Here is a 57,671-nt window from a genome sequence, read left to right on the forward strand (position 1 = left end):
AGGGGACCCACGCGTTCCCATCTCGAACACGACCGTTAAGCCCTCCAGCGTCGATGGTACTTGAACCGCAGGGTTCTGGGAGAGTAGAACGTTGCCAAGCACTTATAAAGAGTCTTTTTGGAAGAAATTCCAGAAAGACTCTTTTTTTACATCAGTACAATACGACATATTAAACCATACTAGCCCTATGAGGAGGGATTGGTATGGGTGCATCGATCTACAGGAGAAGTTTGCGTGTTTTGATTATTGGTTTCTTTGTAATACAGATGGCAAGTGGTTGCTCAGCGAAGATGGACTCGATCAAGGATGCTACTGATCCGCTAGGCGCTTTAAACAATTTAGGGAAGACATTGCCTATCTCAATTAAAGAAGCGAATCATTTGTCATCAGATGAGGTCAAAAACACGCCTCAAAAGCCCGCTAAGCAGATTGTAAAAGGGATTTATGTATCTGCCTGGTCAGCGGTAGGTAATAAATTTGAGCAGCTGATTGACCTTGTGGATCAAACCGATCTGAATGCGATGGTTATCGATGTTAAGAGCGATTCGGGACAAGTTACATATCCGTCGGCGGTTCCTTTGGTGAATGAGATAGGGGCTAATAGCCATGTTATTATTCGTGATCTGAAAGCCATGCTTTTAAGGTTAAAGGAGAAGCACATATATACGATTGCGCGAGTCGTTGTTTTTAAAGATCCTTATTTAAGCATGAAAAAAAGTAATTATGCGATGGTGACTCAAGCTGGTAACGTGTGGAAGGATAATAAAGGAACAGCTTGGGTAGACCCCTATAAGGAAAAAGTGTGGGATTATAACATTCAAATTGCTAAAGAGGCAGCATTATTAGGTTTTGATGAAATCCAATTTGATTATGTGAGATTTCCTGAGAATGGTAAGAAAGTGGATCAGGAGGTCAAATTTGATAACCCCAATAAATGGACAAAAGCGCAGGTAATCGAGAATTTCCTCAAGAAAGCCAAAGAACAAATTGGTGGACAAGCTTATTTATCTGCGGATGTCTTTGGATTAACAACTTCGTCTGATAATGATATGGGCATTGGACAGGATTGGGCGATGATTAGTAAGCAGGTTCATTATATTTCACCTATGTTGTATCCCTCTCATTACACTAGCGGTGTATATGGGATTAAGAATCCTGATTTACAACCCTATGCGGTTATTCGTAAAGCGATTAGCGATGCTAATGGGAAGAATCAGCTATTAGTGAAATCAGATAGCCATATTGCGGAAATTAGACCGTGGTATCAGGATTTTACAGCCACTTGGGTGAAGCCCCATAAGAAATATGGGACTATAGATGTTAAGGAGCAAATTAAAGCGGCTAAGGAGCAAGGTGTGGAACAATTTTTGTTGTGGAACTCGAGCAGCACGTATTCGTATCGTTAACGGAATTGACTTATTCGGACAGAAGGTTATCCGGTAGACTTGTCCTTTTCCTTGACACGAAAAATAGGCTTTTGTTAAGATTGCAATCATAAACAAAACGAATGAGAAGATTCATTCGAACAAAGCTTTCTTACATAGAGAGCTCTAAGGAGGAATACGTGTTGTGAGGGAAGACAAGTTTGGTAAGGAAGGCTTAACGTTTGATGATGTATTGTTGGTGCCGAGAAAGTCAGAAGTGTTCGGTAAGGAGATCGACGTTTCAACTGTACTTGCGCCTCATGTGAAATTAAATATCCCGTTCATTAGTTCAGCTATGGATACTGTTACGGAATCTGCGCTTGCAATTGCCATGGCACGAGAAGGTGGTATCGGGATTATCCATAAGAATATGACCATCGAGCTTCAAGCTGAGCATGTTGACCGTGTTAAGAGATCAGAGAGTGGCGTTATCACGAATCCTTTCTCACTAACACCGGAACATCATGTTTATGACGCGGAAGAGTTGATGGCGAAATACCGCATATCTGGTGTACCGATTGTGAATGAAGCGAACAAGCTGGTGGGGATTTTAACGAATCGCGACTTGCGCTTTGTACATGATTATTCCATCAAAATCAAAGAAGTAATGACTCAAGAAGATCTGGTTACAGCTCCTGTGGGAACTACGCTTCAGCAAGCGGAAGGCATTCTTCAAAAGCATAAAATTGAGAAACTGCCTTTGGTTGATGAGAATTTTGAGCTTAAAGGTTTAATTACGATTAAGGATATTGAGAAGGCCATTCAGTTCCCTAACTCCGCTAAGGATGCACAGGGTCGCTTACTCGTAGGCGCAGCTGTAGGTGTTGCTAAGGACGTTCTGGAGAGAGCTGCAGCTCTCGTTAAAGCAGGCATCGACGTGATTGTCGTAGATTCTGCGCATGGTCATCACATTAATATTGCAGAAACTGTGAAAAAGCTTAGAGCACAGTATCCAGAGCTGCCTATCATCGCAGGAAATGTAGCCACAGGTGACGGTACACGTGACCTCATAAAGGCTGGAGCATCCATGGTGAAGGTAGGAATTGGTCCTGGATCCATTTGTACAACAAGGGTAATTGCAGGGATTGGTGTTCCTCAAATTACAGCTATCTATGATTGTGCGCAAGCTGCAGCAGAGTTTGGAGTCCCTATTATCGCAGATGGCGGTATCAAATACTCTGGTGATGTTGTTAAAGCGATCGCGGCCGGCGCCAGTGCGGTTATGATCGGTAGTCTTTTTGCTGGAACGGATGAGAGTCCTGGTGAGTCTGAAATTTTCCAAGGGCGTAAATTCAAGGTGTACCGGGGTATGGGCTCTTTAGGAGCGATGAAGGAAGGCAGCAAGGACCGTTATTTCCAAGAGAACGAGAGCAAGCTTGTTCCTGAGGGTATCGAGGGTCGTGTAGCCTACAAAGGGCCAATGGCGGATACGGTGTACCAACTCGTGGGTGGTCTTCGCTCAGGTATGGGCTACTGTGGTGCCCGTAATATTCAAGAACTTATTAATGATACCCAGTTTATTCGAATTACGGGTGCAGGTTTAAAAGAAAGTCATCCGCATGATATTCAAATTACCAAAGAAGCACCTAATTACTCGTTATAATTGTCACAATATGGATGAAATTGGAGGCGCGGGAAATGAACCTACGTCTTCTTTTTTTTGTCTAATGGGGTGTGGTACAATATAACGTATTATTACATCATTAGGAGAGTGAAATTGTGAGATTTTTAAGTTTTACAAAGAAAAAGGTTGCTTTGGTGTTAGGTGTTAGTTTAATTGCTCAATCCTTACTTTTACATATACAACCAACATATGCCGCGGATACCAAAGCACCAGCAGCCACAACTGCACCAGCAGCCTCAACAGCCCCAACGGCGCCAGCGCCAGCACTCAATGAACCTAAACCAGCAGCTAAATCTGCGATTATTATGGAAGCAAGCACAGGTGCTGTGCTCTATGAACTAAATGCGGATGAAGCTTTCCCGCCAGCCAGTATGGCCAAAATGATGACCGAGTACCTGGCAATGGAGAGTATTAAAGAAGGTAAATTCAAATGGGATTCGCCAGTGACTGCAACTAAAAATGCTGCGGACGTAATTGGGTCTGGACAACTGATCGCTGAAAATGAAACACTGACTTTCAAAGATATGTTTAATGCGATGTCGATCTATTCCGCGAATGATGCTTCCGTGGCTTTTGCTGAATTACTCGGAGGTACGGAAGAGAATTTTGCGAAAATGATGAATGAAAAAGCCAAACAACTTGGTATGTCGGACAAAGCTCATTTCATTAGCGCAACTGGACTATCACGTGCCGATCTCAAAAATCCGCCGGCATCTATTGAAGGTGAGACCAAAATGACTGCGCGAGATGCCGGCATACTGGCCTATAATATCCTTAAAGATCATAAAGAAATTCTTGAATTCACGAAAATCCCTTCTTTAAAATTAAGAGCTACGGATAAAACACCAATGATCAATTGGAACTGGATGTTAGAAGGAAATCAGAGCAACACCAATTTGAAAAAGTATGCTTATCCAGGACTGGACGGTTTGAAAACAGGCTCTACCGATGATGCAGGGTACTGTTTTACAGGTACTGCTGAACGAAACGGAATGCGTATTATCACCGTTGTCATGGGTACCAAAACAGAACCGGAGCGTTTCAATGAAACGAGAAAGCTGCTCGACTATGGATTTAATAATTTCGAAATTAAACCTTACCTTAATGCAAAGCAAGAAATAGAATCTTTGAAAATCGTAAACATTAAGAAAGGTGTTCAAACGCAAGTGCCTCTCGTAACAAAAACGGGTCTGACGTTCGTGACTCGAAAAGGTGCGAAAGATACAGACTTTAAAATCACGGCAGAGCCGCTTGAAGAGAGCAAGCTTGTAGCGCCAATTACGAAGGGCGATACGCTCGGCAAAGTGAAGGTAAGCTACAATGGGCAAGAAAAAACGGTTGATCTAATTGCCAATGATGATGTACAAAAAGGCAGCTGGATTCGTCTCTTGTTCCGCTCCTTCAAAAACTTCTTCAGCGATATGTTTAAAGGGATTAAAGGCGGTTCCTAGACCAGAAAATGGGTTGTATATTAACCCTCCTTCATGTAAAATAATTGTTTAGAAGATTTACTATCGAATCGTGTAGGAAACTGCATGAAATTGGCATACAAGCTATAGGAGGAAATAAAGAATGGAAACAGGAACTTCCCGCGTTAAAACTGGTATGGCCGAAATGCAAAAAGGCGGCGTCATCATGGACGTTATGAACGCCGAGCAAGCTAAAATCGCAGAAGCAGCTGGCGCGTCCGCAATTATGGCGCTTGAGCGCGTACCCGCTGACATTCGTGCAGCTGGCGGCGTATCCCGTATGGCTGATCCTTCAATTGTTGAAGATGTGATGAGAGTAGTATCCATTCCAGTTATGGCGAAAGCAAGAATCGGACACTTCGTTGAAGCGAAAATTCTTGAATCCCTAGGCGTTGACTATATCGATGAGAGTGAAGTACTTACACCTGCAGATGAAGTATTCCACATCAACAAACGTGATTTCACGGTTCCATTCGTATGTGGTTGCCGCGATCTTGGTGAAGCTTTGCGTCGTATCGGTGAAGGTGCTTCCATGCTTCGTACCAAAGGTGAGCCAGGAACTGGTAATATCGTAGAAGCTGTTCGTCATATGCGTACAATTCAAGGGCAAATTCGTAAAATCCAAGGGATGTCCAAGGATGAATTGATGTTTGAAGCGAAAACACTTGGCGCTCCTTATGAGTTGCTTCTACAAGTTCACGAAACAGGTAAATTGCCGGTTGTTAACTTCGCAGCTGGTGGTGTTTCCACACCTGCAGACGCAGCGCTTATGATGCACCTTGGTTCTGACGGTGTATTTGTTGGATCTGGTATTTTCAAATCCGACAACCCAGAAAAATTCGCGAAAGCGATTGTTGAAGCCGTAACTCACTACACTGACTATAAATTGATTGCAGAAATCTCCAAAAACCTGGGTGCCCCTATGAAGGGAATCGAAATTTCCAAGCTGCAAGCTTCCGAGCGTATGCAGGAGCGCGGCTGGTAATGACGAAGATCGGAGTTCTCGCGCTGCAAGGCGCGGTAGCAGAACATATTCGTGGGATCGAGAAGGCTGGCGCCGAAGGCGTCGTTGTCAAACGAACTGAGCAGCTAGCTGATCTTGATGGGATTATTCTACCCGGTGGAGAGAGTACGACAATCGGCAAGTTAATGCGCACCTATGGTTTCATTGATGCGCTGAAGGATTTTTCCGCCGCGGGCAAGCCGATATTCGGCACCTGCGCGGGGTTGATTGTCATCGCGAAAGAGATTACCGGACAGCCGGAAGCTCACCTTGAGCTGATGGATATCACGGTGGCTCGCAACGCGTTCGGTCGTCAGCGCGAAAGCTTTGAGACGGACTTGCCGATCAAAGGCATCGACGAGAACGTTCGCGCGGTATTTATTCGGGCCCCACTCATCGAGAAGGTGGGACCAGGGGTAGAGGTACTGGCTACGTATGACGGCCAGATCGTTGCAGCGCAGCAAGGGCATCTCCTTGCAGCGTCATTCCACCCAGAGCTGACAGACGACTTTCGTCTGCACAGCTATTTCTTAGACATGGTAAAGCAAACACAAGCATAATTGATGGTACAAGCACCTTGATATCACCGGATTATAGCCGGTAAAGGTGCTTGCTTCCATATTCTAACCATTTTGCGCTAACGGAGGAATCTCCTTGTTTGATGTAAAGTTACTTCGAAGTGATTTGGCAGCTGTACAAGCTGCAATGCAAAACCGCGGTAAACAAATTGAAGAGTTGAACGGCTTCACGGAATTAGATTTGAAGCGCAGAGAGCTCTTACAAGAAACCGAGCAGCTCAAAAACCGTCGAAATACGGTATCCCAAGAGGTAGCTGGACGTAAAAGATCCGGCGAGAATGCGGATGAACTGATCCAAGAAATGAAAGTCGTCGGAGACCGCATTAAAGAGCTCGATGACGAGATTCGCTTACTGGATGAGTCCTTACAGCACATCTTGCTTTCCATCCCGAATATGCCCCATTCAAGCGTGCCTGTGGGCCGTACAGAAGAAGAGAATGTGGAACTGCGTCGGGTAGGCGAGATCCCACAGTTCGATTATGACGTGAAGCCGCACTGGGAAGTAGCGCAAGAGCTGGGCATATTGGATTTCGAAGCTGCGGCGAAGGTGACGGGCTCGCGTTTCGTTTTCTATAAAGGGCTTGGCGCAAGGCTGGAGCGTGCATTGATTAACTTCATGATGGACCTGCACAGCGATGAGCATGGTTATGAAGAAATGCTTCCTCCTTATATCGTTAACCGTGAGAGTTTGACGGGAACGGGGCAGCTTCCAAAGTTTGAGGAAGATGTTTTTAAACTGGAGAATTCGGATTATTTCCTTATTCCGACAGCAGAAGTACCGGTAACGAATTATCATCGGGAAGATATTCTCACGAATGAGCAGCTTCCTGTTAATTTCGTTGCATTCAGTGCATGCTTCCGTTCAGAAGCTGGATCTGCAGGTAGAGATACACGCGGCTTAATCAGACAGCACCAATTCAACAAAATTGAGCTTGTTAAGCTAGTTAAGCCCGAAGACTCCTACGATGAGCTGGAGAAGCTTACAGGGCATGCTGAGCGCGTTCTACAGCTGCTGAAGCTGCCTTACCGTGTGTTGTCACTCTGCACAGGGGATATCGGCTTTACTTCGGCTAAGACGTACGATCTGGAAGTATGGCTACCTAACAGCGGCGCTTACCGTGAAATCTCTAGCTGCAGTAACTTCGAAGACTTCCAAGCTCGCAGAGCGAACATTCGCTTCCGCAGAGATGCGAAGGCGAAGCCGGAATTTGTACATACGTTGAATGGATCAGGTCTTGCGCTTGGTCGTACAGTGGCTGCGATTCTCGAAAATTACCAGCAAGCTGACGGTTCGATTCAGGTTCCTGAGGTTCTCATTCCTTACATGAACAATGTTAAAGTGATTACAAAAAAATAGCACTTGATTCTCCTATAAGATCTGTGCTACAATGCTTTTTGTCACTGCACAAGGTTGTCTCCTTAACTGGAGACACCTATCGTGGAGAGGTGGTCGAGTGGTTTAAGGCAGCGGTCTTGAAAACCGCCGAGGTCGCAAGGTCTCCGTGGGTTCGAATCCCACCCTCTCCGTAACCATGGTAATACCCCAACCAAGAAGTCATGCGATTCTTTACGAATCGTGTGGCTTTTTTTGTTGTTTTTTTACATGGATAAAAGACGGGTAGCCTCCGCATTTTATACATGTGGAGGTGTTACCTATGAGCAAAGCTGACAAGCTAACGATTGATCAAGCTGAATTGGTAAATGAGTGGATGACGGTACTCCCGACAACGCTGCATCAAACCGATCAGGCGCGTGTATGGGCCGATGAGGCCGATCCTCAGGCATTGTGGGTTCATATTATGGCGGCTGGGCATACGGGCTATACAATCGATTTTAAAGTCACCTACGTGGACGACAGAGAGGTTAAGGTTGAACTGACTGATGTGCAGCAGGGCACTACACACATTGATGAGACCAGCGAAATTGTGCAGAATCTGGTGGATGATTACATTCGCCATATCCATGAATGCGCACAAGCCTTGCAGAAAGTAACACACGCCTAAGGGCGGAGGGGGATATCATAATGACTAAGCAAAGAGCAGTTGATAAAAATTTGCAGAATGTAGCTAAAGATTTTGAAGCTAGTCCTGTTAATAGCCATCAGGCTCAGCAAGTGCAGCAGCAAGTCAATGATCATAGACATCAAGATGCATTAAACCATGACAAGAATAGGGGAGACCACTAAATGTCTAAACCGAAATCTTATTCTGCAGGGGATAATCTGGTAGCAAACGGTTCAGTAAAGAATAGTGATCGCAATAATAGTCCAGATCCATTATCAGGCTCCAAGAAAGTGAAGAATCAGAATCACTCTAGAGCTTCCCATGGAGAAGGCCGCGGTCATGAAAACTAAATAACGCGAAAAATAATCTTTACAAAATGTTTAAAAACCGAGGAGCCGGACATACTATATCTTGTCGGTGAGCAGAGAGGTGTGGTTCCGTTGGAGCGTTTAGCGAAAGGGAAACAACCGTTGCATAGAGGACTTTTCTACCTGTTATAATCAGGCTGGAGGGGATGTGCCAAAGACACGTACCGTGTTTTATAAGCAGATTTTCCTAAGGTTTACGAGTAACACGTTTTAAAGAAATCATCAACACCGACAAAAAAGAACCCTTAGGGGTTCTTTTTTTCGTCAATTTCTAGATAGTGTTGCGGCATTGGATTCGATTGCTGCGACGCCGAATGAGTATCATCAGTAAACGTCGAAAACGTTGAAACGTGTTGTTTACGGGTCATTAACAAACGTATGCCGCCGCCGATCAGCAATAGTGCTACTATGAGGGTTTGGCTGAAATTCGTAATTAAATACATGTAATTACTTGCGCTAGGTAGAATTTGATACATAAATTGGACAACAACATCTTTTAAGACATAGTAGCTGCCAAGTAAGATCAAAACCATGCCAATGGGTCGTTGATAAGCCGTCCAATTCTCAATGATGGGTTTATCAATTAGGGTACCATTTTCGTACTTCGTAATGCTCTGCAAAGCATCAAAAAAGCTAAAAAACCAGAGAATCGGGATCAAAAATAAAAACAGAGACAATCGGAGTACATCCAATATATAAATGGAGAAAAGGAAGATCGCCATGAGCTGGACGCCGCGTTTCGTCATAGAGAGGTACAAGTGAGCCGCACCTGGAAAAATGGCGATAATTGTTGCCAATGTCCGGTTTTTGCGTCCATAGTCATCTCCAAAGTGGAAGTCTTCGAAAATACTGCGATCTATAAGCTCTAACCCCGCTTGTTTATTCCCATGTTGTTTAAGTGCGTCAAACATCGTATAAAACCACAGTACTGGCAAGGCCAACAGAAAAGCAACAAAGCCTTCGTTATGCGTCATGATGGTGACGAAGAATACTAATATCGCGACTCCAAAGAAGGAGACCATCGCCGTAAGACCTCTATGCATCAACCCAAGCTGATAATGTCCGAGTCCAGGGATGAAGGAGAGCAGCATAATTTTTGTTTTTTCTTGTTGACCAGCCATTCGAGTGGAATAGGGGTTGGTGTCCCAGGAAGGTTGCTCATGCTGGCCATGCTGCTCAGACCCGAAAGAGCTAGGCAAGCGATAGGGCTGTGAGCGCAGCAGGAAGATAATCATATCCAACATATTCACAACCCATGTCAAGGCCGCCAGCAAGGCAATAAAAATCAGGAAGTCATCCGGGGCATGCAAAAAAGCGACTCCCACGAAGATAAGGAATAACGATCCAAAGAACCCACCACCGTATAGGAGCCCGCGTAATAAGCGGTTCATATATAGATGGCCTACTCCAGGTAGAAAGGACAGCAGGAAAGCGACTAGGCTGCTTTTATTAGGCATTAAGGGTGTAACCTCCTTGTGTTTATTTATTTTGTAACGTGTCTAGCCACGTCAGTGTTTTATTTAACAATTGGTCCGAGATCGGTTTATCTGTTTGCAGGGAGGAAGAGGTGTTTATAGAGTTAGTAGGTTTAAATGTACCTACAGAGTCCAACTCCTGCGAAATTCCGTGAAAGAAGCCGGTAGCCACCAGGATAAGTGTAGCCGCTGCCGCAATACCGTAATGCAGCATGGTTGAGTGGTACCAAGAGCGCTTAGTTCCTGTCGTACGGGCAATGATGGCATCTACATACCCTTGCGTATCTTTTTCCATGATCGGAAGTATAGCTTCCATTTGTTCCAAACATGTCATATACATCGTCAAGCATTCAACACACTGATACAGATGAAGCTCCATCTCACTTAAAGTATCGGGTGATAGACGCTCTTCCACATATTGCTTCCACGCTTGTTCATTATAATGGTTCACAAGAATTCCTCCTCCTTCCAATGGTTACGAAGCCACTGCTTGGCTCTATATAGCTTGGATTCTACCGTTTTGACAGTTACCCCATGAGCATTGGCAATATCCTGATACGACTGATGATGAATATAGTAGGCCGTTAATACTTCATGATAGTTGGCAGGGATTTGATGAAGCTTCTTACGCACGAGCTCAGTCGTCTCATTTAACATCACTTCATGTTCAACGCCATGCTCAGAATATGGATGAGTGCCAGAGGATTGGAGGGGTTCCTCCATCTCAGCCGTTATTTCTTCCCTACGCCTGCTGGCCGATCGTTTGAAATCGATAGCCCGGTTCACCGCGATGCGAGTCATCCAGGTTTTCAGACCCTTCATTTGATACTGAGGGAGGGAGAAATAGATCCGGGTCCAAACATCCTGTGATAAATCTTCTGCATCCTTAGCATGGCGTACAATGGCAAAGATCGTTTGGAACAAATAGTGACGATATGTTGTTACAAGCTCACGGAATGCTGCCTCATCGCCATTCAATATGCGCTTTACGAGTGCTTGTTCCTGAATATGCTTCTCCTCCTCTCCGCATGAATAGACGAAGGTCACCACCGGTACCCCTGCACGCTTTCAAAAAGAAAAAGAACGAATCTTCAAGATCCGTTCCCCCTTTTAAAGAGCTGCAGTAGAACTGCTAGGTTTGGCTTGATGCTTAGAAGGCGTACTTTGTACGAACCTTTGAGATAGAAGTGCGCTCAAAACGCCAAGTACACCCAGCACAATAAATCCCTGATTCAGAGAGAACCAATCGCCGATTATACCCATTAGAACGGGTCCAACGAACATGCCCAGTCCATAAATAGCTTGGAAAAACCCCATTGCCGTCGCCCGTTTATCCGCAGGCATATGTTTAATACTCATCCCCATCAGTAAGGTAAAAGAAAGACCGCGACCAAAGCCGGCAAAAGCCTGAGTAACCATCAGCACCCAAAGGTGATGCGTAAAAGGAATCGTAAATGTAAATATCCCCATAAGAATAAAGCCCCACACAACCATGCGCTTCTCCCCGTACCGGACAGCCCATCGCCGCCCGCCAAATAAGGAAGCTAGCGCTACCGGTACGTTGGCAAATAACGAAAGCATCGATAAGGAGAATTTATCAGCTCCAAGCTGAGTTGCATAAACAGGCGTAAATCCGAAAACAGTTGCGAATATGAGGACTTGCGACAAGATAGCGAGCAAGGAAACGAATAGCAGCGTACGGTCCGTCGCAACGTCACCGATACCGCGCATCGTAATTTTAGGCGCATCGAGCTCAACTTTTTCTACTAGGAAAAGGGATCCAATCATCCCCAGCAAGCCAAGCACAGCTCCCAAAATGAAAACGGCCTCCCAGCCGAAGGAATCAGCCGCCCATCCTGCGCCGAGAATACCGAAAACCTGCCCAAGTGAATTGAAGAAGGAGATCGTTCCGATCGCTTTAGTTGACTCTTCATGCTTATAGTAACTCGTAAATAATACGGTAAAATCAACCCAGGTTGCCGCGGCTGCTCCTGCCAGTGCTCGGAGAATAAGGATCCATGTGAAGTCATGAGTGATCCATAGACCTAAACCTGTTATAGCCGTGAATAGCAGGCCAAAGGTAATAAATAGCCTTCTCTTATGGAACCTGTCTGACATGATACCTACGGGAATTCGCAGCAGCATTTGGGAGATCCCGTACATGCCGACAATCCATCCGGCTAACTGGTGGTTCCCGCCAAGGAACTCTACGTAAGGCGCCATAATGGGAACGCTCGTATACATCGACATCCAGAACAGCAGTGTGACGATACAGAAGAGCGGAATGCGATAGGAGGATGAAGCTTTGATGCTTGTCATCGAAGTGGGAGCTCCTTTCGGAATAGGTTCTTGGACTGGAATGAAGACTAATAAATCTATCGTTTATTATAGAACATCGATTGCAGCAAGGCTATGACTGGATGTTTGCAAAATAAGACAAAGAGCGGAGATCGGCAATCATTGCCCAGAACAATAGAGCCAATTTATAGGCAGTGTAATTCTGAAATATTAAACGCCAGGTCAGCGGCTAATAACCGTTACCTGGCGTTTTCTTTGATTTTTTGAAAGTATACGCGCCCGAGATGATTCGAACATCCGGCCTACAGTTTAGGAAACTGTTGCTCTATCCTGCTGAGCTACGGGCGCATGGCAAGAATTATGATAGCACGAAGGCTTTCGTGGCGCAACCTTTTGAATGGTGGTTTTATATTCGGGACAAGGAATGTTCATTTGAAGCGAAGAATAGGTTAGGGATTAACTTTAATTTCCTTTAATTTGATTAGAGAGGAAGTGTCATTTTGGAGAAACGACCCATATTCATACTTTCAACAACAATAACAGAAAAAATTCTAGATGGAGTATCCATCTTAGTCCTTTTGTGTACTTTCGCATATTTAGCCTATGTCTGGATCCTGATACCAGAAAGAATACCGATACATTTTAACGGTCAAGGGAAAGAGGACGGTTGGGGAAACAAATTCAGTCTTATTCTGCTGCCAGTTATAACCGTGATCCTATATATAGGTTTAACTGTCTTAAGCAAATATCCCCATACGTTTAATTATCCTTGCAAAATTACGAATGAAAATGCCACCTGGCAATATGGTAATGCACGCTTATTCATGAACTGTTTAAAGATGCTGATCGTTGTGTTTTTTGGGTATGTCGAATGGACCCTTATCCAAATTGCAAGGGGAAATAGTGTTGCTTTAAATATGTGGATATTTAGCCTTGTATTGCTTCTAATTCTGGGTACGGTTATTTTCTTTTTCATCCGATCCATTAAACTGAAGTAATGCATAATTTGATCAAAGGAAGAGGTTGCCGAAGTGAAGGTTTATATTGGTTTTCTGCGTGGTATTAACGTAGGAGGAAAGAACAAAATCAAAATGGCGGATTTGAAAAAGACACTTGAAGCGGCGGGACTTGCTAAGGTGCAAACGTATTTGCAGACCGGAAATGTCTTGTTCATGTCCGAGGAGGCGGTAGAACCGCTGCGCCAGCGTATAGAGCAGGAGATTAGCAAAGCCGTAGGCGTTTCACCTACCGTCATTTTGCGTACAATAGAGGAGCTGGCGCAGATTCTTGCGACTTGTCCATATGAGGTGGATGCTTTATTAGAAGGCGAAACGATACAAATTTCTGTGCTATCGGAAGATCCTCCGCAGCAAACCTCCGACCTCTTGTCCAAAGGAATAAGTGATGCGGACGAATTCCAGATCAAGGGGCGTGAAATTTATTTTCTATTTCGTCAAAGTGTTCTGGATTCGAAACTTGCGGGCAATATCCAGAAGCTTGGGGACACTGCAACAACACGAAATTGGAATACGATGAATAAACTAGCTGAGTTGGCAGCGGCTATGAAGAATTAGATGCAGGAACTTCTAAGCTTTACCGCGTAATTTACGGAAAAATTGGGTCAGCATCGTTGAACACTCTTCTTGCAAGACGCCGCTAACGACATCGACACGGTGATTGAACCGGTCCTCCTGCAGCAAATTCATGAGCGTTCCGGCGCAGCCAGCCTTCGGATCAATGGTGCCGTAGATGACCTGCGGAATCCGCGATTGCACAATCGCACCCGCACACATCGGGCAAGGCTCAAGGGTGACATAGAGCTGGCAATCCAAAAGCCGCCAGGCTTGCAGATGCTCGCTCGCTTGTTTGATGGCGATCATTTCGGCATGAGCGAGAGGATCTAGGGTTGTTTCACGCAAATTGTAGCCGCGGCCAATGATTTGACCTTGATGGACAACGACCGCTCCAATCGGTACTTCACGGATGGCTTCGGCTTTAAGAGCCTCTTGAATGGCTTCTTTCATCCAGGGGATATGTTCATCCACAGGGGGACACCTCGCTAATATATTTTTATCCACATGTGCATAACAATCGAACATTCATTCCGTTGTTAACAACCTGTGGATAGGTTTGTGGATAACTTGAAAAGCTGTGGATATTTAATCTTTCTAACATTACATACAACAAAATGATCAGCTATGCAAGGAATTTTGTTGATAATAGCAACTGTGCTAGGTATAATGATAGATATTAGTAGGTCTTTTAGACCATATAGTACGTGATAGCTAAAAATGAATAGCAAGGTTCGACAAAGGCAAACTTGTTGAAAAGCAAGGACGCAAAGCTGAGGGTCTACGGTTCCATTGGAACTATGGCAGCCTGGTTACCGAAAATCGATGCTTTTTTTGATTGAGGTAATAGGCTGCTCCTACATGAGGGGCGGTCTATTTTTATATAGGGAATAACTTGAGTAAGGAAGAGGTGCTGATTATAATGGCCAACGGGTATAACGTCATGAAATATTACGGAAGTAAGGAGGGGTATGACGCTGATGTGCTAATCGATAGCAAGGCTGTGTTGGGAAAGGACGATTTCGTAGCCACTGGCGTACTAACCTATGCTCTCGGAGACATCATTGAGGTGGAATTGCCGGAATACGATGTCTTTCAACTTGGTGATAAAGCGAAAATGACGGTTTATACCAAATCCGGCTTGTTTGTGATGAATACAACCGTTGTTGCCAAAGAATTCGGCTCCGTCATTGTCATTAATCCACCTGATAATCGGAAGAAATTCGCAGAAAAACGGGAATTTCCACGTGTGGATGTGAAACATACAGGTCTCTTATTCGGACTTCAGGATATGAATAAAAGAAATAAACATCAATTTGAAAACCCGCTTGGTATCTCAATCAAAAATATATCCATCAACGGCTTAGGATTTACCATTAATGATAATTCTATGATTGATAAGATCGTTCAAAAGCATTCCCAACTTGAAGTCGAGCTGGATTTGGGCTTTACGATGCCTTGTTCGATGGAAATTGTAAGAAAAGAAAAGGTTGAAAATGGTTTTTATTACGGGGCTAGTTATATCGACATTCCGCAGGAAAAAACCAATGCTTTAAGGGGTTTTATCCTTACGAATCAGATCGAAACTTACTTCGTACAGAAGCGGGAAGCGCAATTTAAAAAAGCGACGGAAAAAAAGTCTGCGGCGAATCGATAGCCTTCAGGCTTTTTTTTGCGTTCCAAGTGCTATATAATAAGAAGGATGATTTTCGAAAATTAAGGAGTTGTAACTACAATGGCTTTGAAAGCAGGTATCGTCGGTCTACCGAACGTAGGAAAATCGACATTGTTTAATGCAATTACACAGGCGGGGGCAGAATCTGCGAATTATCCGTTTTGTACGATCGATCCGAATGTTGGGGTAGTTGAAGTACCAGACGAGAGATTGCAGAAGCTGGTAGAGATTGTTGTGCCTAAGAGCATTGTCCCGACAGCCTTTGAATTCGTTGATATTGCGGGTTTGGTAAAAGGTGCGAGCAAAGGCGAAGGGCTTGGAAATAAATTTTTGGCACACATTCGTGAAGTGGATGCCATTGTGCATGTTGTTCGTTGTTTTGAGGATGATAATATTACCCACGTTTCCGGTAAAGTGGATCCGATCGGCGATATCGAAACGATTAATCTTGAATTAATTTTGGCCGATATTGAGTCGGTTGAGAAGAAGATCGAGCGTTCGCGCAAAAACCTCAAAGGCGGCGACAAGAAAGTTGTTGCTGAAGTGGAGTGTTTAGAGCGTATTAAAGAAGCGCTTTATGCAGATAAACCGGCACGCAGTCTGGATCTTAGCGAAGATGAGAAACTTCTCGTGCGAGACCTTCATTTACTGACCATGAAACCCGTGCTTTATGCGGCAAACGTGAGTGAAGATGAAGTAGCAACAGCAGATGAAAATCCTTTTGTGAAAATTGTAAAAGAATTTGCTGAGAGCGAAAACAACGAAGTGGTGTCGATCAGTGCGAAGGTTGAATCCGAAATCGCCGAGCTGGAAGACGAAGAAAAAGCGATGTTCCTCGAAGAGTTGGGACTTCAAGAGTCCGGCTTGAATAGATTGATTAAAGCAGCTTATAGAAAACTTGGCTTGTACACGTATTTCACAGCTGGGGTTCAAGAAGTAAGAGCATGGACAATCCGCAAGGGAACAAAAGCTCCTCAAGCGGCTGGTGTTATTCATACCGATTTCGAACGTGGTTTTATTCGTGCTGAAGTCGTTTCTTATAATGATTTGGCAGCTGCAGGGTCGATGAATGGTGCGAAAGAAAAAGGCCAAGTGCGTCTCGAAGGTAAAGAGTACGTGGTGAATGACGGGGACGTCATGCATTTCAGATTTAATGTGTAATTAATAAAAAAAGTAAAGAAAGGAGTGATCCGATATGTTGGATCGACTTCAGTCCATTGTGGACCGCTATGATAAATTAAGCGAACTGCTGTGTGACCCGGATGTTACGAGTGATACAAAGAAACTTAGAGAGTATTCTAAAGAGCAATCTGATCTTCAAGAAGCTTATGATGCTTATAACGAATATAAAAGTGTGAGCGAACAGCTGGCCGATGCCAAAGTGATGCAGAACGAAAAGCTGGACGATGAAATGCGTGAAATGGTCAAAATGGAGATCGATGAGCTTAGCGAGCAAGCTGCCAAGTTGGAAGAACAACTTAGAATGCTCATGATGCCTAAAGACCCTAATGATGATAAGAACGTAATCGTCGAAATTCGCGGTGCGGCAGGCGGCGACGAAGCTGCTTTGTTCGCAGGCGATTTGTATCGCATGTATACGCGCTATGCGGACGCACAAGGATGGAGAACGGAGATTCTCGATGCTTCTGTGAACGATTTGGGCGGTTTTAAAGAGATTATTTTCATGATCACCGGTAAAGGCGCTTATAGCAAGTTGAAGTATGAGAGTGGGGCGCACCGCGTACAACGTATTCCTGTAACGGAATCAGGTGGGCGTATCCATACCTCAACGTCGACGGTAGTGGTTATGCCGGAAGCGGAAGATGTAGAGATTGTCATCCATGATGCGGATATTCGCGTTGATACGTTCTGTTCCAGTGGGGCGGGCGGTCAGTCGGTTAATACGACGAAATCCGCTGTGCGTGTGACGCATGTACCTACGGGTATCGTAGCGACTTGTCAGGATGGGAAATCGCAAAACTCGAATAAAGAGTCAGCACTGCGCGTTCTTCGTACACGTATTTCCGATAAAATGCGTGAGGAAGAGGAAGCGAAATATGCGGGCGAGCGTAAAAGCAAGGTTGGTACGGGTGACCGTTCCGAGCGGATTCGTACGTATAACTTCCCGCAAAGCCGAATTACCGATCATCGTATTGGTTTGACTTTGCATCGCTTAGAAACAGTGTTGAATGGTGATATGGCAGAGATCGTTTCGGCGCTCACGATTGCAGCGCAGTCCGATGCTTTGGATAACGGGGAGCAGGCAATGTGATGTCGACTGCTGCTAAGAGTTTAAGAGAAGCCTTTGTTGAGGCTTCTTCTTTTTTAGGGAAGCTCGGTGTGGCCGAGGCGGCTTCCTGTGTGGAATTGCTGCTGCAGCACCTGCTGGGCTGCAGTCGGACGGAGCTGCTGTTCCGTTTTCCGGAACAGTTTCCTGCGGAGCTGGCGGAAACGTGGCGCCAGCTAGTGGAGCGGAAGGCCGCGGGTGAGCCGGTGCAGTATATTATCGGCGAGCAGGATTTCTTCGGCCTTCCTTTTGCGGTTAGCCCGGACGTGCTGATTCCGCGGCCGGAGACGGAGCTGCTCGTGGAAGCTTTGCTCCACGAAGGCTCGCGTCTGTTCCCGCAAGGCACTCCGCTGCTTGCGGATGTGGGCACCGGGAGCGGAGCGATCCCGGTAACGGTGGCACACGCGCGCCCTACGTGGCGCGTGGCGGCCAGCGACATCTCCGCGGCTGCGCTGGAGATGGCTCGCGTGAATGCGCAGCGCCACGGCGTGGCTGCGCGGGTGGAGTGGCTCGAGGGGGACCTTCTCGAGCCCTTTATTGCGCGCCGGATCGCGCCGGATATACTGGTGTCTAACCCACCGTATATCCCTGATGGCGACCTGCCGGCGCTTCAGCCGGAGGTGCGGCTGTTTGAGCCGCACACGGCTTTGTTCGGCGGTGTCGAGGGACTCGACCTTTACCGCCGGATGATCTCGCAGCTGCCGCAGCTGCCGCGAATCCCGACTGTGGTCGGGTTCGAGGTGGGCATACGGCAGGCGGAGGCTGTGGCGGCGATGCTGCGCGCCGCCGCTGACTGGGACGAGATCCGATTCGTGCCGGATCTGCAGGGCATTGATCGCCATGTGATCGCGATCCGTTCGCGAGACTAGAGGGAGTTCGTAGCGTTGTGAAAGAACGCGATAGTTTTGTATGGCACAGAGAAATTGGTGTCTGTTAAGAGTGTTTTTCATCGCTACAGCAACTTGTATGAATTGAAGACTCACTATAGCGATGTTTTTCACTCTTACAGACAAGTTATCAGGTTGTTTCGGAGAAATTGGTGTCTGCTAAGAGTGTTTTTCATCGCTACAGCTACTTGTATGAGTTGAAGAGTCACTTTAGCGATGTTTTTCACTCTTACACACAAGCTATCAGGTTGTTTTGGAGGAATTGATGTCTACTAAGAGTGTTTTTCATCGCTACAGCTACTTGTATGAGTTGAAGAGTCACAATAGCGATGTTTTTCACTCTTACAGACAAGGTATCAGGTTGTTTTGGAGGAATTGGTATCTGTTTAAGAGTGTTTTTCATCGCTAAATTTACTTATATGAGCAGAAGAGTCACTTTAACGATGTTTTTCACTCTTACAGACAAGGTATCAGCTTGTTTCGGAGAAATTGGTGTCTGCTAAGAGTGTTTTTCATCGCTACAGCTACTTGTATGAGTTGAAGAGTCACTATAGCGATGTTTTTCACTCTTACAGACAAGGTATCAGCTTGTTTCGGAGGAATTGGTGTCTGCTAAGAGTGTTTTTCATCGCTACAGCTACTTGTATGAATTGAAGAGTCACTATAGCGATGTTTTTCACTCTTACAGACAAGCTATCAGGTTGTTTTGGAGAAATTGGTGTCTGCTAAGAGTGTTTTTCATCGCTACAGCTACTTATTTGAGTAGATGAGTCACTTTAACGATATTTTTCACTCTTACAGACAAGCTATCAGGTTGTTTTGGAGGAATTGGCGTATGTTTAAGAGTGTTTTTCATCGCTACAGCTACTTATATGAGCAGGAGAGTCACTTTAACGATGTTTTTCTCCCTTAAACCCATCTCCTCCAACCAAATGCCACCTCTTTCCGCCACCCAACTTCCATTGAACTCCCTCCAATTCCAACTCTATCAATTTTCGAAAATTTAAATAGATTACTAGGTTTAGCTCCTCTTCTTATTGCCCATACTGGCTAGTAGAAGCGAAGGGAAAGGGGCTTTTCCTCATGGTTAAGAGAACTAATCGTCAATCTTATAAATCTTTATTATTAGTAGCTTTTGCACTTATTGTTATGATAACTTGTTGGGAATCGAATCGTACAAATGCGGCGGTTATTTCGCCTACGATACCGGAAGAATCAATTCGTTTACGTATTCTAGCAAATTCGGATTCGCCGCAGGATCAAGCATTGAAACGCGAGATTCGTGATGCTATTATTGCTCGTATGCAGGAGTGGGTCGTTGGACCACAAACGCTGGATGACGCAAGGGCCGTAGTAAAAGCCCATTTGTCCGAGTTTGATATCCTTGTTGGACAAATGATTGAAGCACGTGGCTACAGCTATTCACATACCGTTGAGCTTGGTAAAGTCCCTTTTCCAACGAAAATGTACGGAAATGAAGTGTACCCAGCGGGTGAGTATGAAGCGCTGCGTGTGACGATTGGTACGGGGGAAGGTCAGAACTGGTGGTGTGTGTTGTTTCCGCCATTATGTTTCGTGGATTCCTTATCCGGAGAAGCGGTAGCATCAGCTGCTGTTGTAGCAAAAACGGAGGGTGATGGGAAGGTGCAATCCACTCCTACACCTGCAACGAAAGTCAGTAAAGCTGCTTCAACAGTAAAATCCGACAAGTCTAATCCTGTCGTTAAAGACAGTAAAGCTACACAAGAGGAAGAAAAAACGGAATCCGTTGATGCAAAGCAGCCACAAGTTAAGTTTTTTATTTGGGAAATGGTGAAGAAGATTGTATCGTGGTTCAGCTAAGAAAATTCACCCCGTATGTGTTTGTTTGAGGATCAGAATTTTATTTGAAGTTAGGATGATAGATGATCGTGACAAAATACTGGAAAGTGGATCAGGGGAAAGGGACCGAGATAAGTGGCTATTTGGCTGAAGCAGCCCTGCTTCTCCAAAGTGGTCAAACAGTAGCTTTTCCTACAGAGACAGTATATGGTCTTGGGGCAGATGCTACGAATACGGCAGCGGTTGAAGGGATTTTCACAGCAAAAGGTCGGCCTTCGGATAACCCCCTCATTGTCCATATTGCCGATGTCGAACAGCTTTCAAGTTTAATTCTTTCTGATCGTGTAACGGCGGATCATCGCCAGCTTATGGAGGTTTTCTGGCCGGGTCCTCTTACCATTGTGCTGCCTGTGAAAACAGGTGGCATTTCGCCGTTAGTTACCGCTGGTCTGAAGACTGTGGGTGTGCGAATTCCGGATCATCCCGTGGCTTTGCAGCTTCTTCGTGAAGCGGGACTTCCCATAGCCGCGCCGAGTGCCAATAGCTCAGGCAGACCTAGTCCAACACTCGCCTCTCATGTCAGAGATGATTTGGATGGTCGGATTGGCGGGATCGTAGATGGTGGTGCAACGGGAGTTGGTGTCGAGTCGACTGTGATCGAGCTTGTAAATGGTGAGCTGTACATTTTGCGTCCCGGTGGTGTTACGGCAGAGCAGCTGCAATCGGCACTGCCTACTATTCGGATTCATGAGCCAGAGCGGGAAGAGGTACAAGATTCCGAAACACCGCGTGCTCCTGGGATGAAGTACACACATTACGCACCAAAAGGATTTATGCATATCGTTCAAGGTGGAGATACAGAAGCTGTTGCTGAATGGATCCAAAACGATCTTGATGCAGCTAAGGCACGTGGTGAGTCAACGGGTGTTCTTACTTTTGAGGAGAGAGCCTCTCGTTTCCATGCTGATTTGGTTATTGCCTGCGGATCGTTATTGCAACCGGAAACAATCGCTCAGGATCTTTATGCTGCGTTAAGGCAATTTGATCAAGAAGGCATTCAATATATTGCTGCAGAGGGCTGTCCAGAAACGGGGATTGGCCTTGCGGTTATGAATCGACTTCGTAAAGCAGCCGGTCATCGGCTTGTACGTGTTTAGCTAGCATGATTCCCTGTTTGTCCGCATATCTTGAGAGAGAAACGTGGACAAGGGGGATAGTGCTATGCTCGCATCTGGGGTGGAGTTTGGGCAGCTGGTAACAATTATTATTATGGCGATTGCTTTAGGCCTGGATGCTTTTTCCTTAGGGATTGGCATAGGGATGAAGGGTATTCGTTTGATTGATATTATGAAAATTAGCTTCGTGATTGGTATATTTCACGTTCTCATGCCTTTGATGGGTATGTTTATGGGGCAATATGTTTCATTGCTGCTCGGGAATGTCGCTACAGCGGCTGGGGGATGTTTACTCATTCTTTTGGGATCGCATATGGTGTATAGTTCGATTCGTGGAGAAGAAGCAACTTCATTTGATCATAGGTCAGCTTGGGGATTAACGATCTTCTCACTTAGTGTCAGTATTGATTCATTCTCTGTTGGTGTATCCCTAGGTATGTTTGCTACAGACATCGTGTTGACGGTGCTGATATTTGGTTTGTTTGGAGGCTTGCTATCTATTGCAGGTTTATTGATTGGTAGGCGGGTAAGCGGCTGGGTAGGCGAGTATGGTGAGGCGTTTGGCGGGCTAATTTTGCTCACCTTTGGGATCAAGTTTTTACTGTGATACAATAGAGTATAGAAAGTTTTCATCTTAGCTCATGCTTACGATTAGGAGGGATCATGTTGCGAATTCTATTTGTTTGTACAGGAAATACGTGCCGCAGTCCATTAGCAGAAGGTTTGCTGCGTATCAGAGTGCACCAAGAAGGGCTTGCGGCGGAGGTTCGTTCAGCAGGGGTATCCGCGGTAACAGGCGGTCCAATTTCCCGAAATAGTGCATCGCTTTTACAGGAAGCGGGATTCAAGGAGCCTATTAGTTCTTTGGCGATCCAAGAGTCTGAAGTGAATTGGGCTGATCTCATTTTGACGATGACGATGGGGCATAAGCGTACGGTTATCCAGCGGTTTCCGGATGCGATTGAGAAGACTTTTACGCTCAAAGAGTACGTAGAGGATGACGCTCATATTTTACAGGCGATTGAGGAAAGGGAGCAGCTCGTTACGGAGCTTCAGCTCAAACAGGCTCTTTCACAAGCAGTTTCTGTAGAAGAAAGAAACCGCATTTTTAAGCTTGAACATGCGATTCCTGACTTTGATATTTCTGACCCGTTCGGAGGTTCCATAGAGATTTACCGACAAACGGCTGAGGAAATCAGCGGGAGTTTAGATAAATTGGTTCAGAAAATACGTGCACGAAATGAAGGCTCCAAATAACCCAGGTTCTAGATATACGAATTGCGGATACATCTTTACACATGGGGTAGAATGCGATAAAATAGAGATGTCAATCAAGACTCAATGTAACTGGCGACGAGTGGGAGTAACCACAATGGAGCATTGAGCTATACGGCCGGTCGCCTGGGCAAAAGAGCAATGCGCGTTTTCTAGCGTGTCCGCTCTTTTTTTCGTTTTCTGGTGAGCTTTGGGATATAATAGGATGGTCGAATTCGAACAAGCAAAGGAGCGTTCTATTCATGAAAATTGCCTTAGGTGCGGATCATGCAGGCTATCGTTTGAAAGATGTTATCATTCCTTTTATTGAGTCATTAGGTCACCAAGTCGTCGATTATGGCTGCAGCTGTGCAGATTCGGTCGATTATCCCGACTATGCACTTAAAGTTTGTGAACAAGTGGTATCAGGCGAAGCTGACAAAGGTATTTTGATTTGCGGAACGGGTATCGGGATGTCGATTGCCGCGAATAAAGTTCCGGGCATCCGTTGTGCACTCGTACATGATCTATTCTCAGCAAAAGCGACGCGTGAGCACAATGATACGAACGTACTAGCCTTAGGTGAACGTGTTATTGGACCTGGTGTAGCTGAGGAAATCGTGAAAATCTGGCTCGAAACCGAGTTTTCCCAAGGTGTTCGTCACCAGAATCGCATTAACAAAGTGCAAAGTATCGAAGACCGTTTCACACTGCACCCATAGAATATTTCCTATCGGAAAATTCCAGAAACGAGGGATCATGATGACAGATTCCATTCTTTCTAATGTTGCCGAGGCTTTGGAAACAAATCTTCGGGAATTGGTCAAAGTCGGCAATCTCAGATCGGGTCAAATTCTGATTATCGGGACAAGCACGAGTGAAATTCTCGGGCATAGGATCGGTACATCAGGAACGCTGGATGCCGCCAAGCCGATCTTTGAAACGGCGCAGAGCATAAGCCACGAGTTCGGGCTGCACTTAGCCTTTCAATGCTGCGAGCATTTGAACCGTGCAATCGTTATTGAGGAAGAGCTGCTATTGCATTCGCCTCAGCTTGAGCCTGTCTCTGTCATTCCGGTGCCAAAGGCCGGAGGTTCGATGGCCTCCTATGCGTACCGCCATTTCGCGAAGCCGGTCGTTGTCGAGACGATTCAGGCACATGCCGGAATCGATATTGGCAGCACGCTTATTGGGATGCATTTGCGCCGAGTAGCTGTGCCGGCAAGGCCGCCGGTCCGAAACATTGGCCATGCCTATGTGACGATGGCTTTTACCCGGCCTAAGTTGATTGGCGGTACAAGAGCTGTTTACCTACCTGATGAAGCGGAACAACTCTATCAAACAGCCGCACCCGATGCGGATTGTTAGCCATTACCTCTATGAATAAAGACTTAACAAATAAGACTACCCTGTAGGAGGAATTTAAAATGACAAACTTTTTGAGCAAACAAGATCCAAAAATTGTAGAAGCGATGAACCTTGAGCTTGCCCGTCAACGTGACAAAATCGAGCTTATTGCATCCGAAAACATCGTTAGCCAAGCTGTTCTTGAAGCTATGGGTACAGTACTAACGAACAAATATGCTGAAGGTTACCCTGGTAAAAGATACTATGGCGGCTGCGAGTACGTAGACATCGTAGAAGATATCGCTCGCGATCGTGCAAAAGAGCTTTTCGGTGCTGAGCACGCGAACGTTCAACCGCATTCCGGCGCACAAGCCAATATGGCTGTTTACCTGGCAGCTCTAAACCCTGGAGATACGGTACTGGGTATGAACCTGGCACATGGTGGTCACTTAACGCACGGTAGTCCAGTGAATGCTTCCGGTATTCTCTACAACTTCGTTGCTTATGGCGTAAGCGAAAAAGATTTCCGTATTGATTACGACGATGTTCGTAAAGCTGCGTTCAAACACAAGCCTCGCATGCTCGTAGCTGGCGCAAGTGCTTACCCGCGCACGATTGATTTCGAAGCTTTGGCTTCCATCGCAAATGATGTAGGCGCGCTGTTCTTCGTCGATATGGCGCATATCGCGGGTCTTGTTGCTGCTGGTTTGCATCCGAACCCAGTGCCGCACGCACATTTCGTAACGACAACAACGCACAAAACGCTTCGCGGTCCTCGCGGCGGTATGATTCTTACGCGCAAAGCTTGGGCAGCAGCGATCGATAAAGCCGTTTTCCCTGGTACTCAAGGTGGTCCTTTGATGCACACTATCGCAGCTAAAGCTGTTTCCTTCGGTGAAGCTCTGCAACCAGATTTCAAAACATATGGACAAAACGTGATCAACAATGCCCAAGCATTGGCGACTGCTTTAACAGCTGAAGGGATTAACCTTGTTTCCGGCGGTACGGATAACCACTTGATGCTGATCGATTTGCGCAACTTGAACATTTCGGGTAAAGACGCTGAACACGTTCTAGACGAAATTGGCATTACTGCAAACAAAAACGCGATTCCTTTTGACCCAACAAGCCCGTTCATCACTAGCGGTATCCGTCTAGGTACACCGGCTGTAACATCCCGCGGTATGAATGAAGAAGCGATGAAAACAATCGCGAAAGTAATTGGACTTACCCTGAAAAACCCGAAAGATGAAGCTGTTCTTGAGAAAGCACGCGGTTTAGTGAAGGACCTGACAGCGCAATATCCGCTTTACCCAGGTTTAACTTACTAATTCTGATTTAAAAATATGTTCTGGCCGGCTCTCTGGAGTCGGCTTTTTTTTCATCCCTTTATCCGTCCAAGGACTGTTGACGAAAGTATGGGGGCAGACCTATACTTCTTGGTAATTCGTGTAAAAGGAGGTTGCATCCATGCAGCTTGTTTTACAGTACGTGCAGTTGAAAACAACCATGATGCGGGTTCACAATTTTCAACAAACCGATATGGATGTGCCCGTGTCCGTTGAAGAAATAGCCGGTTACCTGTATTGTACGGAACGAAATGTGAAGATATTGATTCGCAAGATGGTTGAGATGGCATGGATTTCCTGGACACCGGGTCGCGGGCGCGGCAATCGTTCTACGATTCGGTTTCTGGCTTCGGTCGAAGATCTTTTGTTTGCGGAAGCGAAATTGCATGTTGAACAGGGGAATTTGAACAGCGCAATGAGTTTGTTTCAAATTGAAGGATTGGATTCCGGAGTCATGGATCGATTCTTAGCTTGGTTAGGAAGTTACTTTGGGTATAGAGGGACCCTTGAGTCTGGCGATACTGAAACCCTTCGATTGCCGATGCAGATGAGAGTTTTGACCCTAGACCCTGTAGATGTGCTCTTCTCAGGCGATCTCCATTTGGTAAAACAGGCTTTCGATACGCTGATCTATTTTGATCCTGCATGCGGCAGCTTAGAGCCAGGTTTGGCGCATGACTGGGAATGCAATGAAGATGCAACAATCTGGACTTTTTATTTGCGTAAGCGAGTACGATTCCATCATGGTCGAGAGATGACTTCGGCAGATGCGGTCTTTTCGCTTAATCGGGTGCGTACGCTCGGCACGGAAGACTCTCCAAACCGGTGGCTGCTGGAATCCGTCAGAGATATCCGCGCAGTGGATCGGCTGACCGTTAGAGTCGAGTTGAAAGCGCCGAATTATATGTTTCCTCATTACGTAAGTTCCTTTCAAGCCGCGATCGTACCGGCTGATGTGTACAGCGCTCAGAAAGTAAGCGATCCAGGCATGCTACCCGTCGGGACGGGTCCGTTCCGGATTACGAGGTATGATGAGGGGGGCGTCACATTCGAAGCGTTCGAGGATTATTACCGGGAGTCCGCCCACCTAGATCGTATCGAACTGCTTTGCGTTCCGGAAATGGTGAGTGAGCGAAGGTGGCAGCAGCTAAACTTCCAAATGGGTAAGCTCAGCCATTCTAAACAGCCGGCACCCGCGCATTGGTGCAAAAAAGAAATCATGATGCTGGGTTCTAGCATGCTGGTCTTTAATTTACGAAAGGGTGGGCCTCAGCAGGATATCCATTTTCGTCAAGCACTTCAGCTAGTACTTAATCGTAGCGGTATGATTAAGGAACTGGGGCTATATAATGCGATACCTGCCGCCGATTTCTTGCCGACCGATTCACCAATCGAATTGCCGGAAGATAACCAGCCTGAACGAGCTAGAGAATTACTGAATCAATGCGGATATGAAGGCCAGCCGATAACGATGATTTTCACTCCAAAAAACCGTGCCCTAGCTGAATGGGTTCATGCTCGATGCCTCGACATCGGAATACAGGTAGCTCTACAGGAATATTCTTTTGAGGAAATGTCCAAGGTGGATAAGATGCAATGTGCAGATATTATTGTCGGCGGGGTTGTCGCAGATGACGATGAGGCCCGTTGTCTGATTGAGATGTATAAGATAGGCAACTTAGCGCTGCGCGTATACGCGACCGATGAGCAGCGCAGAACGTTCGATGAAACCATTGCCTCAATCGAAGCAGAGCCAGACAGTCAGGTACGTTTACAACGAATCCGCTCGATGCAAGGATTATTATCGCAAAACCAATCGGTCTTATTTCTTCTTCATACGACTCAACAATTAGTGTATAGCCCGCATCTTCAAGGTATTTCGTTCAATACGCTCGGTTGGTTCGATTTCAAGAGCATCTGGTTCTGCCCCGAAATCGTAGATTGAGCTGATCCTGTTATACCAAAACCGCTCGGATGAAAAATCCTAGTGGTTTTTTCGTGTAAAATGGATATTCACGGAAGCTTTGGTTTTACAGAGGATAAGTTGGATAACATATGATATAATGGACGAGGTTTGTCGAAGCATAACGCAGTTTGACGCAATCTTTTCGGGAAATACATATAAAACGCAGCTTATTAGGAGGAAATTATGGGGAAGTTATTTGTTTGTGATCATCCGCTAATTCAGCATAAGCTAACTTATATTCGGGATGAGAATACGAAAACGAAGGATTTTCGAGATCTCGTAGACGAGGTTGCGACTTTAATGGCCTATGAGATTACGAGAGATATTCCGCTTGAGCATGTACAGGTGAAAACGCCGGTGACTACAGCAGATTGCCGTATTATTTCTGGCAGAATGCTGGGACTCATTCCGATCCTGCGTGCAGGTCTGGGCATGGTCGATGGGATACTTAAGTTGATTCCGGCTGCCAAAGTTGGACATGTTGGCTTGTATCGTGATCCTGACACGCTTCAACCTGTCGAGTATTATGTGAAGCTGCCGACGGATGTTCTGGAGCGGGAGTTGATTGTTATTGACCCGATGCTGGCTACTGGCGGATCCGCGAATATGGCGATTGAAGTGCTCAAACGCAGAGGTTGTACGCAAATGAAGCTGATGTGCTTAATTGCAGCACCAGAGGGGATCAAAGCTGTTCAACAAGAGCATCCAGATGTCGATATTTACGTAGCCGCAGTGGATGACTACCTGAATGATCATGGTTATATCGTACCGGGACTCGGTGATGCAGGAGATCGTCTGTTCGGCACTAAATAATTTGCTTACGAAGTCAGCTTTCTTACAGAAAGCTCTAAGGGGAGAAGAAACCGATGAAACGTTTAAAAGTCATTACGATCTTCGGAACAAGACCCGAAGCGATTAAGATGGCTCCGCTTATTTTGGAGCTGGAAAAGCATCCTGAACATATTGAGTCCCTTGTCTGTGTGACAGCTCAGCATCGACAAATGCTCGACCAAGTGCTGGATATTTTCAAAATTAAACCGGATTTCGACTTGAATGTCATGAAAGACCGTCAAACGCTGAATGAAATTACGATGCGTGTACTGCAAGGCTTGGAGCCTGTCTTTCAAGAAGCTAAGCCTGACCTGATTCTGGTACACGGCGATACGTTGACAACATTCCTTGCTAGCTATGCGGCATTCATGCAGCAAATTCAAGTGGGACATGTCGAGGCAGGTCTTCGTACGTGGAACAAAATGTCTCCTTACCCGGAGGAAATGAACCGTCAATTAACGGGCGTGCTAGCGGATTTACACTTTGCGCCAACACAGCAATCGGCTGACAATCTGCGCAAAGAAAATAAATCTGAATCCCAGATTTATGTGACGGGGAATACGGTTACGGATGTGTTTAAGTACACGGTACAAGAGAAATTTGAACACCCTGTATTGGAATGGGCAGCGGGCCGTAAGTTGATCTTGATGACGGCGCATCGCCGTGAATCGCAAGGCGAGCCTCATCGTCAAATCTTCCGTGCAGTGAAACGTATTGCCGATGAGTTCGAAGATATTGCGATCGTTTATCCTGTACATCTAAGTCCTGCAGTCAAGGAACCTGCACATGAGATCCTGGGCAATCATCCACGAATCAAGCTGGTAGACCCCTTTGACGTATTCGAGTTCCACAACTTCTATCCGCATGCCCATATGATCCTGACAGACTCTGGCGGTCTTCAAGAAGAAGCACCTTCTTTTGGTGTGCCGGTTCTAGTTCTGCGCGATACGACAGAACGTCCTGAGGGTATCCAAGCAGGTACGCTTGAACTCGTTGGAACGGATGAGGAAGTGGTCTATGAGCGGGCTCGCGCACTTCTAACAGATCCAGATTTATACAACAAAATGAGTCAAGCTGCCAACCCTTATGGGGATGGAAAATCGTCCGAACGCATCGTGCAAGCGATACTTTATCACTTTGGCAAGACCTCGGAGCGTCCGGAAGCATTCTAACCGTGACAAAATCATGACAAACGCTACAGCGTACAGTTCGACTGTTTGGTTTGGAAACTCGCAAACCCTAGAGCCGCAAGGCTCTGACGGGTTTTGTAGGAAGTCACAAATGAAGTTCCGTCAATTGACAAACCTTGCACTGCTTCGATACAATGAATGAGGATTCGTAGCACTATGTCTACGAGACGGGTTTTCCCATGCGGAAAGCTCTCAGGAGGATGCGATGAAACGGCAAAATCCCAATGATAATCCGTGGCGGGCAGTAGCGTTAACTAGTGCAATTGGCATTGACCTCGTGGTTTGTTTAGGAGCCGGTTATTTCTTCGGCGACTGGTTGAGTCACACACTAGGGGGACAGTTCTGGTTGTTAGGCGGGTTCCTGCTTGGGCTTGTAACCGGAATCATTAGCATTTACTTCATGATTAAGCATTACGGAGGGCTATGATGGATGACTTTTCAGCCACTCTGAAAACGGTTCAAAATGTGTTTCTTTTCTTTTTATCCTTTTGTTTGGCTGCATGGGCGCTTTTTGTCGATTACCGGGTTTATTTTGCCGGTCTTATGCTTGGATCTGTTGCGAGCATGATCAATGCAAGGTTTTTAGCCTGGAAAATCAACAAGTTGGCAGCAGCTGCGATAGAGCAGAAAGGGCGCAAGGTGACCCTAGGTTTTCTGACAAGAGCAGCAATCGCTGGCTTCGTAGGACTGGTTGCCGTTCGGTATCCCGAACAAGTCGCATTAACGACGACGATCGTTGGATACTTTTTTGCTCAATTGGCAACACTCGTACTGGGTATTCTTTCTATTAGAAAGTCAAAGAAGTAATTCCATTCGATGAAAGGGGTGAAAATGGAAAACATGGAACATCACGTACCAGAGTTTGAGTGGTTAGGTATTCATTTCGACGCATCTGCACTCATGATGATCGGAATTACCACACTTATCGTGCTTATCCTTGCGATCGCAGGGGCCAGCCGAGCATCCGTAACGAATCCTTCGAAATTGCAAAACTTCATGGAATGGACGATTGAGTTTGTAGAAGGCATTATCGGAAGCACGATTGGATCCAAACACGGTAAAGGTTTTATCGCACTAGGTCTTACGCTCATTATGTATATCTTTATCGGCAACATGCTTGGTCTCCCTTTCTCGATTGTGACAGAAGATCACGTGTCATGGTGGAAATCGCCAACAGCTGATATCGCAGTAACAGGAGCACTAACGGTTATCGTTATCGTACTAAGTCACTACTTAGGAATAACGCGTAACACGAAGCATTACTTCGCACATTACTTTGAGTACAAAGGGGCAATGTTGATCCTTCATTTAATTGAAGTCGTATCAAAGCCGCTTACGCTCGCTTTCCGTCTTTACGGTAACATTTACGCAGGTGAAATTATGATATCTGTCATCATCGGAGCAGGTTGGTTTGGAATTGCGCCTCTCTTTGTATGGCAGGGCTTCAGTGTGTTCGTAGGTGCTATTCAAGCCTTCGTATTCACGATGCTAACAATGGTTTACATCTCACAAACGTTGATTCACGAAGAAGAGCATTAAGAGTAAGACTTACCTCGGGAAGTCTCGAGTCACTTATAAAACAACAAAAACCTAAGAGTTTAAGGGAGGATTTTATCAATGGGAGCAATAGCATTAGTAGCAGCAGGTATCGTATTCGGTTTGGGAGCACTAGGTGCAGGTATTGGTAACGGTTTGATCGTAGGTCGCGCTTTGGAAGGTATTTCTCGTCAACCAGAACTTCGTGGTACGCTTCAAACAACCATGTTTATCGGGGTAGGTCTAGTTGAGGCAATGCCGGTCGTTGCATTGGTTCTTGCGTTCATCTTTATGGGAAAAGCTTAAGAAACCGCTTGGCGTTGATGGCCGTAGTCGCCACCACGCCTTCGTTTTGCCCATGTTATCAGAAGGGAGTGACGTTACTTGCATATTGAATGGTCCACATTTTGGATACAACTTATCGCGTTCTTAATTTTATATTTGTTGCTTTCTAAATTTGCGTTCGGTCCTCTGTTCGGCATGATGGAGAAACGCAGACAATTGGTGAAAGACCAAATTCAAACAGCTGAAACTAGCCGCAAGCAGGCAGAGCAACTGTTGGAGGAACAAAAGCAAGCGCTACAACAAACTCGTAAGGAAGCTTACGACATCATTGAGCAAGCGAAGCACACAGGCTCCAAGCAAGCTGATGATATTATTCACGCAGCTAGTGCAGAAGCAAGTCGTCTGAAAGACGAAGCGCTGAAAGATATCGAAAATGAGAAGAACAAAGCGGTTGCCGCTCTTCGCAGCCAAGTAGGCGCGATGTCCGTTCTGATCGCATCCAAAATTATTGAGAAACAAATCGACGAAAAGTCACAAGAAGAACTTGTTGAGCATTACCTCAAAGAGGTAGGAGGCAACGTATGAGTGACATCGTCGTAGCGAAGCGTTATGCCAAGGCTTTATTCGAAGTAGCGAAGGAAAAGAATATTATTTCCCAAGTTGAAGATGAGCTTAAATCTGTAGCTAGTGCGATTAGGGATAATGCAGACTTGCAGAAGTTCCTGAACCATCCGAACATCGGGAATTCCGCTAAAACGGACCTGCTGAAGCAGATTTTCGAAGGCAAAGTTTCCGAACCGGTGTGGAACACGCTGCTTGTCTTGATTGATAAAGGTAGACAGTCGATTCTTTCCGCTTTGGCGAGTGACTATACCAAGGTTGCGAATGAGGCGCTCGGATTAGCGAGTGCTACCGTTTACTCCGCATACGTACTTTCGGATGCGCAGCAAGCTGAGATTGCTTCACATTTCAGTAAAGTAACAGGTAAAACGATCCGTGTTTCGTCTGTGGTTGAGCCTAAACTGCTCGGCGGCATTCAAGTGCGTATCGGTGATCGTTTATATGATGGAAGCTTGGCAGGCAAACTTGATCGTTTGGCCAAAGCGTTAGTTTAATATAAGCACTGTAAGAATAGGGGTGAAGTTCGTTGAGTATCAAACCTGAAGAAATCAGCTCATTGATTAAACAACAGATTGAAAACTATAATTCCGATATCCAAGTAGTTGATGTAGGTACAGTCATTCAAGTAGGTGACGGTATTGCTCGTGCTCACGGCTTGGAAAACGTTATGGCAGGCGAGCTGCTTGAGTTCCCAAGCGGTGTACTAGGCTATGCTTTTAACCTTGAGGAAAGCAACGTAGGTATCGTTATTCTTGGACCTTACAAAGATATTCGTGAAGGTGATCAAGTTAAACGTACGGGACGTATCATGGAAGTTCCAGTTGGTGAAGAGCTTCTAGGTCGTGTAGTTAACTCTTTGGGTCAACCTGTCGATGGCAGAGGTCCAATTAATACAACAGCGTTCCGCCCTGTAGAGAACATGGCTCCAGGTGTAATGGCTCGTAAATCCGTACATGAACCAATGCAAACAGGTATTAAAGCGATTGACGCGATGGTACCAGTTGGCCGTGGCCAACGTGAGTTGATCATTGGAGACCGTCAAACAGGTAAAACGGCGATTGCGATCGACGCAATCATCAACCAAAAAGGCAATGGCGTGAAATGTATCTACGTTGCTATCGGTCAAAAACAATCCACAGTTGTTGGTGTTGTTGAAACCCTTCGTGCTGCTGGCGCGCTTGACTATACAATCGTTGTAACAGCTTCCGCTTCCGAGCCTTCACCGATGCTATGGTTAGCACCATACTCCGGTTGTGCTATGGCTGAGTACTTCATGTACAAAGGCGAGCACGTCCTTATCGTATACGATGACTTGTCCAAACAAGCTGCCGCATACCGTGAGTTGTCCCTCTTGCTTCGTCGTCCACCAGGTCGTGAAGCTTATCCAGGTGACGTATTCTACTTGCACTCCCGTTTGCTGGAGCGTGCTGCGAAATTGAATGATGAGCTTGGCGGTGGTTCCATTACGGCACTTCCATTCATCGAGACACAAGCAGGCGACATCTCCGCTTACATTCCGACGAACGTAATTTCCATCACAGATGGTCAAATCTTCTTGGAATCCGACTTGTTCTACTCCGGTCAGCGCCCAGCGGTTAACGTTGGTAACTCTGTATCCCGTGTAGGGGGCTCCGCTCAAACGAAAGCGATGAAAAAAGTTGCCGGTACACTTCGTGTTGACTTGGCACAATATCGTGAGCTTGCGGCGTTCGCAGCATTCGGATCCGATTTGGATAGAGCTACGAAAGCACGTTTGGATCGTGGGGTTCGTACCCTTGAAATCTTGAAACAAGGCGTTCATCAGCCGATGTCTTTGGAAAAGCAAGTTGCTTCCCTTTACACGGTTGTAAAAGGTCATGTGGATGATATTCCAGTACAAGATGTAACGCGTTTTGAAGCTCAATTCTTGGCTTTCTTGGAATCTAACCGTCCTGAAGTTCTGCATAGCATTCGTGATACGAAAGATATTACTGCGGATAACGATAAAGCATTGGTTGATGCAATCAATACATTTAAAAAGAGCTTTGCAGTTTCTGAATAAATCATGATGGCAGAGCTTCCTGTTGAAGTGAAGCTCTCCCTACCATGTGTATCCTGGGCAGGCGGACGCCTGAATTCAGGTCTTCGAATGAAGGCTTTTCTAAGCCTCAAAAGAGAGGTGAGCAGGTATGGCAAAAGGAATGCGCGAGATTAAGCGCCAAATCAAATCCACACAAAGCACGAAGCAAATCACTAGAGCAATGGAAATGGTTGCAGCAGCGAACTTACGTAGAGCGCAGCAATCAGCGGAAGCGGCACGTCCGTACTCCGAGAAATTGAAGGAAGTGGTTGCAAGCATTGCAGCTGGTACCAAAGGCGTAAAGCACCCGATGCTGCAATCACGTGAAGTGAAGAAAACGGCCTATTTGGTCATTACTTCCGACCGTGGTCTCGCTGGTGGTTACAACGCAAACGTGTTGCGTAAAGCAATGACTGAAATTCGTGAAAATCATAAATCAACAGCTGAGTACTCCGTCTTCGTAATTGGACGTAAAGGAAGCAATTTCTTCTCGAAACGAAATATTCCGATTGTTGAAGAAGTAACCGGAGTTCCGGATACGCCGAAATTCTCGGATATTAAGCCTGTTGCTACAGCAGCGGTCGCTAATTTCGTTAACGGTACGTATGACCAACTGTTCCTGATTTACAACAAGTTCCAAAATGCGATTACCCAAATTCCAACCATGATTCGTCTGCTTCCGATGGAAGATGTATCCGGCGTGGCTGCAGCTAGCTATGAGTATGAGCCGTCACCGGAAGGCGTTCTGGAAGTACTGCTCCCTAAATATGCTGAGACGCTTATTTACAGTGCTGTTCTGGAAGGTAAAGCAAGTGAGTTTGGCGCGAGAATGACAGCAATGAACTCTGCAACGAAGAATGCAACGAAGATGATCAGTAACTACACATTGGCTTACAATCGTGCACGCCAAGCTTCGATTACGCAAGAGATTTCGGAAATCGTCGCTGGAGCTAACGCGAACGCATAATGATAAAAGGTCTCGATGGAGACACAAGCTTTACTTAGGAGGGAAACCATGAGCAAAGGGCGCGTTGTGAATATTACAGGGCCCGTCGTCGACATTGAGTTCGAACGCGGACAACTCCCTGAAATTCTGAATGCAATCAAAATTGAAAGAACCGAAGGTGGACAATCCTCCACTATGACGGTTGAAGCGGCTGTTCACCTTGGTGACAACCTCGTACGTTGCGTAGCAATGTCCTCTACTGACGGACTTGTACGTGGTGCCGTAGCAACAGATACTGGCGCAGCGATTACTGTACCAGTTGGTGCAGCAACACTGGGTCGTGTATTTAACGTATTGGGTGATCCGATCGATGGTAACGAAACAGTTGACCGTACATTAACTAGCCCAATCCACAAAGAAGCTCCTGCATTCGACAACTTGTCGACAAAATCAGAGATTCTTGAAACAGGTATTAAAGTTATTGACCTTATGGCTCCTTACGCAAAAGGTGGTAAAATCGGTCTCTTCGGCGGAGCGGGTGTAGGTAAAACCGTTACGATGCAAGAGTTGATTCACAACATTGCGCAAGAGCACGGCGGTATCTCCGTATTTGCGGGTGTTGGTGAGCGTACTCGTGAAGGTAATGACCTTTATCACGAGATGAAAGACTCCGGCGTTATTGCAAAAACAGCGATGGTATTCGGTCAAATGAATGAGCCTCCAGGCGCGCGTCTTCGTGTAGCGTTGTCCGGCTTGACAATGGCTGAGTATTTCCGTGACGAAGAAGGTAAAGACGTTCTTCTGTTCATCGACAACATCTTCCGTTTCACACAAGCAGGTTCTGAAGTTTCCGCTTTGCTAGGCCGTATGCCTTCCGCGGTAGGTTACCAACCAACGCTTGCAACAGAAATGGGTCAATTGCAAGAGCGTATTACTTCCACGAAAAAAGGTTCCGTTACTTCCATTCAAGCGATTTACGTTCCTGCCGATGACTATACGGATCCGGCTCCTGCAACGGCTTTCGCTCACTTGGACGCAACAACGAACTTGGAGCGTAGTATCGCGGCTGCGGGTATCTTCCCAGCGGTAGATCCACTTGCATCATCTTCCCGTGTTTTGACACCAGAAATCGTTGGTGAAGAGCACTATAAAGTAGCACAAGGCGTTAAACAAATTCTTCAACGTTATAAAGAGCTTCTGGATATCATCGCAATCTTGGGTATGGATGAGTTGTCTGATGAGGACAAATTGGTCGTTACTCGTGCGCGTCGTCTTCGTCTGTTCTTGTCTCAGCCGCTTCACGTTGCTGAGCCGTTCAACGGATTCCCAGGCTTGTATGTACCAATGAAGGATACCGTGCGCAGCTTCAAAGAAGTACTTGAAGGTAAGCACGACAATCTTCCTGAAGTTGCCTTCCACAACGTGGGCACAATCGAGGATGCAATCGCGAAAGCTAAAACGCTGTAAGGTGCATGCTCTCTAAGTAAGTTTAGGAAGGAGAATCCAAGTGAGTACATTCCTACTGGAAATTGTTACACCGGAGCGCAAAGTGTACGCTGAACAAGTGAACATGGTTAGCGTGAAGGGTGTCGAAGGGGAGCTTGGAATTCTGCCGAATCACATTCCATTGGTCACTCCATTGCGAATTTCTCCAATTACTGTGAAGAAACAGGGCTCTAAAGACGAAATCATTGCAGTAAACGGCGGTTTCATGGAAGTGCGCAAGGATAAGGTGGTTATACTGGCGGAAAGCGCCGAGCTACCAGAACATATTGATATCGATCGTGCGAAAGCAGCGAAAGAACGTGCGGAGAAACGTCTTGCTGAAACGAAGCAAGATAACGTTGACTTCAAACGTGCGGAAGCCGCTCTTCAAAGAGCATTAAATCGTATCAATGTGTCCGGGAAATAATAGATGTTTGATGAAAAGCGGGGGAACTTTGGTTCCTCCGTTTTTTTTTCGAATAGGAAGATTAATAAAAGATATTTATGGAAAATCTACTCACTAGGAATGAAAAGTGGGGTTTGGAATTAGTCATCGACGCCCAAAAGGCTTTTTGTTATAATATTGAAGGTGAATATTACCAAAACTAGTAGCACGACTAAGAAAAGCAAATACGAATGGAGGCGGTTACATTCACATGATGTATACAAATAACTATGTAATCGTAGCGATTTTTCTAGGGTTAGGTATTATTCTCCCTATAGTAGCGCTAACGGCAGGCAAATGGTTAAGACCGAGTAAACCCGTCGATGAGAAGTATACGACGTATGAGAGTGGTAATGAGCCTGTAGGTGAGGGGCAAATCCGGTTTAACATTCGTTATTATTTATTTGCTTTGATGTTTGTTATCTTTGATGTGGAAACCGTGTTCCTGTATCCGTGGGCTGTAGCTTTTAATCAGCTTGGACTTTTTGCCTTAGTGGAAATGTGTATTTTTGTAGCCTTGCTTGCCATTGGATTAATATACGCTTGGAAGAAGAAGGTGCTGCAATGGACTTCAGTCTAGAATCAATATCTCCCGAAGAACGAGAAGAATTAAACCGTAATGTCTTTATGACGACACTGGAGCAAGTGAAAGCTTGGGCTCGCAGTAATTCGCTTTGGCCATTAACCTTTGGTCTGGCCTGTTGTGCCATCGAAATGATGGGTACTGGCGGATCTCACTATGATTTAGACCGTTTCGGAGTCATCTTCCGTACGTCTCCTAGACAATCTGATGTCATGATTGTGGCGGGGACTGTAACGAAGAAAATGGCTCCTTTGCTGCGCCGTCTTTACGAACAAATGCCTGAACCGAAGTGGGTCATTGCGATGGGGTCCTGCGCTACAGCGGGTGGACCTTATGTGAAGTCGTACTCCGTTGTTAAGGGAGTTGACCAAATTGTTCCGGTTGATGTTTATATTCCAGGTTGTCCGCCGAACCCAGCTGCACTCATTTATGGAATAAACAAGCTTCAGGAGAAGATTCGCTATGAAGCGAAGACTGGGAAGCAGGTGACCAATCGATGAGTGATGAGAAGAAGCCGGAGGAGAAGGTAGACCCGACTCCAACTGCTGCTGATAGTAAGAAAGTGAATGAGTCACCGTTAGAGGAAGCGATCGCTGAAGTTGGCGACCTTACGCCGGAGGCGCGCGCGAGTAAGACGCCGCTTAGCGCTGACGTGCAGGCTGCGGTAGATCGCGCGGCAGAGAAGCAGGCTGCTGACCCGGCTGCGCAGACGACGAGCGAGCCGAGCGACGCGCCTGCGGCTGAGCTTGCGGAGCAAGATGCTGGCAGCGGCGATGCTGGCGCAGCAAAGGGCAATGACGCGGCCGTGAGCGCCAACGCGCCAGCAGCGAGTGACGCGGCAGCGGAGCGCGCCGCGGCAAGAGCCGCCCGCCTCGCTGCGCGGGCGGCTGCTGAGCCGACGGGCGAGCCTGCGTCGGCAGCAGCCCCAACCCCAGTGTCTACGGACGCTGGAGACGATGAGAAGGCGGCCAAAGCCCAGGCCGCCGCAGAAGCACGCGCTGCGCGAGCTAGCGCGCGCGGGGCGAAGACCGAGTCGGCGGAGCCAGAGGCGCCGAAGGAGCCTTCACCGAACCAGCCGCTGCTTGATCGGCTGGTCGCGATCTTGAAAGCCGACGTAGGCGAAGACGCCGTCGTTGATGCATTCATCAACGAAAGGGACGCGCATCGCCCTTACGTGGTCATTCACAGCTCACGTTGGCTGCAGGCCGCGCTGACGCTCAGGGATCATGAAGAGCTGCGCTGTAACTACTTACGCAATCTCTCGGGCGTGGACCAAGAGACGCACCTAGAGGTGGCGTATCATCTGTTATCCCTCACAAACAAGCATGAGTATTGTGTGAAAGTAAAGACAGATCGAGAGCAGCCAAGCATTCCTTCTGTAGCTCCAGTATGGGCTACAGCGGATTGGAATGAGCGAGAAGTCTATGACCTACTGGGTATCGATTTCCCAGGTCACCCTAACTTAGTAAGAATCATGATGCCTGACGATTGGGTCGGCCATCCACTGCGCAAAGATTACGAACCGCTTGACCCGGAGGTGTAGCTCGTGTTACGGACAGAAGAACTCCTGTTAAACGTTGGTCCTCAGCATCCTAGTACGCACGGGGTTTTCCGCGTGATCGTGAAGCTGGATGGAGAGGTTATTAAAGAAGCAATACCCGTGATGGGCTATCTACATAGAGGAACAGAGAAACTCGCTGAGAACCTTAGCTATACACAAATTATTCCATACACGGATCGAATGGATTACGTATCGGCGATGACGACCAACTACGTGCTTGTAAATGCCGTAGAGAAAATGATGCAGCTTGAAGTGCCAGAACGAGCGGAATTCCTTCGTTTAATCGTGATGGAGCTTCAACGTATCGCCTCTCACATGGTGTGGTGGGGAACCTATTTGCTAGACATTGGCGCCATGAGCCCGTTCTTATATGCGTTCCGCGATCGGGAAATTATCATTGATCTGTTCAACGAATTGTGCGGAGCTCGTCTAACCTACAACTACATGCGTGTAGGCGGAGTGAAGTGGGACGCTCCAGAGGGTTGGATCGATAAAGTTAAGAAATTTATTCCTTATATGTACGGTAAATTGGAAGAGTATCACACTTTAGTAACGGGGAATGAAATCTTTCTATCCCGTATCAAGGGTGTAGGCAAGTATGATGCAGAGACAGCCATTGCGTATGGCCTTAGCGGCGCTAACTTAAGATGTACGGGTGTAGACTGGGATATCCGCAAAACGCAGCCGTACAGCCTGTACAGCCGCTTTCAGTTCGACGTGCCTGTTCGCAGCGGCGGTGACTGCTATGATCGTTACTTGCTTCGTATGGAGGAAGTTAAGCAATCGCTCCGTATTCTAGAGCAAGCCGTGGAACAGTTTCCTGAGCAAGGCGAAACCATGGGCAAAGTGCCTAGAGTCATTCGTCCTCCAGAAGGGGAAGTGTATTCGGCTATTGAGTCTCCGCGCGGGGAAATTGGCTGCTATATTATTTCCCGAGGCAAACAAGAGCCTTTCCGTCTGAAATTCCGCAGACCTTCCTTCGTGAATCTGCAAATTTTGCCCAAGCTGCTGGTCGGTGAATCGATGACCAACTTGATTACGATTCTAGGCGGCATCGATATTGTCGTTGGGGAGGTAGATGCCTAATGGTGAATTTATTGGAAGAGAGTCTAACTTGGACGAACTTCTTCGTTTTCTTTTTCTGGGGCGTCGTCATGCTGATGCTCGTTCTGGGCTTCGTAACCTATGCGATTTACTTCGAGCGTAAGGTCATCGGCTGGATGCAGATGCGGATCGGGCCTAACCGAACGGGACCTTTTGGGCTACTGCAAAGTGTTGCGGACGTCTTCAAGCTTCTAATCAAAGAGGATACGATTCCTAAAAAAGCAGAACGCGAGCTTTTCATTCTGGCGCCTATCATTACGTTCATCCCTTCGTTCACGATTATTGCGACGATTCCATTTTCGGATCGGATGTTTAATGCGAATTTGAATGTCGGACTGCTCTTTTATGTAGCCTTAACGGGGATTTCTACGATTGGTATCATCCTCGGCGGTTGGGCATCTAATAACAAATATGCGCTGCTAGGCGGTATGCGTTCTGCTGCTCAAATGATTAGCTATGAGGTGCCACTCGTCATCTCCGTTATTGGTGTCATCATGATGACGGGCAGTTTAAATCTACATACGATCGTTGATCATCAAACAGGCGGTTTCTGGCATTGGAATTTCATTCCTCAGATTCTTGGCTTTATCATTTTTGTTATAGCCGGGGTCTCGGAGCTCAATCGAACGCCGTTTGACTTGCCGGAAGCGGAGTCTGAGCTTGTTGCTGGTTATCATGTGGAATACAGTGGTTTCCGCTTCGCTTTTTTCATGCTATCAGAGTATGTTTACGTGTTCGTCATTGCTTCCCTTACGAGCTTGATTTTCCTGGGCGGATGGCACTCACCGTTCCCATTCCTTGATTTCATTCCGGGTATTATCTGGTTCCTGCTGAAATTCTCTTCGGTTGTGTTCTTCCTATTCTGGCTGCGCGCGACGCTGCCTCGGGTACGGGTAGATCAACTTATGGGATTCGGCTGGAAAGTGCTGCTTCCACTGGCACTGGTTAATATGCTGATTACGGCAATCGTCATGACCATCATGTAGGAAAAAAGTGGAAGCATTGCTATAGGTTGCAAACATGCAGAATAGGCTTCTGTTATGATCAAGCGGAACCTGAGTACCTTATTTCCGGCAAAATGCTTGTTTTCGATCCCAAAAGGGAACTACGATACGCTATTCAGACCGAAACAAGTGAAAAAGCATCCATTTCAAGCGAATAGCGGAACGACGTTCCGTTGAAGCGCATTTTATCGAAGAAAAGGGACAAATAGCGCATCGACGTTCCTCTCGCGACAAGGATTTCTGGATACTGCCCAGATCACACCGATATAAGCTAGTATTTGCTGCAGGTATGCTTTCCAAGTCAGTTTTGCTAAGGCAAAAACTCAGTTAATGCTTACGATGCAAGTTTCCTACGGAAACTCTAAGCCCACGCTTACGAAGTCAGTTTTGCTAAGGCAAAACTCAGTTAATGCTTACGATGCAAGTTTCCTACGGAAACTCTAAGGAGGGAAACGAATGAAGGGCATAATGAAAGGTTTAGGCGTAACGTTTAAAAGTATGACACAGAAAAAAATAACGTACGCATACCCTGACGTCCCGATTAAAATGCCGGACCGCTTTCGCGGTATTCAATATTTTGATCCAGAGAAATGCATTGTGTGTAATCAATGTGCACGCGTTTGTCCGACGGAGTGTATCACGCTAACAGGTAAAGCGAATCCTGACCCAGAGAAAAAGGGCAAAGTTATCGATACGTACGATATTAACTTCGAGATTTGTATTCTGTGCGATCTCTGCACCGAGGTGTGTCCGACAGAAGCAATCGTCATGACGAACAATTTTGAGCTGAGTACCTACAGTCGTGATGATCTGTTCAAAAATATGCAGTGGTTAAGCGAGAACACGCAAAATATCCGTCAAGAGAACAACTCAGCCTTGCCAAAAGGGGGGGCCAAAAAAGATGTTTAGCGGAATTGGTGATTTCTTATCCAACGGTTCAAGCTGGGCTTTCTTCGTCTTCGCTCTTCTTGCAATTGGCGGAGCTATCTTCATGATTTCTTTTACCAAAGTCGTTCACATGGTCATTGCCGTTGCCCTTACGTTTATTAGTTTGGCGGGGCTGTATGTCATTCTGGAGGCTGAGTTTGTAGCTTTCGTGCAAGTGTTGATCTACGCAGGCGCAATCTCGATTCTGATGATTTTCGGTATTATGATGACGAGGCACAGACAAGGGGAAGAAGAGGAGCCTAAGCGTCCTTGGCATGAAGGACTAGCGATTATTGGTGCTTTGGGATTGTTCGGAGTGTTATTTTATGCCATTCAAAAAACGACCTTCGTCGCTTCAGGTACCCTGGATGCTGGCAAGGATAACACACTAGAAATCGGAAAACTGCTCTATAACGAGCACGTTATTCCTTTCGAAATCATGTCGGTGCTGCTGACGGTAGCCTTCATCGGTGCCATCGTGGTCGCGAAGAGGGAGGAGGATTAGCAGTGGGCAATATTATTACTCCCTATCTCACGCTGGCGGCAATCCTGTTCTGTATCGGTTTATACGGTGCGTTAACGAAGAAGAACGGGGTTATCGTCCTGCTTTCGATTGAGCTTATGCTGAATGCGGTGAACTTGAATTTGATTGCCTTTTCGAAGCTTGGTGACCATCCGGCTCTTACCGGGCAGATTTTCTCGTTATTCAACATCACTATAGCAGCTGCTGAGGCGGCTGTCGGGATCGCGATTCTAATTACCATTTACAGAAATAAAGGGACAGTAGAAGTTACGGATTTGGATTCTATGAAGCGCTAGGAGGCTAACAAGAATATGGTATCGGACTATTCACAGTACGCCTGGCTCATTCCGTTGTTTCCGCTGCTTGCTTTTCTAGCGCTTACGGCTATGGGACGTCAATTAAAAGATCTAGGTATTTACATCAGTATTTTCGCGATGCTGGCATCATTTATCGTTGCTTTGCTGATTTTCGTTGAGCGAATTGGCGGTAAAGTGGAGGATTACACGTGGAATAAGCTGCATTGGCTGCAAGTGGGCGATTTCACGCTGAATATGGGCTTTGAGGTTAACAATCTGAACGCCTTGATGCTCGTAATTGTCACACTGGTGTCTTTGCTGGTGAACATTTATTCCAAAGGTTATATGAAAGGCGACGAGCGAATCCATGTGTTTTTTGGCTATATCGCTTTATTCTCCTTCTCCATGCTTGGTCTTGTTATCTCGGAAAATATGTTGGAGCTATACATCTTCTGGGAGCTAGTAGGGGTATGTTCCTTCCTGCTCGTCGGATTCTGGTACTTCAAACCAGAGGCGAAGGCTGCTGCGAAAAAGGCATTTATCGTTACCCGTATCGGGGACGTCGGCCTGTTTATTGCCATTCTGCTGCTGTACTGGTATATGCCAGGGCATGCACTTGATTTCACATCTATTCATAATGCTTTTACAACGGGCAAAATCGACCCAACGATCATCACATGGATTGCTATTCTGATCTTCATCGGGGCGATGGGTAAGTCTGGTCAATTCCCGCTGCACACGTGGCTGCCGGATGCCATGGAAGGTCCAACGCCAATAAGTGCTTTAATCCATGCTGCAACGATGGTTGCCGCTGGAGTGTACCTAGTTGCGCGTACCTTTGATATTTTCCACGCATCGCCGGATGCTTTGCTTGTTGTAGCATATGTGGGTGGTTTCACAGCGATTTTTGCGGCCACGATTGGTATTGCTCAGAACGATATCAAACGCATTCTCGCCTACTCGACCGTGAGTCAACTCGGCTATATGATGATGGCGCTTGGGATTGGTGTTTCCTACACGTCAGGCATGTTCCATTTGTTCACGCACGCCTTCTTCAAAGCGCTGCTCTTCTTGGGCGCAGGCAGTGTGATTCACGCTGTACATACGCAAGACATTAACGAAATGGGCGGTTTATCCCGCAAAATGAAAATCACGACTTGGACATTCGCGATAGGCACGCTGGCACTTTCAGGTATTTTCCCTTTCGCAGGGTTCTGGTCGAAGGATATGATCCTGACAGAAGCATACGAACATAACCTGCTCTTGTTCTGGGTCGGTGTCATTGCTGCCTTCTTCACAGCGTTCTATATGTCGCGTCTGTTCTTCCTCGTATTTATGGGATCGCCTAGAGGCAAAGCAAGGTCTACTGAAGAAGATCACGATGATCTTGGTCATGCAGTGCATACCGCCCATGAACCCCATGAGTCTCCGGCAACAATGACCACGCCATTAATTATTCTTGCTGTGCTTGCTGTTGTTGCGGGCTTTGTGAATACGCCGTTTAACGAATGGCTCAGTCAGTGGTTGACAGGGCATGATCATGATGAAAAAGCCAATTGGACCGTTATTATTTTGTCCACACTGGCTGGAGTGCTTGGAATTGGGCTTGGTTACTTGATCTACCTCAAACGTACGATTCCGCGCGATGTCGTTTCTGGTAAAATGCCGTGGCTGTACACGCTGCTGAATCGCAAATATTTCATTGATGAAATTTATGATGGTGTCATTGTAAAACCGCTTCGCGGTTTAGGCTGGATACTTGAACTATTTGATGTGTATGTCGTTGATGGTATTGTGCGTTTGGTCGCCTTTACTGTGGTCGGACTAGGGCGTTTAGGCTCACGTCTCCAAAATGGTCAACTACAAACCTATGGTGTCATCATGATTTTGGGGATGCTGATTCTGGTACTCGCCATCGCAGGAAGGAGGTTCATCCATGCTGGCTAGTATACCCATCCTAAGTATGATCGCCTTCTCGCCTCTGCTTGGTGTTCTGGTCTTGCTCTTCATCCGTGGTGATCAAGGCCGTCTGATTAAAACAATTGGTATTGTCACGACATTGATCCCGCTAATTTTGGCTGCGTGGTTGTATAGTGATTACAATTATCAGGGTGATCCGATTCAGTATAAAGAACAGCTGGACTGGATCAAAGTGCCGCTTAACCATGAGGGAATTCAGCAAATTACTTCGTATTTCTTCGAGTTTAAGTACTCGTTGGCGGTTGACGGCATTTCCTTGCCGCTCGTGTTTCTAACGGCATTGGTTTCGTCAATGGCTGCTTTAGCTTCGGTGTATATTAAGAAACGCTGGAAAACGTACTTCATTCTGTTCTTGCTGCTGGAAACGGGTATGTTCGGAGTTTTCTTATCACAGGATCTGTTCTTGTTCTTCTTGTTCTTCGAAATTACACTCGTACCTATGTTCTTCTTGATTGGTATTTGGGGGTATATGAACCGGGAGCAAGCTGCCAATCGCTTCTTGCTTTACAATGGACTTGGATCAGCGATCATGTTGATCGCGTTCTTAATTCTCGTCAGCACGGCTGGATTCAATCAGGTGCCTTCGCAGACAGAAGCTGTCATTTACTACAGCGGTGACATTCATACGATTGCACATAATTTGCTGCAAGATCCCGCCGCTTATGTCAATCAAGAAGGAACGCCGTTCTTCCTTAGTCCGACTATGAAGTGGACCGTGTTCATTATGCTGCTGGTCGCTTTCGGCATTAAGCTGCCGATCTTCCCGTTCCATACATGGATGCTCAAAGTACATACAGAGGCTCCGCCTGCTGTTGTTATGATTCACTCCGGGATTTTGCTGAAAATGGGGGCCTACGGCCTCATCCGATTCGGCATCCTATTCTTCCCGGGAGAAGCCAAGCAGTGGGCCTGGATGCTGGCGCTCCTCGGCGTCATCAACATCGTGTACGGCGCGATTCTCGCCATGGTCCAAAAGGACTTCAAGCTCGTGCTGGCCTACTCGAGTATTAGCCACATGGGCATCGTCCTGCTCGGTCTCGCCGCGTTCAACGTCTCGGGCCTGCAGGGCGCCGTGTTCCAACTGATCTCACACGGCCTCATCTCGGCCCTGATGTTCTTGCTCGTAGGCAGCATCTACGAGCGGACCCAAACGACGCAGCTCGACCAATTAGGCGGTCTAGCAAGCTCAGTTCCGTTCATCAGCGGCATTCTGCTGGTCGCTGGTATGGCATCGCTCGGATTGCCGGGCTTATCCGGCTTCATCAGTGAGTTCCTCGCGTTTCTCGGACTCTTCGAAACGCACCGTGTGTACGCGATTGTCGGTACACTTGGGATCATTTTCACCGCGGTTTACGTGCTGCGCGGGGTTCTGAACATCACGTTCGGCCCTAAACAGCCGAACCTGCAGCTGCAAGGCATGCGCGACGCCAGATTAATCGAGGCGGTGCCGATGATTACATTGGTGGCGTTCATTCTCTTGCTCGGTGTATACCCAAGCGTGCTGAGTCAGCCGCTTCAGCAAACGATAGGCAGCTTGGATCAATTGATCCACAGCGTAGCCGGGAAGATAGGAGGTTAGACCAGTGGAACAGATAAGACTCCATGTCGCTGATTTAGTGCATCTGCTCCCTGAGCTTTCGCTGGTTGCCACCGCGATCATCCTATCTCTCTTGGATTTGGTCCTTCCTAACAGGCTTAGTCGCTTGATAATTGGATGGCTGACGTTGGTTGGCATTGCTATTTCTGCGATATTCGTTGTTCTGCAGTTGAATCCAGATGAGGCCATTGGGCTGCTCAATAATAGCTACAGAGTGGATGACTTCTCGAATCTACTCAAATTGTTCACATTAGCAGGTACAGGCTTCGTTGTTTTGATGAGCTTAGGCTTCATCAAAGAAGAGGCCATTCCACATGTCGGGGAGTATTACTACTTCTATCTGCCCGCCGCGCTCGGAGCCATGATTATGTCATCCTCGGGTGACCTTATCACGCTGTATGTTGGGTTGGAGCTGCTGAGTATTACTTCTTACTTGCTTGTGGCAATGAAGAAGAAAGATAACAAATCTAACGAGGGTGCCTTCAAGTATTTGGTCATGGGCGGTATTTCATCTGCGATCATCTTGTATGGCATGTCTTTCCTATACGGAATGGTCGGTTCCAGCAATTTGTCGCAAATTGGTGCTGCTCTTCCATCGCTCGTAACTGCTTACGAACCGCTGCTTTATGTAGCATTCTTCATGCTGTTGGCAGGCTTCGGCTTCAAAATCGCCGCTGCCCCGTTCCACAGCTGGGCTCCGGATGTATACCAAGGCGCACCGACGCCAGTGACAGCATTTTTGGCTGTTGTGTCCAAGGGCGCTGGCTTCGCTATCCTATTCCGCGTATTCTACGTGTTGTTCGGATTTAGCAGCTTTGAAAACAGCAGCTTTCAAACGGATGTGTTTCTTGCCATATCGGTAATGGCTGCAATTGCAATGGTAACCGGTAATTTCATTGCTCTGAAGCAAACGAATATGAAAAGGCTTTTGGCTTACTCAGGAATTGCCAATGCAGGTTACCTACTCGTTCCGATCGGAACTTACTTTTCCAGTACTCACTACGCGAACTTCTCTGAATTTATATTCTATCTGATCGCGTACTTGTTTATGAACATCGGAGCGTTCGCTGTGCTGATGATTATTGAGCAGGCAGAAGGCCATACCGAAGCGAAGGGTTTCGCTGGTCTCTATTACAGGGCCCCAATAACAGCCGTAGCCATGGTGCTCATCGTGCTTTCATTGGCCGGCATTCCTTTATCTGGCGGGTTTTTCGGGAAGCTCTACATCATCCTGGGAACGATGCAGACCCAGCACTATTGGCTAGGGGGACTGATGATCGCTACCAGTGTGGTATCCTTTTACTACTATTTCGGCATCGTACGCCAAATGTTTATGCGCAGCGATTACGAGCCTGCCGAGATTAAGGTGTCGATTCCGTTAGGGATAACGGTTTGGTCATGTGCCCTCATAAGCGTGGCATTGGGCGTTGTCCCACACCTTGTGCTGAAAGGCATCGAAGCCATTTTCACCTTGACGAAGGATTTTCTGATTATGTAAATGTATAAATAAGCCTTTCCCTGCTTAAGAAGTGGGGGAAGGCTTTTTTGTTTGTTTGTATAGGAAATTTAAGTGCGTTATCTGACCTTTCACAGTACGGACGCGCGGGACGGTCATCTGAGAAGTCGATTTCCGACCTCTCAGACACTATTGACGAGCATCAGCTCACCGAACTCTCGCTGAAAGCGCGGTTTTCGCGCTTATTGTTCGTTATGGTTTTATCGCCTTTACACCAAATTATTCCAAGGACTTCACGGCTTGTCATTTCGATGTACAATGTATAGGAGAATGTTTGACCGCCATCCCATACATACTAGCAAAAATATTTTTGCTCAAGTTCTGAACTTTTTGCGACGAAAAACCGTTATAGGTATCGAGAAGACGGGTAATGTGGTATAGATAGAGAAGGAAAAAGATCATACAGAAAAAAGGACCTGTGATTACATGAAATGTACTCGACACCTTTGGCTCATCGTACTGATGATGCTTGTTGTGGAACTTACAGGGATGATGACTAAAGTAGAAGCAGCCTACCCGGTGTCGACGGATCCTATGAGGGTGAAACAAACCTATCTGGATATGATCCACATTGATCAAGCATGGGCTGCAGCAGGAGATTCCCGGACCCCCATTGTAGTAGCGGTTGTCGATACGGGCGTTGATCTTGTACATCCTGATTTAGTAGGTAATTTGGTAGATGGTGTGAACCTGCTTCAACCATCGAAAAAGCCTCAAGATGATAATGGACATGGAACGAATGTGGCAGGTATTATTGCGGCCACGTTCAATAACGATAAAGGGATTGCAGGCATAGCTCCTAATGCCAAGATTATGCCAATTAAAGCGTTGGAGGCCGATGGTACAGGCGGCGAAGCCAAGCTTGGCGAAGGCATCAAGTACGCAGTGGATCACGGCGCGAAGATCGTAGTGCTTTCCCTAGGGCTGAACAAATATTCCGATTATTTGGATGGCATTGTGAAGTATGCAGAGGATCGTAATGTACTGCTCGTTGCCGCTGTTGGCAATGAAAGCACGAGTGTGAAATACCCTGCGGCATATCCAACTGTTCTAGCAGTAGGAGGCGTTAACTCGGAAAAGCTTGCTGACCCTCGTTCGAATTTTGGGCCGGAGCTAGATCTTGTGGCGCCCTGGGATGTATACACAACAGCACTAGGTGGCGGCTATCAGTACCAAGATGGAAGCTCCATGTCTGCACCGCAGGTTGCTGCAGCTGCGGCTTTGGTATGGGGAAAATACCCGAGTATGAACGTGTATCAAGTTCGTGCGCAGCTCGAGCAGACGGCTGAAGACTTGGCGTCAGGGGGATGGGATTCCAAAACGGGCTATGGCTTGTTAAGAGCGGATATGGCACTGACGAAGCCTTACAGTGAGGATTACTTTGAACCTAACGAAAATATGAATCAGGCTGCTATATTGCCGGTTCATACGGCTGTTAAAGCTGTACTTAGCTCAGCCCAAGATCAAGATTGGTACGCTATTGATGCGGCTTATGATGGGTTTATTAAATTATGGCTGAATAGCCCAGATAGCTCGGGTGTCCGGGTGCGTTTTGATTCCGGAGAAACGTTTATCGCGAGTAGTACCACGGACGGAAGTCAGCCTTTCATGGTCCCTGTGACCAAAGGGCGTACGTATGTGCAGCTGCAGACGGTGGATCGTTCCCGCAAGACGGCGTTAAATTACTCGATGCGAACGGATTTTGCTATTTATAAGGATCCATTTGAGGATAATGATAAGCAGTATAAAGCATTCGTTTTACCTGATCGAAGTCAATCTATCCGAGGTACTTTTCATCAAAAAGGAGATCTGGATTGGTTTGCAATATCCCTAAAAGACTCAGGTACAATGCGAATTAGGCTATCCGTAGATACAGGACGCATTGATCCGATGATCCTTTTTCAGAAGGAAGGGGAGAAGTCAATTACGATCGACCAAGCCGGAGATGGAGGCATTGAGGTCAGCTCCCAAATGGATTTGCTCCCGGGTCAGTATTACATTCGTGTCAGCAATATGAAGGATTACTCAGAACCGATTACGGGTGAGTATACGTTAGAAATTGAATACACGCCAAAGCTGATCGATCCGAATGAGCCGAATGATAAATCGTATCAAGCTACTTTTGCTGCGATGAATTCCGTGTATGAGGGTGTATTTAACAAAAATGAGGATGTTGATTGGTTCGAATTCCGCATGAGCAAGGATGGTCTAGCCCAAGTGCGTTTAACGAACATACCGACATCACGCATTTTATATGCAACGTTATATGATAGTTCTTTGAAGGAACAAGGCTTTTATCGAAATGATTATGGTAATGATCAGTTTTTTATTGAGAAAACCCTGCCTGCAGGCACCTATTATATCAAGCTCCAAGCCAACCAATGGTTTATGAGTCAAATGTACCGATTAAAAGTAGGCAGTTACGCGCTGGTGAGCGGTTTTGTCGATATTGATGGACACTGGGCACAAAATGCTATTAGCCAGCTTACGGAGCAAGGTGTGATTAGCGGTTACGGAAACTACCGTTTTGCTCCAAATCAGCCCATTACACGTGCGGAGGCAGCAACGGTATTGACGCGAGCTTTGAAGCTGTCTAAGCGTCAGGAACTGCGTTTCAGCGATATGGATGCTTCGCATTGGGCTTACGATTACGTAGCTAAAGCGGTTCAAGCGAATATTGTGGACGGTTACCCGGATGGAACATTCGGGCCTGACCGTACACTTACACGTATGGAGATGACACAGATGCTTGCCCGCAGCATGAATATGACGGGGAAACGCCGGGGTAACTCCCCTTTTAGCGATGTGAATGATACGTATTGGGGTGTCGGGATCCTGAAACAAATGTCGGCGGATGGTTGGATTAGCGGCTATTCGGACGGCACCTTCCGGCCTGATGAGCAAGCAACACGAGCTGAATTCGTAACACTGCTGGCTAAAGTAATCAATCGGTAAAACCGAAGAGGAGTGACTTATGGCAGATACAGACAAATGGAGTGAAGCGGCGAAATATGCTTCGATGATGAATATGGTGGATATTGCTGTCTACATCATGTGTATTGGCTTATCGTGGTGGGCGCTGCAAGCGTTCCGCTTCGATGTCCTGCTCAAAAGGCCTAAAGCTGCTCAAGCGATTATGCTGCAAATTTTGCTTTCTATTGCTCTCGGACACTTGGTCGCAAGTTTTTTTATTCAGTATTTAGGCCTTTCTATGGGCTTCGGTAAGATGTTTTAATCACATTTTTCGAATAATGCGCAAGTTTGTTGTCAACAATGGATAATAGAACGGAATGAAAAACGAAACCTTATCCGAACTCTATGTAGGGTTGTTGGAATGCCAAAAGAACACAGTTGTAACTGTATGGGTTGAAATGATAAACTTAAGAAATGTGCAAAACCTTGTAATTTAAAATAAGTGCGCGGAGGGACCATGATGAGCAAAATTATCGTCCGCGGTGGCCGAAAGTTAGCTGGCAATGTGAAAATCAACGGAGCAAAGAATGCGGTTCTACCGATTATTGCAGCTTCCATTCTGGGTTCGGAAGGTGAAAGCGTCATCCATGATGCGCCTCCCCTTGACGATGTACTAGTCATTAATAAAGTATTGCAAAGCTTAGGTATTGAAGTGGAATATGACCGTCAGGTTATTCGTGTTCGTGCTCATAACATTAACACATGTGAAGCATCTTATGATCTAGTCCGTAAAATGAGAGCCTCTTTCCTCGTGATGGGTCCTTTGTTAGCAAGGCTTGGTCAAGCAAGAATTTCGCTTCCAGGCGGCTGTGCGATTGGCACAAGGCCAATTGATCAGCATCTCAAAGGCTTTGAAGCGATGGGTGCCGATATTGAACTGGGTCAAGGGTATATCGAAGCTAAAGTGAAGGGGCGCCTGAAGGGTGCCAAAATTTATCTCGATGTAGCCAGTGTAGGCGCAACCGAGAACATCATGATGGCTGCAACGCTCGCTGAGGGCACAACCATCATTGAGAATGCTGCTAAAGAGCCGGAAATTGTCGATTTGGCGAATTACTTGAATGCCATGGGCGCGACAATTCGCGGGGCAGGAACAGGTGTTATTCGCATAGAAGGCGTAGAGAAACTTCGTGGGGTAGTACATACGGTTATTCCGGATCGCGTAGAAGCGGGTACATATATGATTGCCGCAGCTATTACTGGTAGTGAACTGTATATGGAGGGCGCTATTGGTGACCATCTCCGACCTGTTATTTCTAAAATGCAAGAAATGGGCGTTATCATCGAAGAAGATGAGAACGGTATTCGTGTCTGCGCTTCGGGGCCGCTTCGTGCGGTTGATGTGAAGACGCTGCCGTATCCGGGCTTCCCAACCGATATGCAGTCGCAAATGATGGCGCTGCTGATGGTGGCGGACGGCACGAGCCTCGTGACCGAGACCGTGTTCGAGAATCGGTTCATGCATGTCGAGGAGTTCTCGAACATGAACGCTCATATCAAAGTCGATGGCCGTACAGCTATCGTGAGCGGCAATGCCAAGCTGCAGGGTGCGAAGGTATGCGCAACAGACCTGCGGGCAGGGGCGGCTCTTATTCTAGCGGCGCTAGCTGCAGAAGGCGAAACCGAGATCACAGGAGTTCACCATATTGATCGCGGTTATGTCGATATTACTGACGTACTGCGTGAGTTAGGTGCCGATATTCATAGATCGGTGCCGCAAGAAGTAGAGCAAGAAGTTGCGGAGTTGGGTTTTTTCAACATCCAGCCGACGCTTGCTTAGGATTGTGTTTTGAAGAACCATTGGGGGATTACTCCGATGGTTCTTTTTGCTTTTAGAAAATTACGATTCAAGAGTCTTAAAGCAGCTTCATGAAGGTAGATGGGATATAGTGGTTACCAATGTTGTACTCTCTACAACAATTCACACGCCAAAAGGCTATTTTGCAAGTTAAAATTGCAGTTTGTACAACAATGGATTTCGATTTATACCTCGATGTAAAACACTGCATACCAGCATTCTATAAGTATTAGCAACAGTTGAAGCTCCCCGTAAGCTCTAGCATCCGCAATCTCACGCATTTTACAAGATAGTCCATTGTTCTATTCTAGCAATCCCTCTCATAAGCTAAGTCATATCAACTACGTGCTAGTAAACGCGCTTATGGAGGCTGCTTAGATGATGTTCAAGAAGAAACGCGTGCTGGGCAAAGGGGTCATCCTTTGGATGGCTGTTTGCTTATCTTCCATGCTCTGTGTGACTATTATCGTTCCAGGATTGCTAGTTAAGAAGATTCCGGATGGCGGGGGGCAACCTCCCATCCAAATTGCGAATGACGGACTGCTCAAGGAAACAATCACCGAACAAGGCCTAATGATTCCCGTGTATCTGACCAAGAAAGCGACGATTGAGACGGTACCGCTGGAACAGTATGTGAAAGGTGTGCTAGCCGCCGAAATGCCGGTCGAATTCGAACTGGAGGCGCTCAAAGCGCAGGCTATGGCAGCTAGAACTTATGTCGTGCGTAGAGTGCTAGAGAAGGATTACAGCAATATGCCGGTTAACGATGCACTTGTGACAGACACAACTGCGCATCAAGCTTATATCACGGATCAAGAGCTAAGAGACAGATGGGACAAGCGTTACGAGACGAATATGGCCAAAATCGATAGAGCGGTGAATGAAACCAAAGATCTAATCCTCACTTATGAGCATAAACCAATCAATGCCACCTTTTTCTCAACAAGTAATGGATACACCGAAAACTCGGAAGATTACTGGCCGTTCAAGAGTCCCTATCTGCGCAGTGTGCCAAGCCCCTGGGATATAAAGTTGTCTTCTCGCTATCAGGAAACCATTGATCTCAGTTACAAGAGTATGCTTCAGAAGCTAGGCGTTACGAGTATTGCAACAACAGGTACAAGCGCCAAAAATATGAAAGTACTAGCGTGGTCGACCGGCCATCGGATTAAAACCATAACGATTGGTGGTAAAATATTCTCAGGTCGCGAAGTACGAGAGAAGCTAGGACTAGCATCCTCTCAATTTACGTGGAAATGGACAGGCTCCAAAATCACGTTTACTACCTACGGATATGGCCACGGTGTTGGCCTAAGTCAATGGGGCGCCAATGGTATGGCGATGGAAGGTAAAACCGCGGAGCAGATCGTAACCTACTATTACACAGGCATCTCTATCGAAAAAGCGACACCTTTTATCCAAAAATCGTAATCCTTTAACGTTTCTATAAAAATATCTTTCTTCAAGTATAAAACCTTTAAATGTGTCAAGAATGGTTGATGAGGTGATAACCATGAATGATCAAAACAAAGGTTTTCAAAAAGAAGAAGCTCCTAAAACTGCACAAGGAGCGCAAAGTACGACATCCACATGGAAGAGGTTGCTTGCTAAGAAGTGGGTATTCCCAGCAACGTATATGGCAGCAGCAGCAATTATCTTAACCTTAATGTGGGTGTACCAGGACGCCGGGAAGAAGACAGTCAGCGAAGCAGATCTGGGCATTAAGGTTAGCAGCAGCGACAAAGCGACAGATACTACCAAAGCACCGGACGGGGCGGTCGCGGTCAACGCGCAAACCGAAACGATACAGTGGCCTGTTAAAGACAGAACACTGGTCGATGTCTCCATCCCCTTCTATGACACGAATGCAACGAATGAAGTGAAGCAGACGGCAATGATCCAATATAACGATCAATTGACGCCGCATACCGCTATCGACTTGAAAGCCAAGGATGGCGCAGCCTTCGAAGTATTAGCTGCTCTGAGTGGCAAGGTGACTGCGGTAGAACAGAATCCGGTTGTTGGCAATCTTGTTGAAATTACGCACAGCAATGGCTTGATCAGTGTTTACCAAAGTTTGTCCGAGGTGAAAGTAGCCAAAGGCGCTGAAGTGAAAAAAGGCGATATCATCGCGAAAGCAGGACGCAACGAGTTCGAGAAAGAGGACGGCGTGCATCTGCACTTTGAAGTCCGCCAAGTTAGTGATAATGCAGCGGTTAATCCAGAAACGCTTTTAAACGCTAAGCAGTAATCAATTTCCACGTATAGGCTACCGCCTACATAAAATAAGGGCAGCGGGTACATCCTGCTGCTTTTTTGCATGGATATGAAGGAGTAGTTTTTATTTTAACTTCGCTTCACTTTTACTAAAAATGCTTGTCCGAAGGACGCCAGAATCGATTATTCTTGATTATTTTGAAAATAAATATGGGAAATGGGCTTGTCAGGCTTGGCTACGTAGAATATCTAGTCATGCCCCTCATATACTTTACCAAACTATCTCGAGTAGGGAGGCGAGGGGAGTGCACGATTACATCAAAGAGCGAACCATTAAGATTGGTACCTGTATCGTCGAGACCAAGAATACGGTTCGCACCATTGCTAAGGAATTCGGCGTTTCCAAAAGCACGGTGCACAAGGATTTGACGGAAAGACTACCGGAAATCAACCCGGACCTGGCCAATCAGGTGAAGCACATTCTGGAGTATCACAAATCCATCAGGCACCTTAGGGGAGGAGAAGCGACGAAAATTAAGTATCGAAAAACCCGAAATCCGAAGCTTTCCGAGAACCTGGTCACGGTCAAGTCCTAAAAGTACCTTTCATCCCGATAGGTTTCCTTCATACTTCCCGTGTCGAAATTTCACGCAAAAAGAGGAATTAATGCATTTATATCGAATTTAGCTTATAATTAGAACTATATACAAGAGCGCCGATTCTTCACGGGATGGACGGTAGGTTTAGGGAGGATTAACTAGAAATGTTAAGCAAGGATATTGGAATAGATCTCGGCACGGCGAATGTGCTCATTCATGTAAAAGGACGCGGTGTTGTGCTCGATGAGCCTTCCGTAGTAGCGATTGAAAGCGATACGAAACGCGTGCTGGCTGTAGGAGAAGAAGCTTTCCGCATGGTGGGTAGAACTCCAGGCAACATTATCGCGATTCGTCCATTGAAAGATGGCGTTATTGCGGACTTTGATATTACGGAAATGATGTTGAAGCATTTTATCGCGAAAGTAGGGGGCAAGAATTGGTATTCTCATCCGAGAATACTGATCTGCGCCCCTACCAACATCACCTCGGTTGAGCAGAAGGCGATACGCGAAGCAGCTGAGCGCAGCGGTGCCCGAGAGGTATTCATGGAAGAAGAACCGAAGGCAGCGGCAATTGGTGCCGGTATGGACATCTTCCAGCCTAGCGGCAATATGGTTGTAGATATCGGCGGAGGGACGACGGATGTGGCTGTTTTATCCATGGGTGACATCGTCACCTCCTCCTCCATTAAGATTGCAGGCGACAAATTCGATATTGCGATCACGAAATATATCAAAAATAAGTACAAGCTGCTGATTGGTGAACGGACGAGCGAAGATATTAAGCTGAAAATCGGAACGGTATATCCACACGGTAGAGATCAAGAGATGGATATTCGCGGTAGAGATATGGTATCCGGTTTACCACTTACGATCACGATTCACTCCAGTGAAGTTCAGGAAGCGCTGTGGGATCCAGTTTCCTCCATCGTGACTGCGGCGAAGAGTGTGTTGGAGCGAACACCTCCAGAGCTATCCGCAGATATTATTGACCGTGGTGTTATTTTGACAGGTGGCGGAGCTTTGCTGCATGGGCTCGATCAACTGCTAGCGGACGAACTGAAAGTACCTGTATTAATTGCGGAAGATCCAATGTCCTGTGTCGTTAAAGGAACAGGCATTATGCTCGATAACCTAGATAAGGTTACCAAACGTAAATTTTAATTAGCCATACTACCTAAGAGGTGAAGAGATGTTAAGAGGACTGTATACCGCGGCGGCAGGCATGATCTCCGAACAGCGCAGACACGACACCATTACGAATAATATTGCCAACATAAATTCCCCAGGCTTTAAACAAGGCAATGCTTTGTCTCGATCGTTCCCGGAGATGCTGATATCGACGATTCGCGGTGGACAAGGTGCCTCGACAGCTCCCCTTGGGAAGATGAGTCTAGGTGTATTCTCCGAGGAGAGTATCTCTATTCATGCACAGGGTGATTTGCAGGAAACGCAAAACCCTTTTGATTTTGCTCTTGTTTCGAAAATACAAGTGCCTGGTATGAACTTTGACGCTTCAGGCAAGTTCGTGAATGCGGATGGAGAACGCACGTTTCAGCCACAGGCACTGTTTACGGTGTTGAATGCTGATGGTGAGCAGCGGTACTCCTTAAACGGGAAGTTCACCGTTGACACTGCAGGCCAGCTAGTTAATGCCAACGGGAATCAAGTGCTAGGCCGAGATGGACAACCCCTGCTGTTAATTGATGGAGCGGGTCAGCCGATTCATTCCTTCAAGGTGACAGACAAGGGTGAGTTCCTTGATGCGAATGGCCTTCCACTTTTGGGGCCGACTGGCCAACCCGTAGGATTGATGCTCTCGCGTGCAGAGAATCCAAATCTATTGCTGCGTGAAGGTAACGGCCTTCTGCGCATTAATCCAGGCGATGAAGCGACTGTAACGCAGGTTGCTGCAGGTGACCAAGTAGAGGTTCGTCAAGGCTTCATAGAACGCTCTAATGTTGACTCCGCGCAATCGATGGTCGATATGATGTCAGCGCTACGCGCTTATGAAGCAAACCA

Annotated in this window: 59 protein-coding genes, 2 tRNA genes, 1 rRNA gene and 2 riboswitches (1 of these 64 running past the window's edge); of the genes, 56 read left to right on the forward strand and 6 right to left on the reverse strand. The window is 46.5% G+C overall.

Annotation, left to right across the window (positions count from 1 at the left end):
* From rrf to ASD40_RS36355, 11 genes are all read left to right on the forward strand, one after another.
* Nucleotides 1–100: ribosomal RNA gene (rrf, locus tag ASD40_RS12995) — 5S ribosomal RNA — on the forward strand; the annotation flags it as partial.
* Between the two features lie 103 nt (nt 101–203).
* Nucleotides 204–1,406 (forward strand): putative glycoside hydrolase, encoded by a 1,203-nt coding sequence (locus tag ASD40_RS13000; protein WP_235549244.1) that lies wholly within the window; start codon nt 204–206, stop codon nt 1,404–1,406.
* Nucleotides 1,407–1,569: 163 nt separating this feature from the next.
* Entirely contained in the window at nt 1,570–3,027 is a 1,458-nt protein-coding gene (gene guaB, locus ASD40_RS13005; protein WP_057303704.1) for an IMP dehydrogenase, read from the forward strand.
* Between the two features lie 116 nt (nt 3,028–3,143).
* A complete protein-coding gene (locus ASD40_RS13010; protein ID WP_057303705.1) occupies nt 3,144–4,499 on the forward strand; it encodes a D-alanyl-D-alanine carboxypeptidase family protein in 1,356 nt (451 codons plus the stop codon).
* A gap of 121 nt (nt 4,500–4,620) precedes the next feature.
* Nucleotides 4,621–5,502 (forward strand): pyridoxal 5'-phosphate synthase lyase subunit PdxS, encoded by an 882-nt coding sequence (gene pdxS / locus ASD40_RS13015; protein WP_029195693.1) that lies wholly within the window; start codon nt 4,621–4,623, stop codon nt 5,500–5,502.
* The gene (pdxT, locus tag ASD40_RS13020) at nt 5,502–6,080 is read left to right on the forward strand and encodes a pyridoxal 5'-phosphate synthase glutaminase subunit PdxT (RefSeq protein WP_057303706.1); all 579 of its coding nucleotides are present in this window, start codon (nt 5,502–5,504) and stop codon (nt 6,078–6,080) included. Before pdxS ends, pdxT begins: the two co-directional genes overlap by 1 nt.
* Before the next feature lie 94 nt (nt 6,081–6,174).
* Nucleotides 6,175–7,455: a serine--tRNA ligase gene (gene serS, locus ASD40_RS13025; RefSeq protein WP_057303707.1), complete on the forward strand. Its 1,281-nt coding sequence runs from the start codon at nt 6,175–6,177 to the stop codon at nt 7,453–7,455.
* Nucleotides 7,456–7,538: 83 nt separating this feature from the next.
* Nucleotides 7,539–7,625 (forward strand) — tRNA-Ser (locus ASD40_RS13030).
* A gap of 128 nt (nt 7,626–7,753) precedes the next feature.
* Complete coding sequence (locus ASD40_RS13035; RefSeq protein ID WP_057303708.1) at nt 7,754–8,101, forward strand: hypothetical protein; 348 nt, start codon at nt 7,754–7,756, stop codon at nt 8,099–8,101.
* Nucleotides 8,102–8,121: 20 nt separating this feature from the next.
* Nucleotides 8,122–8,283: a hypothetical protein gene (locus ASD40_RS38195; protein ID WP_164484184.1), complete on the forward strand. Its 162-nt coding sequence runs from the start codon at nt 8,122–8,124 to the stop codon at nt 8,281–8,283.
* Entirely contained in the window at nt 8,284–8,451 is a 168-nt protein-coding gene (locus tag ASD40_RS36355; RefSeq protein WP_082562210.1) for a small acid-soluble spore protein P, read from the forward strand.
* A 263-nt stretch (nt 8,452–8,714) separates the two neighbouring features.
* On the opposite strand, the gene ASD40_RS13040 is transcribed toward ASD40_RS36355, so the two are convergent.
* From ASD40_RS13040 to ASD40_RS13060, 5 genes are all read right to left on the reverse strand, one after another.
* Entirely contained in the window at nt 8,715–9,926 is a 1,212-nt protein-coding gene (locus ASD40_RS13040; RefSeq protein ID WP_057303709.1) for a hypothetical protein, read from the reverse strand.
* Nucleotides 9,927–9,948: 22 nt separating this feature from the next.
* On the reverse strand, nt 9,949–10,395 hold the full coding sequence (locus tag ASD40_RS13045; protein ID WP_057303710.1) for a hypothetical protein: 447 nt from the start codon (nt 10,393–10,395) through the stop codon (nt 9,949–9,951).
* Complete coding sequence (locus tag ASD40_RS13050) at nt 10,392–10,991, reverse strand: RNA polymerase sigma factor (RefSeq protein ID WP_235549245.1); 600 nt, start codon at nt 10,989–10,991, stop codon at nt 10,392–10,394. Before ASD40_RS13050 ends, ASD40_RS13045 begins: the two co-directional genes overlap by 4 nt.
* A 63-nt stretch (nt 10,992–11,054) precedes the next feature.
* Nucleotides 11,055–12,263: an MFS transporter gene (locus tag ASD40_RS13055; RefSeq protein ID WP_057303711.1), complete on the reverse strand. Its 1,209-nt coding sequence runs from the start codon at nt 12,261–12,263 to the stop codon at nt 11,055–11,057.
* A 253-nt stretch (nt 12,264–12,516) separates the two neighbouring features.
* A tRNA-Arg gene (locus ASD40_RS13060) sits at nt 12,517–12,590 on the reverse strand.
* 230 nt (nt 12,591–12,820) lie between these two features.
* Here ASD40_RS13060 and ASD40_RS39385 point away from each other — a divergent pair.
* Together ASD40_RS39385 and ASD40_RS13070 are read left to right on the forward strand one after the other, a co-directional pair.
* The gene (locus ASD40_RS39385) at nt 12,821–13,240 is read left to right on the forward strand and encodes a DUF1648 domain-containing protein (RefSeq protein ID WP_162251241.1); all 420 of its coding nucleotides are present in this window, start codon (nt 12,821–12,823) and stop codon (nt 13,238–13,240) included.
* A 33-nt stretch (nt 13,241–13,273) separates the two neighbouring features.
* Complete coding sequence (locus tag ASD40_RS13070; RefSeq protein WP_057303713.1) at nt 13,274–13,816, forward strand: DUF1697 domain-containing protein; 543 nt, start codon at nt 13,274–13,276, stop codon at nt 13,814–13,816.
* 12 nt (nt 13,817–13,828) lie between these two features.
* Here the strand turns inward: ASD40_RS13070 and tadA are convergent, their stop codons facing one another.
* The gene (gene tadA / locus ASD40_RS13075; protein WP_414858786.1) at nt 13,829–14,266 is read right to left on the reverse strand and encodes a tRNA adenosine(34) deaminase TadA; all 438 of its coding nucleotides are present in this window, start codon (nt 14,264–14,266) and stop codon (nt 13,829–13,831) included.
* Nucleotides 14,267–14,545: 279 nt separating this feature from the next.
* A riboswitch (cyclic di-GMP riboswitch) is annotated at nt 14,546–14,633 on the forward strand.
* Between the two features lie 102 nt (nt 14,634–14,735).
* Between tadA and ASD40_RS13080 the strand changes: the two genes are divergently transcribed.
* The 43 genes from ASD40_RS13080 to ASD40_RS13290 all read left to right on the forward strand — a co-directional run.
* Entirely contained in the window at nt 14,736–15,470 is a 735-nt protein-coding gene (locus tag ASD40_RS13080) for a PilZ domain-containing protein (RefSeq protein ID WP_057303715.1), read from the forward strand.
* A 78-nt stretch (nt 15,471–15,548) separates the two neighbouring features.
* Nucleotides 15,549–16,649, forward strand: a complete 1,101-nt coding sequence (gene ychF, locus ASD40_RS13085; RefSeq protein ID WP_057303716.1) for a redox-regulated ATPase YchF — start codon at nt 15,549–15,551, stop codon at nt 16,647–16,649.
* 34 nt (nt 16,650–16,683) lie between these two features.
* Nucleotides 16,684–17,760, forward strand: coding sequence for a peptide chain release factor 1 (gene prfA / locus ASD40_RS13090; RefSeq protein ID WP_057303717.1), 1,077 nt, complete (start codon nt 16,684–16,686; stop codon nt 17,758–17,760).
* The gene (gene prmC / locus ASD40_RS13095) at nt 17,760–18,644 is read left to right on the forward strand and encodes a peptide chain release factor N(5)-glutamine methyltransferase (protein WP_057303718.1); all 885 of its coding nucleotides are present in this window, start codon (nt 17,760–17,762) and stop codon (nt 18,642–18,644) included. Before prfA ends, prmC begins: the two co-directional genes overlap by 1 nt.
* A 1,101-nt stretch (nt 18,645–19,745) precedes the next feature.
* On the forward strand, nt 19,746–20,504 hold the full coding sequence (spoIIR, locus tag ASD40_RS13100; RefSeq protein WP_057303719.1) for a stage II sporulation protein R: 759 nt from the start codon (nt 19,746–19,748) through the stop codon (nt 20,502–20,504).
* 62 nt (nt 20,505–20,566) lie between these two features.
* Nucleotides 20,567–21,640 carry an L-threonylcarbamoyladenylate synthase gene (locus ASD40_RS13105; RefSeq protein ID WP_057303720.1) on the forward strand — a complete coding sequence of 358 codons (1,074 nt, stop codon included), beginning with the start codon at nt 20,567–20,569 and terminating at the stop codon, nt 21,638–21,640.
* 64 nt (nt 21,641–21,704) lie between these two features.
* The gene (locus ASD40_RS13110; RefSeq protein WP_057303721.1) at nt 21,705–22,265 is read left to right on the forward strand and encodes a manganese efflux pump MntP; all 561 of its coding nucleotides are present in this window, start codon (nt 21,705–21,707) and stop codon (nt 22,263–22,265) included.
* 56 nt (nt 22,266–22,321) lie between these two features.
* Complete coding sequence (locus tag ASD40_RS13115; protein ID WP_057303722.1) at nt 22,322–22,915, forward strand: low molecular weight protein arginine phosphatase; 594 nt, start codon at nt 22,322–22,324, stop codon at nt 22,913–22,915.
* 76 nt (nt 22,916–22,991) lie between these two features.
* Nucleotides 22,992–23,072: riboswitch (ZMP/ZTP riboswitch) on the forward strand.
* 103 nt (nt 23,073–23,175) lie between these two features.
* On the forward strand, nt 23,176–23,634 hold the full coding sequence (gene rpiB / locus ASD40_RS13120) for a ribose 5-phosphate isomerase B (RefSeq protein WP_057303723.1): 459 nt from the start codon (nt 23,176–23,178) through the stop codon (nt 23,632–23,634).
* A gap of 40 nt (nt 23,635–23,674) precedes the next feature.
* A complete protein-coding gene (locus ASD40_RS13125; protein ID WP_057303724.1) occupies nt 23,675–24,280 on the forward strand; it encodes a TIGR01440 family protein in 606 nt (201 codons plus the stop codon).
* Nucleotides 24,281–24,339: 59 nt separating this feature from the next.
* Nucleotides 24,340–25,590, forward strand: a complete 1,251-nt coding sequence (glyA, locus tag ASD40_RS13130; protein ID WP_057303725.1) for a serine hydroxymethyltransferase — start codon at nt 24,340–24,342, stop codon at nt 25,588–25,590.
* A gap of 139 nt (nt 25,591–25,729) precedes the next feature.
* Entirely contained in the window at nt 25,730–27,553 is a 1,824-nt protein-coding gene (locus tag ASD40_RS13135; RefSeq protein ID WP_057303726.1) for an ABC transporter substrate-binding protein, read from the forward strand.
* A gap of 204 nt (nt 27,554–27,757) precedes the next feature.
* Nucleotides 27,758–28,387 carry a uracil phosphoribosyltransferase gene (gene upp, locus ASD40_RS13140; RefSeq protein WP_057303727.1) on the forward strand — a complete coding sequence of 210 codons (630 nt, stop codon included), beginning with the start codon at nt 27,758–27,760 and terminating at the stop codon, nt 28,385–28,387.
* 53 nt (nt 28,388–28,440) lie between these two features.
* Nucleotides 28,441–29,577 carry a non-hydrolyzing UDP-N-acetylglucosamine 2-epimerase gene (gene wecB / locus ASD40_RS13145; protein WP_057303728.1) on the forward strand — a complete coding sequence of 379 codons (1,137 nt, stop codon included), beginning with the start codon at nt 28,441–28,443 and terminating at the stop codon, nt 29,575–29,577.
* Between the two features lie 223 nt (nt 29,578–29,800).
* Nucleotides 29,801–30,022 carry an AtpZ/AtpI family protein gene (locus tag ASD40_RS13150; RefSeq protein ID WP_057303729.1) on the forward strand — a complete coding sequence of 74 codons (222 nt, stop codon included), beginning with the start codon at nt 29,801–29,803 and terminating at the stop codon, nt 30,020–30,022.
* Nucleotides 30,019–30,402 (forward strand): ATP synthase subunit I, encoded by a 384-nt coding sequence (locus ASD40_RS13155; protein WP_235549246.1) that lies wholly within the window; start codon nt 30,019–30,021, stop codon nt 30,400–30,402. The genes ASD40_RS13150 and ASD40_RS13155 overlap by 4 nt, the downstream gene beginning before the upstream one ends.
* Nucleotides 30,403–30,426: 24 nt before the next feature.
* Nucleotides 30,427–31,134 carry a F0F1 ATP synthase subunit A gene (gene atpB, locus ASD40_RS13160; protein ID WP_235549247.1) on the forward strand — a complete coding sequence of 236 codons (708 nt, stop codon included), beginning with the start codon at nt 30,427–30,429 and terminating at the stop codon, nt 31,132–31,134.
* Nucleotides 31,135–31,212: 78 nt separating this feature from the next.
* Entirely contained in the window at nt 31,213–31,437 is a 225-nt protein-coding gene (atpE, locus tag ASD40_RS13165; RefSeq protein WP_028556930.1) for a F0F1 ATP synthase subunit C, read from the forward strand.
* A 78-nt stretch (nt 31,438–31,515) separates the two neighbouring features.
* On the forward strand, nt 31,516–32,001 hold the full coding sequence (gene atpF, locus ASD40_RS13170) for a F0F1 ATP synthase subunit B (protein WP_057303731.1): 486 nt from the start codon (nt 31,516–31,518) through the stop codon (nt 31,999–32,001).
* Complete coding sequence (locus tag ASD40_RS13175; RefSeq protein WP_057303732.1) at nt 31,998–32,531, forward strand: F0F1 ATP synthase subunit delta; 534 nt, start codon at nt 31,998–32,000, stop codon at nt 32,529–32,531. The genes atpF and ASD40_RS13175 overlap by 4 nt, the downstream gene beginning before the upstream one ends.
* Before the next feature lie 32 nt (nt 32,532–32,563).
* Nucleotides 32,564–34,078 (forward strand): F0F1 ATP synthase subunit alpha, encoded by a 1,515-nt coding sequence (gene atpA / locus ASD40_RS13180; RefSeq protein WP_057303733.1) that lies wholly within the window; start codon nt 32,564–32,566, stop codon nt 34,076–34,078.
* Nucleotides 34,079–34,205: 127 nt separating this feature from the next.
* Complete coding sequence (atpG, locus tag ASD40_RS13185) at nt 34,206–35,063, forward strand: ATP synthase F1 subunit gamma (RefSeq protein WP_057303734.1); 858 nt, start codon at nt 34,206–34,208, stop codon at nt 35,061–35,063.
* 48 nt (nt 35,064–35,111) lie between these two features.
* Nucleotides 35,112–36,509, forward strand: coding sequence for a F0F1 ATP synthase subunit beta (atpD, locus tag ASD40_RS13190; RefSeq protein WP_057303735.1), 1,398 nt, complete (start codon nt 35,112–35,114; stop codon nt 36,507–36,509).
* A 40-nt stretch (nt 36,510–36,549) separates the two neighbouring features.
* Nucleotides 36,550–36,954, forward strand: coding sequence for a F0F1 ATP synthase subunit epsilon (locus tag ASD40_RS13195; RefSeq protein WP_057303736.1), 405 nt, complete (start codon nt 36,550–36,552; stop codon nt 36,952–36,954).
* Nucleotides 36,955–37,186: 232 nt separating this feature from the next.
* On the forward strand, nt 37,187–37,552 hold the full coding sequence (locus tag ASD40_RS13200; RefSeq protein WP_056832327.1) for an NADH-quinone oxidoreductase subunit A: 366 nt from the start codon (nt 37,187–37,189) through the stop codon (nt 37,550–37,552).
* Nucleotides 37,537–38,055, forward strand: a complete 519-nt coding sequence (locus ASD40_RS13205; RefSeq protein ID WP_029195655.1) for a NuoB/complex I 20 kDa subunit family protein — start codon at nt 37,537–37,539, stop codon at nt 38,053–38,055. The genes ASD40_RS13200 and ASD40_RS13205 overlap by 16 nt, the downstream gene beginning before the upstream one ends.
* Nucleotides 38,052–39,098, forward strand: a complete 1,047-nt coding sequence (locus ASD40_RS36095) for an NADH-quinone oxidoreductase subunit C (protein ID WP_063870777.1) — start codon at nt 38,052–38,054, stop codon at nt 39,096–39,098. Before ASD40_RS13205 ends, ASD40_RS36095 begins: the two co-directional genes overlap by 4 nt.
* Nucleotides 39,099–39,101: 3 nt before the next feature.
* Nucleotides 39,102–40,202: an NADH-quinone oxidoreductase subunit D gene (locus tag ASD40_RS13215; RefSeq protein ID WP_029195653.1), complete on the forward strand. Its 1,101-nt coding sequence runs from the start codon at nt 39,102–39,104 to the stop codon at nt 40,200–40,202.
* Nucleotides 40,202–41,206, forward strand: coding sequence for an NADH-quinone oxidoreductase subunit NuoH (gene nuoH / locus ASD40_RS13220; RefSeq protein WP_057303737.1), 1,005 nt, complete (start codon nt 40,202–40,204; stop codon nt 41,204–41,206). Before ASD40_RS13215 ends, nuoH begins: the two co-directional genes overlap by 1 nt.
* 474 nt (nt 41,207–41,680) lie before the next feature.
* The gene (nuoI, locus tag ASD40_RS13225) at nt 41,681–42,133 is read left to right on the forward strand and encodes an NADH-quinone oxidoreductase subunit NuoI (RefSeq protein WP_029195651.1); all 453 of its coding nucleotides are present in this window, start codon (nt 41,681–41,683) and stop codon (nt 42,131–42,133) included.
* Nucleotides 42,126–42,656, forward strand: coding sequence for an NADH-quinone oxidoreductase subunit J (locus tag ASD40_RS13230; RefSeq protein ID WP_057303738.1), 531 nt, complete (start codon nt 42,126–42,128; stop codon nt 42,654–42,656). Before nuoI ends, ASD40_RS13230 begins: the two co-directional genes overlap by 8 nt.
* Nucleotides 42,657–42,658: 2 nt before the next feature.
* Nucleotides 42,659–42,970 carry an NADH-quinone oxidoreductase subunit NuoK gene (gene nuoK / locus ASD40_RS13235; protein WP_029195649.1) on the forward strand — a complete coding sequence of 104 codons (312 nt, stop codon included), beginning with the start codon at nt 42,659–42,661 and terminating at the stop codon, nt 42,968–42,970.
* Nucleotides 42,971–42,985: 15 nt separating this feature from the next.
* Nucleotides 42,986–44,917 carry an NADH-quinone oxidoreductase subunit L gene (nuoL, locus tag ASD40_RS13240; protein ID WP_057303739.1) on the forward strand — a complete coding sequence of 644 codons (1,932 nt, stop codon included), beginning with the start codon at nt 42,986–42,988 and terminating at the stop codon, nt 44,915–44,917.
* On the forward strand, nt 44,907–46,529 hold the full coding sequence (locus tag ASD40_RS13245; protein ID WP_057303740.1) for a complex I subunit 4 family protein: 1,623 nt from the start codon (nt 44,907–44,909) through the stop codon (nt 46,527–46,529). The genes nuoL and ASD40_RS13245 overlap by 11 nt, the downstream gene beginning before the upstream one ends.
* 4 nt (nt 46,530–46,533) lie before the next feature.
* Nucleotides 46,534–48,045: an NADH-quinone oxidoreductase subunit N gene (locus tag ASD40_RS13250; protein WP_057303741.1), complete on the forward strand. Its 1,512-nt coding sequence runs from the start codon at nt 46,534–46,536 to the stop codon at nt 48,043–48,045.
* 444 nt (nt 48,046–48,489) lie between these two features.
* A complete protein-coding gene (locus tag ASD40_RS13255; RefSeq protein WP_057303742.1) occupies nt 48,490–51,018 on the forward strand; it encodes a S8 family peptidase in 2,529 nt (842 codons plus the stop codon).
* 19 nt (nt 51,019–51,037) lie between these two features.
* Nucleotides 51,038–51,298, forward strand: a complete 261-nt coding sequence (locus ASD40_RS13260; RefSeq protein ID WP_235549248.1) for a DUF1146 family protein — start codon at nt 51,038–51,040, stop codon at nt 51,296–51,298.
* A 198-nt stretch (nt 51,299–51,496) separates the two neighbouring features.
* Nucleotides 51,497–52,816: a UDP-N-acetylglucosamine 1-carboxyvinyltransferase gene (murA, locus tag ASD40_RS13265; protein ID WP_057303743.1), complete on the forward strand. Its 1,320-nt coding sequence runs from the start codon at nt 51,497–51,499 to the stop codon at nt 52,814–52,816.
* 396 nt (nt 52,817–53,212) lie between these two features.
* The gene (gene spoIID / locus ASD40_RS13270; protein ID WP_057303744.1) at nt 53,213–54,265 is read left to right on the forward strand and encodes a stage II sporulation protein D; all 1,053 of its coding nucleotides are present in this window, start codon (nt 53,213–53,215) and stop codon (nt 54,263–54,265) included.
* 82 nt (nt 54,266–54,347) lie between these two features.
* Nucleotides 54,348–55,085, forward strand: coding sequence for a M23 family metallopeptidase (locus ASD40_RS13275; RefSeq protein ID WP_057303745.1), 738 nt, complete (start codon nt 54,348–54,350; stop codon nt 55,083–55,085).
* A 271-nt stretch (nt 55,086–55,356) separates the two neighbouring features.
* The gene (spoIIID, locus tag ASD40_RS13280; protein WP_047682268.1) at nt 55,357–55,647 is read left to right on the forward strand and encodes a sporulation transcriptional regulator SpoIIID; all 291 of its coding nucleotides are present in this window, start codon (nt 55,357–55,359) and stop codon (nt 55,645–55,647) included.
* A gap of 167 nt (nt 55,648–55,814) precedes the next feature.
* The gene (locus tag ASD40_RS13285) at nt 55,815–56,813 is read left to right on the forward strand and encodes a rod shape-determining protein (RefSeq protein ID WP_029195639.1); all 999 of its coding nucleotides are present in this window, start codon (nt 55,815–55,817) and stop codon (nt 56,811–56,813) included.
* A 28-nt stretch (nt 56,814–56,841) separates the two neighbouring features.
* On the forward strand, nt 56,842–57,671 hold the 5' portion of the coding sequence (locus ASD40_RS13290) for a flagellar hook-basal body protein (RefSeq protein WP_057303746.1). It continues 64 nt past the right edge of the window; only the first 830 of its 894 coding nucleotides appear in the window; the start codon lies at nt 56,842–56,844; its stop codon lies off the right edge, out of view.

The sequence above is a fragment of the Paenibacillus sp. Root444D2 genome (assembly GCF_001426375.1).
Classification (GTDB): Bacteria; Bacillota; Bacilli; order Paenibacillales; family NBRC-103111; genus Paenibacillus_E.

Bases quoted from the DNA above. Each gene is read 5' to 3' on its own strand.
- ASD40_RS13285 (WP_029195639.1), top strand. From the start codon at position 55,815: ATGTTAAGCAAGGATATTGGAATAGATCTCGGCACGGCGAATGTGCTC.
- nuoH (WP_057303737.1), top strand. From the start codon at position 40,202: ATGGTGAATTTATTGGAAGAGAGTCTAACTTGGACGAACTTCTTCGTT.
- ASD40_RS13150 (WP_057303729.1), top strand. From the start codon at position 29,801: ATGAAACGGCAAAATCCCAATGATAATCCGTGGCGGGCAGTAGCGTTA.
- spoIIR (WP_057303719.1), top strand. From the start codon at position 19,746: ATGGTTAAGAGAACTAATCGTCAATCTTATAAATCTTTATTATTAGTA.
- ASD40_RS38195 (WP_164484184.1), top strand. From the start codon at position 8,122: ATGACTAAGCAAAGAGCAGTTGATAAAAATTTGCAGAATGTAGCTAAA.
- ASD40_RS13245 (WP_057303740.1), top strand. From the start codon at position 44,907: ATGCTGGCTAGTATACCCATCCTAAGTATGATCGCCTTCTCGCCTCTG.
- nuoI (WP_029195651.1), top strand. From the start codon at position 41,681: ATGAAGGGCATAATGAAAGGTTTAGGCGTAACGTTTAAAAGTATGACA.
- ASD40_RS13155 (WP_235549246.1), top strand. From the start codon at position 30,019: ATGATGGATGACTTTTCAGCCACTCTGAAAACGGTTCAAAATGTGTTT.
- ASD40_RS13175 (WP_057303732.1), top strand. From the start codon at position 31,998: ATGAGTGACATCGTCGTAGCGAAGCGTTATGCCAAGGCTTTATTCGAA.
- atpB (WP_235549247.1), top strand. From the start codon at position 30,427: ATGGAAAACATGGAACATCACGTACCAGAGTTTGAGTGGTTAGGTATT.
- ASD40_RS13230 (WP_057303738.1), top strand. From the start codon at position 42,126: ATGTTTAGCGGAATTGGTGATTTCTTATCCAACGGTTCAAGCTGGGCT.
- atpD (WP_057303735.1), top strand. From the start codon at position 35,112: ATGAGCAAAGGGCGCGTTGTGAATATTACAGGGCCCGTCGTCGACATT.
- ASD40_RS13115 (WP_057303722.1), top strand. From the start codon at position 22,322: ATGTTGCGAATTCTATTTGTTTGTACAGGAAATACGTGCCGCAGTCCA.
- ASD40_RS13255 (WP_057303742.1), top strand. From the start codon at position 48,490: ATGAAATGTACTCGACACCTTTGGCTCATCGTACTGATGATGCTTGTT.
- spoIID (WP_057303744.1), top strand. From the start codon at position 53,213: ATGATGTTCAAGAAGAAACGCGTGCTGGGCAAAGGGGTCATCCTTTGG.
- prfA (WP_057303717.1), top strand. From the start codon at position 16,684: ATGTTGGATCGACTTCAGTCCATTGTGGACCGCTATGATAAATTAAGC.
- atpE (WP_028556930.1), top strand. From the start codon at position 31,213: ATGGGAGCAATAGCATTAGTAGCAGCAGGTATCGTATTCGGTTTGGGA.
- wecB (WP_057303728.1), top strand. From the start codon at position 28,441: ATGAAACGTTTAAAAGTCATTACGATCTTCGGAACAAGACCCGAAGCG.
- prmC (WP_057303718.1), top strand. From the start codon at position 17,760: ATGTCGACTGCTGCTAAGAGTTTAAGAGAAGCCTTTGTTGAGGCTTCT.
- ASD40_RS13055 (WP_057303711.1), bottom strand. From the start codon at position 12,263: ATGACAAGCATCAAAGCTTCATCCTCCTATCGCATTCCGCTCTTCTGT.
- ASD40_RS13260 (WP_235549248.1), top strand. From the start codon at position 51,038: ATGGCAGATACAGACAAATGGAGTGAAGCGGCGAAATATGCTTCGATG.
- upp (WP_057303727.1), top strand. From the start codon at position 27,758: ATGGGGAAGTTATTTGTTTGTGATCATCCGCTAATTCAGCATAAGCTA.
- ASD40_RS36095 (WP_063870777.1), top strand. From the start codon at position 38,052: ATGAGTGATGAGAAGAAGCCGGAGGAGAAGGTAGACCCGACTCCAACT.
- ASD40_RS13205 (WP_029195655.1), top strand. From the start codon at position 37,537: ATGGACTTCAGTCTAGAATCAATATCTCCCGAAGAACGAGAAGAATTA.
- ASD40_RS13040 (WP_057303709.1), bottom strand. From the start codon at position 9,926: ATGCCTAATAAAAGCAGCCTAGTCGCTTTCCTGCTGTCCTTTCTACCT.
- rpiB (WP_057303723.1), top strand. From the start codon at position 23,176: ATGAAAATTGCCTTAGGTGCGGATCATGCAGGCTATCGTTTGAAAGAT.
- ASD40_RS13110 (WP_057303721.1), top strand. From the start codon at position 21,705: ATGCTCGCATCTGGGGTGGAGTTTGGGCAGCTGGTAACAATTATTATT.
- ASD40_RS13125 (WP_057303724.1), top strand. From the start codon at position 23,675: ATGACAGATTCCATTCTTTCTAATGTTGCCGAGGCTTTGGAAACAAAT.
- nuoL (WP_057303739.1), top strand. From the start codon at position 42,986: ATGGTATCGGACTATTCACAGTACGCCTGGCTCATTCCGTTGTTTCCG.
- ASD40_RS13105 (WP_057303720.1), top strand. From the start codon at position 20,567: ATGATCGTGACAAAATACTGGAAAGTGGATCAGGGGAAAGGGACCGAG.
- tadA (WP_414858786.1), bottom strand. From the start codon at position 14,266: ATGAAAGAAGCCATTCAAGAGGCTCTTAAAGCCGAAGCCATCCGTGAA.
- glyA (WP_057303725.1), top strand. From the start codon at position 24,340: ATGACAAACTTTTTGAGCAAACAAGATCCAAAAATTGTAGAAGCGATG.
- ychF (WP_057303716.1), top strand. From the start codon at position 15,549: ATGGCTTTGAAAGCAGGTATCGTCGGTCTACCGAACGTAGGAAAATCG.
- ASD40_RS36355 (WP_082562210.1), top strand. From the start codon at position 8,284: ATGTCTAAACCGAAATCTTATTCTGCAGGGGATAATCTGGTAGCAAAC.
- ASD40_RS13000 (WP_235549244.1), top strand. From the start codon at position 204: ATGGGTGCATCGATCTACAGGAGAAGTTTGCGTGTTTTGATTATTGGT.
- pdxS (WP_029195693.1), top strand. From the start codon at position 4,621: ATGGAAACAGGAACTTCCCGCGTTAAAACTGGTATGGCCGAAATGCAA.
- ASD40_RS13080 (WP_057303715.1), top strand. From the start codon at position 14,736: ATGGCCAACGGGTATAACGTCATGAAATATTACGGAAGTAAGGAGGGG.
- atpG (WP_057303734.1), top strand. From the start codon at position 34,206: ATGGCAAAAGGAATGCGCGAGATTAAGCGCCAAATCAAATCCACACAA.
- pdxT (WP_057303706.1), top strand. From the start codon at position 5,502: ATGACGAAGATCGGAGTTCTCGCGCTGCAAGGCGCGGTAGCAGAACAT.
- ASD40_RS13035 (WP_057303708.1), top strand. From the start codon at position 7,754: ATGAGCAAAGCTGACAAGCTAACGATTGATCAAGCTGAATTGGTAAAT.
- ASD40_RS13200 (WP_056832327.1), top strand. From the start codon at position 37,187: ATGTATACAAATAACTATGTAATCGTAGCGATTTTTCTAGGGTTAGGT.
- ASD40_RS13135 (WP_057303726.1), top strand. From the start codon at position 25,730: ATGCAGCTTGTTTTACAGTACGTGCAGTTGAAAACAACCATGATGCGG.
- murA (WP_057303743.1), top strand. From the start codon at position 51,497: ATGAGCAAAATTATCGTCCGCGGTGGCCGAAAGTTAGCTGGCAATGTG.
- ASD40_RS13275 (WP_057303745.1), top strand. From the start codon at position 54,348: ATGAATGATCAAAACAAAGGTTTTCAAAAAGAAGAAGCTCCTAAAACT.